General features: G+C 66.4%; 54 protein-coding genes and 1 riboswitch (1 of these 55 only partly in view). Of the genes, 35 read left to right on the top strand and 19 right to left on the bottom strand.

Annotated features, from left to right (window positions below; translation table 11 throughout):
* Positions 1 to 781, bottom strand: the 5' end (the start) of a protein-coding gene (locus QW861_RS33020; protein WP_316187455.1) for an Orn/Lys/Arg decarboxylase N-terminal domain-containing protein. Its footprint begins 1,577 nt before the window's first position; only the first 781 of its 2,358 coding nucleotides appear in the window; it begins with the start codon at positions 779 to 781; the stop codon falls past the left edge of the window.
* Positions 782 to 924: 143 nt separating this feature from the next.
* On the opposite strand from QW861_RS33020, the gene cobT reads away from it, so the two are divergent.
* The 3 genes from cobT to QW861_RS33005 are packed head-to-tail and all read left to right on the top strand — an operon-like array spanning position 925 to position 3,289.
* The gene (gene cobT, locus QW861_RS33015; protein ID WP_315828445.1) at positions 925 to 1,980 is read left to right on the top strand and encodes a nicotinate-nucleotide--dimethylbenzimidazole phosphoribosyltransferase; all 1,056 of its coding nucleotides are present in this window, start codon (positions 925 to 927) and stop codon (positions 1,978 to 1,980) included.
* On the top strand, positions 1,980 to 2,573 hold the full coding sequence (locus QW861_RS33010; RefSeq protein ID WP_316194003.1) for a histidine phosphatase family protein: 594 nt from the start codon (positions 1,980 to 1,982) through the stop codon (positions 2,571 to 2,573). Before cobT ends, QW861_RS33010 begins: the two co-directional genes overlap by 1 nt.
* Positions 2,570 to 3,289 (top strand): adenosylcobinamide-GDP ribazoletransferase, encoded by a 720-nt coding sequence (locus tag QW861_RS33005; protein WP_315754536.1) that lies wholly within the window; start codon positions 2,570 to 2,572, stop codon positions 3,287 to 3,289. Before QW861_RS33010 ends, QW861_RS33005 begins: the two co-directional genes overlap by 4 nt.
* Here the strand turns inward: QW861_RS33005 and cobD are convergent.
* Positions 3,286 to 4,341, bottom strand: coding sequence for a threonine-phosphate decarboxylase CobD (gene cobD / locus QW861_RS33000; protein ID WP_315754534.1), 1,056 nt, complete (start codon positions 4,339 to 4,341; stop codon positions 3,286 to 3,288). The genes QW861_RS33005 and cobD overlap by 4 nt on opposite strands.
* 37 nt (positions 4,342 to 4,378) lie before the next feature.
* Between cobD and cbiB the strand changes: the two genes are divergently transcribed.
* Positions 4,379 to 5,350 carry an adenosylcobinamide-phosphate synthase CbiB gene (gene cbiB / locus QW861_RS32995; RefSeq protein ID WP_316194002.1) on the top strand — a complete coding sequence of 324 codons (972 nt, stop codon included), beginning with the start codon at positions 4,379 to 4,381 and terminating at the stop codon, positions 5,348 to 5,350.
* On the opposite strand, the gene QW861_RS32990 is transcribed toward cbiB, so the two are convergent.
* The 3 genes from QW861_RS32990 to cobU are packed head-to-tail and all read right to left on the bottom strand — an operon-like array spanning position 5,337 to position 7,996.
* Positions 5,337 to 6,830, bottom strand: coding sequence for a cobyric acid synthase (locus QW861_RS32990; protein ID WP_315754531.1), 1,494 nt, complete (start codon positions 6,828 to 6,830; stop codon positions 5,337 to 5,339). The two genes, cbiB and QW861_RS32990, sit on opposite strands and share 14 nt — an antisense overlap.
* Positions 6,831 to 6,834: 4 nt before the next feature.
* Positions 6,835 to 7,443 (bottom strand): cob(I)yrinic acid a,c-diamide adenosyltransferase, encoded by a 609-nt coding sequence (gene cobO, locus QW861_RS32985; RefSeq protein ID WP_315828432.1) that lies wholly within the window; start codon positions 7,441 to 7,443, stop codon positions 6,835 to 6,837.
* A 16-nt stretch (positions 7,444 to 7,459) separates the two neighbouring features.
* A complete protein-coding gene (gene cobU / locus QW861_RS32980) occupies positions 7,460 to 7,996 on the bottom strand; it encodes a bifunctional adenosylcobinamide kinase/adenosylcobinamide-phosphate guanylyltransferase (protein ID WP_316194001.1) in 537 nt (178 codons plus the stop codon).
* A 34-nt stretch (positions 7,997 to 8,030) separates the two neighbouring features.
* Positions 8,031 to 8,224: riboswitch (cobalamin riboswitch) on the top strand.
* Between the two features lie 118 nt (positions 8,225 to 8,342).
* On the opposite strand from cobU, the gene QW861_RS32975 reads away from it, so the two are divergent.
* From QW861_RS32975 to cobJ, 8 genes are read left to right on the top strand one after another with little or no spacing between them, the layout of a single operon-like run.
* Positions 8,343 to 8,975, top strand: a complete 633-nt coding sequence (locus QW861_RS32975) for a HupE/UreJ family protein (RefSeq protein WP_315828430.1) — start codon at positions 8,343 to 8,345, stop codon at positions 8,973 to 8,975.
* A gap of 3 nt (positions 8,976 to 8,978) precedes the next feature.
* A complete protein-coding gene (locus QW861_RS32970) occupies positions 8,979 to 9,374 on the top strand; it encodes a DUF1636 domain-containing protein (RefSeq protein WP_315718433.1) in 396 nt (131 codons plus the stop codon).
* Between the two features lie 20 nt (positions 9,375 to 9,394).
* A complete protein-coding gene (gene cobW, locus QW861_RS32965) occupies positions 9,395 to 10,432 on the top strand; it encodes a cobalamin biosynthesis protein CobW (RefSeq protein WP_315718434.1) in 1,038 nt (345 codons plus the stop codon).
* Positions 10,433 to 10,438: 6 nt separating this feature from the next.
* A complete protein-coding gene (cobN, locus tag QW861_RS32960) occupies positions 10,439 to 13,858 on the top strand; it encodes a cobaltochelatase subunit CobN (RefSeq protein ID WP_316194000.1) in 3,420 nt (1,139 codons plus the stop codon).
* Positions 13,855 to 15,126, top strand: coding sequence for a precorrin-3B synthase (gene cobG, locus QW861_RS32955; RefSeq protein WP_316193999.1), 1,272 nt, complete (start codon positions 13,855 to 13,857; stop codon positions 15,124 to 15,126). Before cobN ends, cobG begins: the two co-directional genes overlap by 4 nt.
* The gene (locus QW861_RS32950) at positions 15,119 to 15,751 is read left to right on the top strand and encodes a precorrin-8X methylmutase (protein ID WP_315718437.1); all 633 of its coding nucleotides are present in this window, start codon (positions 15,119 to 15,121) and stop codon (positions 15,749 to 15,751) included. The genes cobG and QW861_RS32950 overlap by 8 nt, the downstream gene beginning before the upstream one ends.
* Positions 15,748 to 16,506, top strand: a complete 759-nt coding sequence (locus QW861_RS32945; protein ID WP_315718438.1) for a precorrin-2 C(20)-methyltransferase — start codon at positions 15,748 to 15,750, stop codon at positions 16,504 to 16,506. Before QW861_RS32950 ends, QW861_RS32945 begins: the two co-directional genes overlap by 4 nt.
* Positions 16,503 to 17,270, top strand: a complete 768-nt coding sequence (gene cobJ, locus QW861_RS32940; protein ID WP_316193998.1) for a precorrin-3B C(17)-methyltransferase — start codon at positions 16,503 to 16,505, stop codon at positions 17,268 to 17,270. Before QW861_RS32945 ends, cobJ begins: the two co-directional genes overlap by 4 nt.
* On the opposite strand, the gene QW861_RS32935 is transcribed toward cobJ, so the two are convergent.
* Positions 17,234 to 18,007 (bottom strand): cobalt-precorrin-6A reductase, encoded by a 774-nt coding sequence (locus QW861_RS32935; RefSeq protein ID WP_316193997.1) that lies wholly within the window; start codon positions 18,005 to 18,007, stop codon positions 17,234 to 17,236. The genes cobJ and QW861_RS32935 overlap by 37 nt on opposite strands.
* A gap of 14 nt (positions 18,008 to 18,021) precedes the next feature.
* On the opposite strand from QW861_RS32935, the gene cbiE reads away from it, so the two are divergent.
* Genes cbiE through cobM form a run of 3 tightly spaced genes read left to right on the top strand, consistent with a single transcriptional unit; the run spans position 18,022 to position 20,416 of the window.
* Positions 18,022 to 19,257 (top strand): precorrin-6y C5,15-methyltransferase (decarboxylating) subunit CbiE, encoded by a 1,236-nt coding sequence (gene cbiE, locus QW861_RS32930; RefSeq protein WP_316193996.1) that lies wholly within the window; start codon positions 18,022 to 18,024, stop codon positions 19,255 to 19,257.
* Entirely contained in the window at positions 19,254 to 19,658 is a 405-nt protein-coding gene (locus tag QW861_RS32925) for a cobalamin biosynthesis protein (protein WP_316166972.1), read from the top strand. Before cbiE ends, QW861_RS32925 begins: the two co-directional genes overlap by 4 nt.
* Positions 19,655 to 20,416 carry a precorrin-4 C(11)-methyltransferase gene (gene cobM / locus QW861_RS32920; protein WP_315718443.1) on the top strand — a complete coding sequence of 254 codons (762 nt, stop codon included), beginning with the start codon at positions 19,655 to 19,657 and terminating at the stop codon, positions 20,414 to 20,416. The genes QW861_RS32925 and cobM overlap by 4 nt, the downstream gene beginning before the upstream one ends.
* Here cobM and QW861_RS32915 read toward each other — a convergent pair.
* Entirely contained in the window at positions 20,386 to 21,516 is a 1,131-nt protein-coding gene (locus tag QW861_RS32915; protein ID WP_316193995.1) for a cobalt-precorrin-5B (C(1))-methyltransferase, read from the bottom strand. The genes cobM and QW861_RS32915 overlap by 31 nt on opposite strands.
* Positions 21,517 to 21,563: 47 nt before the next feature.
* Between QW861_RS32915 and QW861_RS32910 the strand changes: the two genes are divergently transcribed.
* Together QW861_RS32910 and bluB are read left to right on the top strand one after the other, a co-directional pair.
* Positions 21,564 to 22,904 carry a cobyrinate a,c-diamide synthase gene (locus tag QW861_RS32910; RefSeq protein WP_316193994.1) on the top strand — a complete coding sequence of 447 codons (1,341 nt, stop codon included), beginning with the start codon at positions 21,564 to 21,566 and terminating at the stop codon, positions 22,902 to 22,904.
* On the top strand, positions 22,901 to 23,557 hold the full coding sequence (gene bluB / locus QW861_RS32905) for a 5,6-dimethylbenzimidazole synthase (protein ID WP_315718446.1): 657 nt from the start codon (positions 22,901 to 22,903) through the stop codon (positions 23,555 to 23,557). Before QW861_RS32910 ends, bluB begins: the two co-directional genes overlap by 4 nt.
* On the opposite strand, the gene QW861_RS32900 is transcribed toward bluB, so the two are convergent.
* Positions 23,558 to 24,283 (bottom strand): formyltransferase family protein, encoded by a 726-nt coding sequence (locus QW861_RS32900; RefSeq protein ID WP_315754507.1) that lies wholly within the window; start codon positions 24,281 to 24,283, stop codon positions 23,558 to 23,560.
* An 18-nt stretch (positions 24,284 to 24,301) separates the two neighbouring features.
* Positions 24,302 to 25,633 carry a hypothetical protein gene (locus tag QW861_RS32895; protein ID WP_315754505.1) on the bottom strand — a complete coding sequence of 444 codons (1,332 nt, stop codon included), beginning with the start codon at positions 25,631 to 25,633 and terminating at the stop codon, positions 24,302 to 24,304.
* A 941-nt stretch (positions 25,634 to 26,574) separates the two neighbouring features.
* Between QW861_RS32895 and QW861_RS32890 the strand changes: the two genes are divergently transcribed.
* The 13 genes from QW861_RS32890 (at position 26,575) to cyoB (ending at position 40,648) form a co-directional block, all read left to right on the top strand.
* Positions 26,575 to 27,279, top strand: coding sequence for an RNA polymerase sigma factor (locus tag QW861_RS32890; RefSeq protein WP_315754502.1), 705 nt, complete (start codon positions 26,575 to 26,577; stop codon positions 27,277 to 27,279).
* 138 nt (positions 27,280 to 27,417) lie between these two features.
* Entirely contained in the window at positions 27,418 to 28,242 is an 825-nt protein-coding gene (locus QW861_RS32885) for a flagellin (RefSeq protein WP_315718450.1), read from the top strand.
* A gap of 61 nt (positions 28,243 to 28,303) precedes the next feature.
* On the top strand, positions 28,304 to 30,019 hold the full coding sequence (gene fliD, locus QW861_RS32880) for a flagellar filament capping protein FliD (RefSeq protein WP_315754500.1): 1,716 nt from the start codon (positions 28,304 to 28,306) through the stop codon (positions 30,017 to 30,019).
* The gene (locus QW861_RS32875; RefSeq protein WP_315754498.1) at positions 30,019 to 30,444 is read left to right on the top strand and encodes a flagellar export chaperone FliS; all 426 of its coding nucleotides are present in this window, start codon (positions 30,019 to 30,021) and stop codon (positions 30,442 to 30,444) included. Before fliD ends, QW861_RS32875 begins: the two co-directional genes overlap by 1 nt.
* 231 nt (positions 30,445 to 30,675) lie before the next feature.
* Entirely contained in the window at positions 30,676 to 30,948 is a 273-nt protein-coding gene (locus tag QW861_RS32870; RefSeq protein WP_315754497.1) for a hypothetical protein, read from the top strand.
* A gap of 364 nt (positions 30,949 to 31,312) precedes the next feature.
* Complete coding sequence (locus QW861_RS32865) at positions 31,313 to 31,978, top strand: flagellar hook assembly protein FlgD (protein ID WP_315718454.1); 666 nt, start codon at positions 31,313 to 31,315, stop codon at positions 31,976 to 31,978.
* 22 nt (positions 31,979 to 32,000) lie between these two features.
* Entirely contained in the window at positions 32,001 to 33,239 is a 1,239-nt protein-coding gene (gene flgE, locus QW861_RS32860) for a flagellar hook protein FlgE (RefSeq protein ID WP_315754495.1), read from the top strand.
* 2 nt (positions 33,240 to 33,241) lie between these two features.
* Positions 33,242 to 33,511, top strand: a complete 270-nt coding sequence (locus QW861_RS32855) for a hypothetical protein (protein WP_315754493.1) — start codon at positions 33,242 to 33,244, stop codon at positions 33,509 to 33,511.
* Positions 33,512 to 33,526: 15 nt separating this feature from the next.
* On the top strand, positions 33,527 to 33,979 hold the full coding sequence (locus QW861_RS32850; RefSeq protein WP_315718457.1) for a flagellar protein FlgN: 453 nt from the start codon (positions 33,527 to 33,529) through the stop codon (positions 33,977 to 33,979).
* A 27-nt stretch (positions 33,980 to 34,006) separates the two neighbouring features.
* A complete protein-coding gene (gene flgK, locus QW861_RS32845) occupies positions 34,007 to 35,764 on the top strand; it encodes a flagellar hook-associated protein FlgK (protein ID WP_316193993.1) in 1,758 nt (585 codons plus the stop codon).
* Between the two features lie 15 nt (positions 35,765 to 35,779).
* A complete protein-coding gene (locus tag QW861_RS32840; RefSeq protein WP_315828416.1) occupies positions 35,780 to 36,688 on the top strand; it encodes a flagellin in 909 nt (302 codons plus the stop codon).
* 171 nt (positions 36,689 to 36,859) lie between these two features.
* Positions 36,860 to 38,629 (top strand): SDR family oxidoreductase, encoded by a 1,770-nt coding sequence (locus QW861_RS32835; protein WP_316193992.1) that lies wholly within the window; start codon positions 36,860 to 36,862, stop codon positions 38,627 to 38,629.
* A gap of 15 nt (positions 38,630 to 38,644) precedes the next feature.
* Positions 38,645 to 40,648, top strand: a complete 2,004-nt coding sequence (gene cyoB, locus QW861_RS32830; RefSeq protein ID WP_316166955.1) for a cytochrome o ubiquinol oxidase subunit I — start codon at positions 38,645 to 38,647, stop codon at positions 40,646 to 40,648.
* A 58-nt stretch (positions 40,649 to 40,706) separates the two neighbouring features.
* Here the strand turns inward: cyoB and QW861_RS32825 are convergent, their stop codons facing one another.
* The 9 genes from QW861_RS32825 to QW861_RS32785 all read right to left on the bottom strand — a co-directional run bounded on the left by QW861_RS32825 (position 40,707) and on the right by QW861_RS32785 (position 48,658).
* Positions 40,707 to 41,213, bottom strand: a complete 507-nt coding sequence (locus tag QW861_RS32825; protein WP_316193991.1) for a hypothetical protein — start codon at positions 41,211 to 41,213, stop codon at positions 40,707 to 40,709.
* A 140-nt stretch (positions 41,214 to 41,353) separates the two neighbouring features.
* Positions 41,354 to 41,755: a BA14K family protein gene (locus tag QW861_RS32820; protein WP_316193990.1), complete on the bottom strand. Its 402-nt coding sequence runs from the start codon at positions 41,753 to 41,755 to the stop codon at positions 41,354 to 41,356.
* Between the two features lie 123 nt (positions 41,756 to 41,878).
* Positions 41,879 to 42,661, bottom strand: coding sequence for an alpha/beta hydrolase (locus QW861_RS32815; RefSeq protein ID WP_316193989.1), 783 nt, complete (start codon positions 42,659 to 42,661; stop codon positions 41,879 to 41,881).
* 3 nt (positions 42,662 to 42,664) lie between these two features.
* Positions 42,665 to 43,960: an O-acetylhomoserine aminocarboxypropyltransferase gene (locus tag QW861_RS32810; RefSeq protein WP_316193988.1), complete on the bottom strand. Its 1,296-nt coding sequence runs from the start codon at positions 43,958 to 43,960 to the stop codon at positions 42,665 to 42,667.
* A gap of 92 nt (positions 43,961 to 44,052) precedes the next feature.
* Entirely contained in the window at positions 44,053 to 44,670 is a 618-nt protein-coding gene (locus QW861_RS32805) for a nitroreductase family protein (RefSeq protein WP_316193987.1), read from the bottom strand.
* Positions 44,671 to 44,751: 81 nt separating this feature from the next.
* Positions 44,752 to 45,681: an aliphatic sulfonate ABC transporter substrate-binding protein gene (locus QW861_RS32800; protein WP_316194010.1), complete on the bottom strand. Its 930-nt coding sequence runs from the start codon at positions 45,679 to 45,681 to the stop codon at positions 44,752 to 44,754.
* 1,137 nt (positions 45,682 to 46,818) lie between these two features.
* A complete protein-coding gene (locus QW861_RS32795; protein WP_316193986.1) occupies positions 46,819 to 47,079 on the bottom strand; it encodes a hypothetical protein in 261 nt (86 codons plus the stop codon).
* A gap of 78 nt (positions 47,080 to 47,157) precedes the next feature.
* A complete protein-coding gene (locus QW861_RS32790) occupies positions 47,158 to 47,685 on the bottom strand; it encodes a hypothetical protein (protein ID WP_316193985.1) in 528 nt (175 codons plus the stop codon).
* A gap of 322 nt (positions 47,686 to 48,007) precedes the next feature.
* Positions 48,008 to 48,658: a TetR family transcriptional regulator gene (locus tag QW861_RS32785; protein ID WP_316193984.1), complete on the bottom strand. Its 651-nt coding sequence runs from the start codon at positions 48,656 to 48,658 to the stop codon at positions 48,008 to 48,010.
* Between the two features lie 93 nt (positions 48,659 to 48,751).
* On the opposite strand from QW861_RS32785, the gene QW861_RS32780 reads away from it, so the two are divergent.
* Complete coding sequence (locus QW861_RS32780) at positions 48,752 to 49,414, top strand: O-methyltransferase (RefSeq protein ID WP_316193983.1); 663 nt, start codon at positions 48,752 to 48,754, stop codon at positions 49,412 to 49,414.
* Positions 49,415 to 49,528: 114 nt separating this feature from the next.
* Positions 49,529 to 50,179: an aspartate/glutamate racemase family protein gene (locus QW861_RS32775; RefSeq protein WP_316193982.1), complete on the top strand. Its 651-nt coding sequence runs from the start codon at positions 49,529 to 49,531 to the stop codon at positions 50,177 to 50,179.
* A 24-nt stretch (positions 50,180 to 50,203) separates the two neighbouring features.
* Here QW861_RS32775 and QW861_RS32770 read toward each other — a convergent pair whose 3' ends face one another.
* Positions 50,204 to 51,562, bottom strand: coding sequence for an LLM class flavin-dependent oxidoreductase (locus QW861_RS32770; protein ID WP_316193981.1), 1,359 nt, complete (start codon positions 51,560 to 51,562; stop codon positions 50,204 to 50,206).
* A 186-nt stretch (positions 51,563 to 51,748) separates the two neighbouring features.
* Between QW861_RS32770 and QW861_RS32765 the strand changes: the two genes are divergently transcribed.
* The 3 genes from QW861_RS32765 (at position 51,749) to QW861_RS32755 (ending at position 54,320) form a co-directional block, all read left to right on the top strand.
* Positions 51,749 to 53,416, top strand: coding sequence for a tannase/feruloyl esterase family alpha/beta hydrolase (locus QW861_RS32765; RefSeq protein ID WP_316193980.1), 1,668 nt, complete (start codon positions 51,749 to 51,751; stop codon positions 53,414 to 53,416).
* A gap of 143 nt (positions 53,417 to 53,559) precedes the next feature.
* Positions 53,560 to 53,769, top strand: a complete 210-nt coding sequence (locus QW861_RS32760) for a PRC-barrel domain containing protein (protein ID WP_315718640.1) — start codon at positions 53,560 to 53,562, stop codon at positions 53,767 to 53,769.
* A gap of 323 nt (positions 53,770 to 54,092) precedes the next feature.
* Entirely contained in the window at positions 54,093 to 54,320 is a 228-nt protein-coding gene (locus QW861_RS32755) for a hypothetical protein (protein WP_315718641.1), read from the top strand.
* Positions 54,321 to 55,533 lie beyond the last annotated feature (1,213 nt).

Genomic DNA, 55,533 nt, shown 5'->3' with positions numbered 1-55,533 from the left:
GGGCGGCCTTGTGGTTGTTGCGGTCGAACAGCACGAGGTCGCCGTCGGTGACCAGGGCCCCGAGCACGACCTTGTTGGAGGTCGAGGTACCGTTGAGGACGAAATAGGTCTTCTCGGCGCCAAAGATCTGCGCCGCTTCCTTCTGCGCGCGCAGCGCCGGCCCCTCATGGGTCAGGAGATCGCCGAGATCGAGCACGGAATTGTCGAGGTCGTCCCGGAACACGGCCTCGCCGAGATGCTCGACGAAGACCCGGCCGATCGGGCTGCGGCTATAGAACACGCCGCCATTGTGCCCGGGGCAGGTCCAGAGCTGGTTGCCTTCCTCGGCGTAGTCGACCAGCGCGCCGAAGAATGGCGTCTTCAGTGTCTCGGCATATTGCTTCAGCCGGCTGACCAGGTTCTTGGCGATGAAGGCGGGCGTCTCCTCCGACAGGAAGACATAGCCGTCGATGAAGTCGAGCACCTCGACCGGCAGATCCTCGAACCGCTTGCGGCGGATCAGGAGGATGATCGGGAAGTCCAGTCCGCGACGGCGCATCAGGTTGATCAGCGACGCCGTCTTGCCTTCCAGGCCCTTCTTGCCCCAATCGACGACCATGCAGCCGATCGCGGCATCCGTCTGCACGGCGATCTCGGCGTCCTCCAGCTTGCGGGCGCGCACCACCTCGAAGCCCGAGCGCTGGATCTCCTCGATGATCTGGTTGAAGCGGACGCCCGCAAGGTCGTCGGTCTCGAAGACGGGCGCGGCGAACAAGAAGGTGAAACGGCGGAAGTATTCCATGAGAGTCTTTCGGGCTGCGTGGGCAGCCACCTGTCGTCACGTTCGATGACGGTTCGATGACAATAGGGCGCCTCACGGAGCTTGTCTCGGCCGCCTCGCAGTGGCAATCGTCCTGAACCCGAGTGATGCTGAAAGGATCCGTGGTGCTTCCCGAATGGATCAGCCTTGATTGTGTGGCCCCGTCCGAGCTCCATCGGCAGGCGGCGCTGGAACGCCAGGCCCAGTTGACCAAGCCGATTGGCGCCCTTGGGCGATTGGAGCAGGTGGCGGTCGAGCTGGCGGCGCTGCAGGCGTTGGAGCGGCCGGGGGCCGATAGGGTCCCGGTGGTGCTGTTCGCGGGGGACCATGGCATCGCGGCACGGGGCGTGTCGGCGTATCCGCCGGAAGTGACGGTGCAGATGCTGCACAACTTCGCGGCCGGTGGCGCGGCGATCTCGGTGCTGGCGCGCAGCCTGGGCTGTCCGCTCGAGGTGGTCGATGTCGGTACGCTGGCGGATGAGCCGGTGCCCGGTGTCGTCGTCGACAAGCCGCGGCGCGGCACGCGCGACTTCAGCACCGGGGCGGCGCTGACGCCGGAGGAGGTCGCGTTCGCGGCCGACGCCGGACGGCGCGCGGTGGCGCGGCAGGCCGATCACGCGCCGCAGCTCGTGATCTTCGGCGAGATGGGGATCGGCAACACGACGTCGGCGGCAGCCATCGCCGCCGCGCTGCTGTCATGCGCGCCCGCGGACATCGTCGGCAGTGGCACCGGGCTCGACGCCGCCGGGCGGGCGAGGAAGGCTGCGGTGATTGCCGATGCGTTGGGGCGACACGGGCTCACGGCGGGAGCGGCCGTCGCGGACGTCCTGGCTGCCGTCGGCGGCTTCGAGATCATTGCGATGGCCGGCGCGATCGTCGCCGCCGCGCAGCGGCGCTGGCCGGTGCTGGTCGACGGCTTCATCGTCTCGGTCGCGGCGCTGGTCGCCGTCCGCCTCAATCCCTCCTGCCGTCCGTGGCTGCTGTTCTCGCATCGCTCGGCCGAGCGCGGCCACGCCATCGTGCTCGACGCGCTCGGTGCCCGTCCGCTGATCGACCTCGATCTGCGGCTTGGCGAGGCCTCGGGCGCCGCCACTGCGCTGCCGATCATCCGGCTCGCCTGCGCACTCCACAACGGCATGGCCACCTTCGCGGAGGCCGCCGTCTCGGGAGCCAAGTCCTGATGCGGATCGATCTGCTGCGGCACGGGACGACAGGACGGGACGGCCATCTCGACGGCCGCACCGACCCGCCGCTCAGCGAGCCCGGCTGGGATCAATTCCGGCGGCAGACGCGGAGTCGGATCTGGCGCAGCGTCGTCAGCTCGCCGTTGGCGCGCGCACGTGCGGCAGCGGAGGATTATGCCCGGCTGACCGGCTGCGCGCTGGACATCGACGCGGATTGGAGCGAGCTCGATTTCGGCCTCTGGGACGGGCGGACGCATCGCGACATCGCCGCGGAGCCCGGAGGCGAAGCCTTGCTCGACACCTTCCATGCCGATGCTGAGGTCCGGGCGCCGGGCGGTGAGAGCTGGTCCGATTTGCAGGCGCGAGTGGCGCGCGCAACACATCGTATCCTTGCCCGGCCCGAGCCTGCGCCGGTTCTGGTGGTTGCGCATGGCGGCGCCATGCGCGCAGCGCTCTCGCATCTGCTCGGCTGGCCGCTGCGCCAGCTGTGGAGCCTGCGCATCCGGCCCGGCACGCGGATCACGCTCGAAGCCGGGCAGGGCGGTGATGGTGTATCTTGGGGCGAAATTGTCGAGATCATCCAGCCATGAGTCTGCGTGAATTCTGGATCGCATTGCAGTTCCTGACACGGCTGCCGACACCGCGGGTCGCTGAGTCGCGACCGGACGATCTTGCACGGGCGTCGGTCTGGTTTCCGGCAGCCGGACTGGTGATCGGCGCCTGTCTGGCGCTGGTCGGCCGCCTTTTTCATGATGCCGATCCCTGGATCGTCGCGCTGACCGTGCTGGTCGCCTGGATCGGGATCACCGGCGCGCTGCATCTCGATGGGCTCGGCGATGTCGCCGATGCGTTCGGCGCCTCGCATGGCAGGCCGGAACGCTTCATCGCCGTGCTGGGCGATCCCCATGCCGGCAGCTTTGCCGTCGTCGCGATCAGCTTGCAGATCGCCGCCAAGCTGGTGCTGATCGCCGAGCTGGCGACGGGCCCGACGGCCTGGGCGCTGGTGCTGATCCCGGCCTGGGCACGCTGGGGGACTTTGATCTGCAATAAGACCCTGCTGTCGTTGAAGCCAGGGCTGGGGGCGAGCATCTCGAACAGCGTCGGCTGGAACGTCATCGTCGCCTGGGGCGGCGCGCTCGCGATCGGCGCGCTGGCCGGTGCGGTGCCGACGCTGATCGCGATCGCTCTGGTTCCGGGAATCGCGTTCTATTGGCAATGGCGGCTCGGCGGCATCACCGGCGATTGCCACGGCGCCAGCATCGAGGTCACGGAAACGCTGCTGCTGGCCGCCTGCGTTCTCGGCTAGGACGCGCTGCCGAGCGCCTGCGCTAGCCGCTGCCAGCCTGTCTCATGGCCCGGCAGGCCGAAGCGCAGCCAGCTTGTTTGAGCCGGAAAACGCCGGACATGGATGCCATGGCGGGCGAGCCGCTCGGCCAATGCGGCAGCATCCGTGCTCTCGACCAGTCTGAACAGCGGCGTTCCTCCAAGAGCCCTGGACGTAGGGGGGCCGTGAATCCTGCAGCCGGACGTGGTCAGCATCGTATCGAGGCGTTGTCCGTCTGACATCAGCCGCACGCGTGCCTCCTGCAGCCATCGGTCGTCAGCGAGAGCAAGCGAGCCAACCGCGAGCGCAGGTCCAGACACGGCCCATGGCCCCAACGCCCGGCGCAGTTGATCGGCCAGGTCCTGGCACGTGACGGCAAAACCGAGTCTCAATCCGGCCAGACCGTAAGCCTTTCCGAACGATCGCAACACCAGCGTGGCTGGCGGCAAATTCGGTATCAGGCTTGCCTCAACGGGACAGAAATCAGCAAAGGCTTCGTCCACCACGAGCAAACCGTTGCGACGGGCGAGAAACACGCCCAGCAAGTGGAGTGTGGCGCGTGGCATCAATCGCCCCGTGGGATTGTTCGGGTTGACCACAATGGCGACGTCTGCTTCGGCCAGTGCTTCGACCTTGTCGACCAGACGCACCTGGTGGCCGCAGCTGCGCCAGCAGAGCTCATGTTCTTCGTAGGTGGGCGCCAGCACGGCAACCGAACTTGGAGCGCGAAGACGCGGCAGGATCTGGAGCAGCGCCTGGGTGCCTGCGGCTGCAACGATCGATGCGGGTGTCCGCACGCCGTAGCGTGCGGCAGCAGCGGACAACAGCGCCTGCTCGTCGAGCTTGCTGGGCAACATTGCCCAGCTCTCAGCCGGGATCGCCGGCACGGGATAGGGGATCGGGTTGATTCCGGTCGACAGATCGATCCACGGCTGTGGCGCATCCGGATAGCGACGGCTGATCGCAGCGAGATCGCCGCCGTGAAGGATCGCTTCCGGCTCGTCCGCGCGCATGCTAGTCGCTCTGTCGTCCATCTCTTTCCTTTACATGTCTTTCCTTCAGCGGAGATCGATGTTCGTCTCTCTCGCGCTCACGGCGCTCCTCGTCGAGGCGGCGGTCGGTTATCCCCAGGTCCTGGTGCAGCGGATCGGTCATCCCGTGATGTGGGTGGGCGCGCTGATAGCATGGGGGGACCGCCGCTGGAACAGGGCAGCAGACGGCTTTGCCGCACGACGCGCGCGCGGCATTGCGCTCGTGTGCCTGCTCGTCGCGGGGATGATGGCCACCGGTCTCGCCGCAACATGGGTCATGCAGGCGCTCGTCGGCGAACCGGTCGCAACCATCATCCTTGGTGTGGCGGCAAGCAGCCTGCTGGCCCAGCGCAGTCTCGACACGCATGTCGCCGCGGTTGCAGAGGGACTGGGGCAGGAGGGGCTCGAGGGCGGCCGCCGAGCCGTCTCGATGATCGTCGGCCGCGATCCCGAGCGGCTGGATGAGGCCGGCGTCGCGCGGGCCGCGGTCGAGAGCCTGGCAGAAAACTTCTCCGATGGCGTCGTCGCACCCGTGTTCTGGCTCGTCGTCGGCGGGCTGCCGGGCATCCTGATCTACAAGGCTCTCAACACCGCCGACAGCATGATCGGTCATCTCTCGGACCGTCACCGCGCGTTCGGCTGGGCGGCGGCGCGGCTCGACGATCTCGTCAATCTGCCGGCCTCGCGCCTGTCCGCGCTGTGGATCGCAGCCGCCGCGGCCTGCATCCCGAGCGCCTCGGCTTCGGCCGCGGTGCGAGCCGTCGCACGCGATGCGTCGAAGCACCGTTCGCCCAACGCCGGCTGGCCGGAAGCGGCGATGGCCGGTGCGCTCGGACTGCGCTTGGCGGGGCCGCGCGTCTATCACGGTCATCTCGTCACCGATGCCTGGATGGGCGACGGGCGCGCCGATCTCGACGCGTCCGACATCCGGCAGGCCTTGCGGCTGTATCGGCTGGCCTGTCTGGTTCAAGCCCTGGTCGTCGCAGGGCTCGTCCTGGTCAGGATCCTGTAGCCGCCACGGGCGGCGCGGGCTTGCTCGCCAATGCCAGGATACGGTCAACGTCGACGTAGCGCTCTAGATGCGCCGCGAGTGCATCCAACGTCGTGTCCACATCGATCTCATAGGAGAGGCCGCTGGTCGTCGCGCCGAGGCCGCGCAGCCAATGGCTGCGCAGGCCGTCGTCGGCGAACAGGCCATGCACGTAGCAGCCGGCTACCAGGCCATCAGGCGCGATGGCGCCATCGCGCCGGCCATCGGAGAAGGTGAGGAAGGAGCGCTGTGTCGCCCGTCCCTCCGTGCGGCCGATGTGCATCTCGTAGCCGCGGAACGAGAGCTTATCGTGCGTCAGCGTGCCCTGGACCTCGCGTAACGCCTTGTCATCGGTCAGTGTCGTTTCGACGTCGAGCAGGCCAAGTCCCGCGACGGAACCAGCTGCACCCTCGTGCCCATCCGGATCGCTGATCACGCGCCCCAGCATCTGATAGCCGCCGCAGATGCCGAGCACGCGGCCGTCGCGGCGAAGATGCGCGCGGAGATCAATGTCCCAGCCGACTTCACGCAAGGCGGCGAGATCGGCGATCGTCGCCTTCGAGCCCGGCAGGATCACCATCGATGCGTCGCCGGGGATCGGCGTGCCAGGCCGCAAGAACTGCAGATCGATTCCATCTTCCAGCCGCAACGGATCGAACTCGTCGAAATTGGAGATGCGCGGATAGGCGAGGATGACGACCTTCGGTCGCTGTCCTCCCGATGATCCGCGTTCAGCCAGGCCAAGCGCGTCCTCCGCCGGCAGGCGGCGCGCATCCGGAAAATGTGGAATGAGCCCGAGCGATGTCCACCCCGTCCGCTGCGCGATCTCGTTCATGCCCGACGCAAACAATGCGGGGTCGCCGCGAAACTTGTTGACGAGGAAACCCGCCACGCGCGCGGCATCGTCCGGCGGGATCACCGTCTTGGTGCCGACCAGGCTCGCAATCACGCCGCCCCGATCGATATCGCCGATCAGCACCACCGGAATCTGCGTCGCCTGCGCAAAGCCCATGTTGGCGATGTCGCCGCCGCGCAGGTTGATCTCGGAGGCGGAGCCTGCGCCTTCGACCAGCACGATGTCGGCATCCGCCGCGAGCTGATGGAAGCTGTCGAGCACGGCCGCCATCAGTTGCGGCTTCATCGCCTGATAGGCCGACGCCTTGGCGGTGCCGATGACGCGGCCCTGCACCACGACCTGCGACCCGATCTCGCTTTGTGGCTTCAGCAGCACCGGGTTCATGTGCACCGTCATCGGCCGCCGCGCCGCGCGCGCCTGCAGCGCCTGGGCACGGCCGATCTCGCCGCCATCAGCGGTGACGGCGGCGTTGTTCGACATGTTCTGCGGCTTGAACGGCGCCACCTTGAGGCCGCGCAATGTCAGCGCGCGCGCGAGCCCCGCGACGATCAGCGATTTGCCGACGTCGGAGCCGGTGCCCTGGAACATGATGGCCCGCGCGCTCATGAACTCAGTACTCGATGCCTTCCTGCGCCCTCACGCCGGCCGCGAAATGATGCTTCACGAGGTTCATCTCGGTGACGAGATCGGCGGCCTCGATTAGCTCCGGCTTGGCGTTGCGGCCGGTGACGACGACGTGCAGATCGGGACGGCGCCCTGCGAGCGTGGCGACGACGTCTGCGATATCAAGGTGATCGTAACGCAGCGCGATGTTGAGCTCATCGAGGACGAGCAGCCGGATCGACGGATCCGCCATCAGCTCCTTAGCCTTCGCCCAGGCGCGCTCGGCCGCGGCGACGTCGCGCGCACGATCCTGCGTCTCCCACGTAAAGCCTTCCCCGAGCGTGTGCCACGACACCTGATCGCCGAACTTCTCGATCGCCTTGCGCTCGCCGGTTTCCCACGCGCCTTTGCCGAACTGCACGACGCCGATGCGAAAGCCGCGGCCGAGTGCGCGCAGCATCAGGCCCCACGCCGCCGTCGATTTTCCCTTGCCCTTGCCGGTGTGAACGATCAGCAGGCCCTTCTCCACGGTTTTGGAGGCGACCTCGGCATCCTGCGCCGCCTTGCGGTTCTCCATCTTCGCCTTGTGGCGTGAATCGTCGGCGCTTCCGGTCATCGGCATTGTCTCCTCGTCACTTCAACGTCAGCGGCAGTCCCGCCGCCATCAGGATCACGCGATCCGCTAAGGCCGCGATGTCCTGGTTCAGTCGCCCCTGGGCATCGCGAAAGGCGCGCGCGAGCGCGTTGTCCGGCACGATGCCCAGTCCGACCTCATTGGACACGGCCACGATCGGGCCATGCGCGTTCCTGAGCGCGTCGATCAACTCGGCTGATCTTGCCGCCACGTTCATGTCGGCGAGCATCACGTTGCTGAGCCAGAGCGTCAGGCAATCGATCAGCATCGGTACGCCCGATTCTCCGCTTGCCCGGACGAGACCCGCGAGATCATGCGCCGTCTCCAGCGTCTGCCATCCCTTGGCGCGGCGCGCCTTGTGCTGGGCGATCCGGTCGGTCATTTCGGCGTCGAAGGCCTGCGCGGTCGCAACATAGGTCCAAGGCGGCGGAAGGGCGGTGACGAGGGCCTCGGCATGGCGGCTCTTGCCCGAGCGCGCACCGCCGAGCACCAGCGTCAGGCGCGGCAGGGCGGGATGCGGCGGGGCGGGGACCATGGGGACGATTCCGATTGACGGGCTTTGGTGCGACCCGTATCTAACAGATGACGGTTCTCCGAAAGGAGAGATTTAGGGAACACGGTGCGGGTTCTTGACCCAAGGCCGTGGCTGCCCCCGCAACTGTAATCGGCGAGTGTGAGGCCAAGACACCACTGGGAAACCGGGAAGGTGGCTTCGTGCGGTGACCCGAGAGCCAGGAGACCTGCCGTCGACATTGCTGTTGGCCGACCCGTCGCGCGGGGAGTCGCGATGCTGGTTCTGATCCCGCCGGGATGGGCGGGGTGCCGTCGGATGCAGCGCATCGTCCGGTCCTCTGGGGAGCCGGCAAGCGACGGAGACGGCCATGAAGTTGACCCGTACCACGACCTTTGCAGCCGCGAGCCTGGTGCTGCTCGCCACCGATCCCGCCTTCGCGCATCACATGATGGGGGGCAAGCTGCCGCAGACGTTTGCGCAGGGGATGCTGTCCGGCCTCGGCCATCCTGTCATCGGAATCGACCATCTGGCGGCGATCGTGGGCGCGGGCATCGTTGCAGCGCTTCTGGGCCGCGGCTTCGCGCCGGTGCTCGCCTTCACCACCGCGATGATCGCGGGCGTCGGCCTTCATGTGGCCAAGGCCAACATCCCGGCTGCCGAGCTGCTGGTCGGCCTGACCACCGTCGTGGTTGGGCTGGTGGTGGTGATGCGTGGCCGTTTCGGTGTGCTGCCCGTCGCCGGCCTGTTCGCCGTGACCGGTCTCGTCCATGGATATGCGCTGGGCGAATCGATCGTCGGGGCCGAGAACACCCCGCTCGGGGCCTATCTCGTCGGTCTGCTCGTGATCCAGACCATCATCGCCGCCGGCGCGTTCCTCGGCACAAGGCTGCTGTCGGCGAAGGCCAAGACGGCTGCGCCGCTGGCGCTGCGGCTCGCGGGCGCTGCCATCGTGCTGGTGGGTGGGGTCGCCGCGGCGACGGCGGCCGGCGTGATCGGCTGATTGATGACCGCATCGGAGACTGGTGAGACGACGCTGTTCGTCTGCGTCACTTGCCGTTCGCAGGGGACGGAACCTACGCCGCCTGATCAGCCGCGGGCCGGAGCCCGTTTGCTCGCCGCGATCGAGACGTTGCCGACCGCGCAGCGCGCCGGTGTCACCGTTGTCGGTGTCGAGTGTCTGTCGAACTGCAATCGTGCGTGCACGGTTGCGGTGACGGCGCCGGGCAAATGGACCTATGTGCTCGGCGCGCTCGATCCGGATCTGCATGCGCGGGATGTGCTGACATTTGCGCAACTGCATCAGCGCCATGACGCCGGTCTGCCGGCCTGGCGCGAGCGTCCCGAATACATTCGCAAGAACACCGTCGCGCGCGTGCCTGCGCTGTCTGCGCCACGCTGAAAACGAGAGCTCGCATCGCCATGACGAAGTCGTTCGCCAAGACGCCTTGCACCATCGTCACCGGTTTCCTCGGCGCCGGCAAGACCACGCTGGTGCGCAACCTGATCGAGACCGCGAACGGTCGCCGGCTTGCCATCATCGTCAACGAGTTCGGCGATGTCGGCATCGACGGCGACATCCTGAAAGGCTGCGGCGTGCCGGACTGTCCGGAGGATCGCATCGTCGAGCTGTCGAACGGCTGTCTGTGCTGCACCGTTGCCGATGATTTCGTGCCGGCGCTCAGGAGCCTGCTGGATCAGAAGGAGCCGCCCGAGCATATCGTGATCGAGACCTCGGGGCTGGCGCTGCCGAAGCCGCTGGTGCAGGCCTTCAACTGGCCCGAGATCGCGACGCGCGTCACCGTCGACGGCGTCGTTGCGGTCGTCGATGGTCCGGCGGTGGTCGCGGGACGCTTCGCCGATGATCCCGAAGCGCTCGCCGCGCAGCGCGCCACCGATGCGTCGCTCGATCACGACAATCCGCTGGAGGAGGTCTACGAGGACCAGCTGTTGTGCGCCGATCTCGTCGTGATGAACAAGAGCGACCTGATGAGCGAGGAGCAGCGCAAGGATGTCGCCGCCGAGATCGCGGCGAAGGTGCAGCGTGCCGTCAAGGTGATCGCGACGGAGCACGGCAGGCTGTCGGCTTCGGTGCTGCTCGGACTCGGTGCCGCCGCGGAGGACGATCTCGCGGCCCGGCCGTCGCATCACGACAACGAGGCCGAGCACGATCACGACGATTTCGAGAGTTTCGTGCTCGACGTTCCGGCGCAGGCTTCGCCCGATGCGCTCGTCGACCGCATCGCGGCCGCCGTCGACGCACATGATGTGTTGCGGGTGAAAGGGTTCGTGGAAGTCGCCGGCAAGCCGCTGCGCCTCCTGGTGCAGGCCGTTGGCAGCCGCATCCAGCATCAGTTCGAGCGCCCGTGGCGCTCGGGCGAATCGCGGCAGGGGCGGCTGGTGATCATCGGCGAGCGCGGCCTCGATGCCGCTGCCATCCAGAGCCTGATCACAGGATAGTCACCGATGCACCTGCTGGCGACAACGGGCGCGGATCTCGACGACCTCGAACAGGCCGTGGATCTTGCACAGTCGCCGGCCGAGATCGTCGTGCTGTCGTTCTCGGACACCGACCTGTCGGCGCTGGCCGAAGCCTGGACCGTGTCGTCGGATGACCTGCCGAGCCTGCGCCTCGCCAGCTTGAAACGGCTGAAGCATCCGATGTCGGTCGATCTCTATGTCGACCGCGTCGTGCTGGGCGCGCGCGCCGTCGTCGTGCGCTGTCTCGGCGGGCTCGACTATTGGCGCTACGGGCTGGAGCGCATCGCATCGGTCTGCCGCAGCCGCCACATCCTGTTCGCGGCACTGCCGGGTGACGATCGCGCCGACGACAGGCTTGCTGAGCTCTCGACCTTGCCGCAGGACGCGACCTCGCGTCTCTACGGTTATCTGCACGAGGGCGGGGTCGGCAATGCGCGCGAGGCGCTGCGCTATCTCGCGACGCTGCTCGGGCGCGACGCGCAGTTTGCCGAACCGATCGCGATCGGTTCGATCGTCGGCTTCATGCCCGATCGCGGAGCCGTCGGCATCGATGATCTCTGCAGCCATGATGATGCGCGGCCGAGCGCGCTGATCGTGTTCTACCGTGCGAGCCTGCTCGCTGCCGATACGGCCGGGATTGCTGAGCTGATGCGGGCGATCGAAGCCAAAGGGCTGGCGGCAGTCGCGGTCGCGGTGACCAGCCTGAAGGATCCCAATATTGGGGATGCACTGGCGCGACTCGTCCAGCGCCGGCGTCCTGCGATCATTTTGAACGCCACCGCGTTCTCGGCGCTGCGCGACGGCGGCACCACGGTGCTCGACGTGGCCGATGCACCAGTTCTGCAAATCATCCAGGCGCAGAGCACGGAAGAGGCCTGGGCCTCGTCGGTGCGCGGACTGTCGCCGACGGACCTTGCGATGAATGTCGTGCTACCGGAGCTCGACGGCCGGCTGTTGGCGCGCCCGATTGCGTTCAAGGGCGAGGCGCCGGCGGATGAGCGTCTGCAGTTCAGCGCGATGCGCTATGTGCCTCAACAGGACCGCATTGCTTACGTCGCGCAACTGGCGGCGCGATGGGCGCAATTGCGGGGGCTGCCGGCCAGCGAGCGGCGCGTGGCGCTGGTACTCTCCGATTATCCGTCGCGCGGCGGGCGTTGCGGCTACGCCGTCGGTCTCGACACCAGCGCAAGCGCAGCCGCCATTGCGCGGTTGTTGGCGGAGGCGGGGTACGATATCGGCCGTGTAGCGCCGACTGCGGACGATATCGAAACGCTGCTGCGGGACGAGGCAGATCAGCTCGTGGTGCCGCTCGCGGCCTATCGGTGTGCTCTGGCGCCGTTGCCGGACGATCTGCAGCGTGCGCTACATGACATCTGGGGAGAGGCGGAAGCGGACCCCGCGTTCCGGGATGGCGCCTTCCATTTTCCGGTGCTGCGTGCGGGAGAACTCCTAATCTTGTTGCAACCGGATCGTGGCAGTCGCGCCGATCGCAAGTCCGGTTATCACGACACCAGCGTGCCGCCGCGGCACGCCTATGTCGCGCTCTATGCATATCTGCGAGAGGCCGAGCGGATCGATGCGCTGATCCATCTCGGTGCGCATGGCACGCTGGAATGGCTGCCGGGCAAGGCGCTGGCGCTGTCAAATGCCTGCTGGCCGGAGGCCGTGCTGGGCCCGCTGCCGGTGATCTACCCCTTCATCGTCAACAATCCCGGCGAAGCGATGCAGGCCAAGCGGCGGTTGTCGGCACTGACGCTCGGGCATCTGACGCCGCCGCTGTCGCAGGCCGGTCTGCACGGATCCCTGCTGGAGCTGGAGGGGCTGGTCGAGGAATATGCCGAGGCGGATGGCCTCGACAAACGCCGCCTGAAACTGCTCGAGGAGGAAATCGTCGCGCGGGCCTGGCAGGGCGGCCTGGCCGCCGATTGCGGGCTCGACCGTGCCATGACCGGACGCGAGGCGATCGCGCAGCTCGATGCGCAGCTCTGCGACATCAAGGAGCTCGCGGTGCGCGACCGCCTGCATGTGTTTGGGGAGGCGCCCGACACGGCGGCGACCGCCCTGCTGGCCGATGCGATCACGGCGGCGATGGGGCAGGCGGTGACGGTCGATCGCGCCGACATCGCCGCACGGATCGCCGCGAGCGCTGCGGCCGAGCGCAGCGCGTTGCTCGCCGCGCTCGATGGCCGGCGCGTTGCTGCCGGTCCCGCCGGAGCGCCGAGCCGCGGCCGTCTCGACGTGCTGCCCACGGGCCGCAATCTGACCGCGACCGATCCGCGCGCGATCCCGACCCGGACCGCGGCCCTGGTCGGCGTACGCGCGGCTGATGAGGTGATCCGGCGCTATTTGCAGGATCATGGCGACTACCCGCGCGCGCTCATGCTCGATCTCTGGGCGTCCGCATCGCTGCGCACGGGCGGCGACGATCTGGCCCAGGCCTTGGCTTATCTCGGCGCGCGGCCGCGCTGGGACCTCAACTCCAATCGGGTCACCGGCGTCGACGTGCTGCCGTTGGCGATGCTCGACCGCCCGCGCATCGATGCGACGCTGCGGATCTCGGGGCTGTTCCGCGACCTGTTCGAAGCGCAGATCGCGCTGTTTGATCTCGCCGTGCAGAAGGTGGCGTCACTCGACGAGGACGATGCCGACAATCCGCTGGCCGCGGCACGGCGGCGCGGCGAGAGCCTGGCGCGCGTGTTCGGCGGCGCACCCGGCAGCTACGGCGCCGTTGCCGCCGACCTCGCGCTCGGGATGGACTGGACGAGCCGGTCGCAGCTCGGCGAAGCGTATCTTGAGAGCACCGCTTACAGTTTCGGCGGAGCGCATGACGGCGTGTCGGCCTCCGACACGTTCCGCGCCCGCGTCCGCAGCGCCGATGCCCTCGTGCATCCGCAGGACGATCGTGAGCGCGACCTCCTCGATGGCGAGGAGGTGGCCGATTTCGTCGGAGGCTTCGCAGCCGCTGCAGCGTCGCTCGGCGCGTCGCCCGTACTGCTGCATCTCGACACCAGCCGTCCGGAGGCGCCGGCGGCGCGGAGCTTCAGCGAGGAGATCGCCCGCGTGGTGCGGGGCCGTCTCACCAATCCGCGCTGGATTGCGGGAATGCTCGCGCATGGCTATCGCGGCGTCGCCGAGATCGCACAGGGCGTCGACGCGCTCTATGCCTTTGCCGCCACCTCTGACGCCGTCGCCGAGCACCTGTTCGATCTGGCGCATGGGGCGCTGCTGCGCGACGAGGCCGTGTTGGACAACATGGTCGCGCGCAATCCCGCGGCGGTCGCCGCGATCGTCTCGCGATTTGAGGATGCGCTACGCCGGCAGCTATGGGTGCCGCGCCGGAATGCAGTCGCCGATGAGCTTGCGCATGCCCGCACGCGCCTGACGCAAACGGAGAACGTGTCGTGACCGCCGCAGTCGAGATCAAGGGCTGGTGCCCGGGCGCGCGGCGTCCGATGCCGAGCGGCGATGGGCTCATCGTTCGCGTCCGGCCGCATGGCGGCGCGTTGCCGGTGTCGGCGCTGCGTGAGCTTGCCGAGGCCGCTCAGCGCTACGGCAATGGCCAGATCGACCTCACGCGCCGTGCCAATCTGCAGATTCGCGGCGTATCGTCCGAGACGCTCGCGCCGCTGTGGGAACTGATGGCATCGCTCGGCCTGCTCGATGACAGCGCCGAGCTCGAGGCCATCCGCAACATCGTCGTCAACCCGCTGGCGGGACTCGACCCGGCCGAATGGGTCGACATGCGCCCCGTCGCCGCCGAGCTGGAGACGCTGCTGGCCTCGGATCAGGCGCTCCATGCGCTGCCGCCCAAGTTCGGCTTTGCGCTGGACGGCGGCGGCAGGCTGCCGCTGACCGGGCTCGCCGCGGATGTTCGTCTCGTCGCCTGTGGTGGTACTGAGGCAAGGCGGATCGCCGTCGGCATTGCCGGTTCGAACGACGATGTGTGGCTGGGAACGGCAGCCGTGACCGACGCGGCGTCGACGGCCGTTCACCTCGCGCGGCTGGTGCTGCAACACAGCCCGACGCGGCGTTCCGCGACGTTGCAGCCGCAAGCGAGCGCTGCCATCCGCGCTGAACTGGGCCTCGATGTTTCAAACGCCATCGCGACGGCGTCAGCAACCATTTCGCAGCGACGTTGCGGCGTCATCGCTCTGACGGATCAAACCTGCGCCGTCGGTCTCGGCGTGCCGTTCGGCCGCATTGATAGCGGCACGCTGGCGCGGCTCGCGGCCATGCTTGCGGCGCATGATATCGCCGAGGTCCGCTTGTCGCCATGGCGCGCGCTTTATGTCGCCGCGGGTGCCGTGACCGCGGAGCAACTGGCGGCGGATGCCGCCCGGCTCGGCCTGGTCGTCGACGATGCCGATCCACTGATGCGCATCGACGCCTGCTCGGGCGTCGGCTGCTGTCCATCGACCGGATTGGCGACGCGACAGCATGCCGGCCTGCTCGCGGATGCGATGGCTCGGACCGGATTCAACGGCACGCTGCACGTCTCCGGCTGCGCCAAGGGCTGCGCACGCTCGGCAGCCGCGGACGTCGTGCTGGTCGGCGAGGGCGAAGGTTATCACGTCGTCCGCAACGGCACGGTGAAGAGCGAGCCCTGCGGCATGCTCGATCCCACCGAGATCGTCGACGGGCTGTTCGAAACGAAAGAAAAGGCCGATGTCTGAGCTGCGCGACTACATCAAGGACGGCGCGGAGATCTATCGCCGCTCGTTCGCGACCATCCGCGCCGAGGCCGATCTGTCGCGCTTCCGCGGACTGGAAGAGAAGATCGCCGTGCGCATCATCCATGCCTGCGGCATGGTCGAGATCACCTCCGACATCGCGATGTCCGAACACTTCGCCGCCGCGGCGCGGGAGGCGCTCGATCGTGGCGCGCCGATCCTGTGCGATGCCAAGATGGTGGCGCAGGGGATCACGCGGGCGCGGTTGCCGGCGAGGAACGAGATCATCTGCACGCTCGATGCGCACGAGGTGCCGGCGCTCGCCGCGCAGCTCGGCACGACCCGATCCGCAGCAGCGCTGGAGCTGTGGCGGCCGCACCTCGGCGGCGCCCTGGTGGCGATCGGCAATGCGCCGACGTCATTGTTTCATCTGCTCGACATGCTCGATCAGGGCGCGCCGCGACCGGCGGCGGTGATCGGAACGGCTGTGGGGTTCGTGGGAGCCCGCGAGTCCAAGGAGGCGCTCGCGGCCGATGGTCGGGTACCGTATCTGATCGTCAAGGGCCGCAAGGGCGGCAGCGCCATGGCGGTTGCGGCGGTGAATGCGATCGCGAGCGACGTCGAATGAGCCTGCTCGACACCATCGCGGGCTCGGCCGATCCGGGTACGCTGTACGGCATCGGCGTCGGTCCGGGCGACGTTCGCTATCTGACCTTGCGCGCCGCTGGTCTGGTTCGGTCCGTCGATGTGGTGGCGTTCTTTGCCAAGCGCGGCATGGAAGGCAACGCGCGACGGATCGTGGCGCCGTTGATGGAATCCGGCCGCCACGAGCTGCGGCTCGAATATCCGGTCACGGAGGAATTGCCCGTCGCCGACTTGTCCTATCAGTCCCAGATCGCCGATTTCTACCGGCGCGCGTCGGAGAGCATCACCGCGCATCTTGCGGCGGGGCGATCGGTCGGTCTGCTGTCCGAAGGCGACCCGTTCTTCTACGGCTCGTTCATGCATATGTGGCGGCGGCTCGAGCGCGATCATCCGGTCGAGGTCGTCCCGGGCGTCACCGGCATGTCCGGCTGCTGGACCAAGGCTAATGTTCCCATCACCTGGGGCGACGATGTCCTGTCCGTGCTGCCGGGCACGCTGGGCGAGGACGTCCTGCATGACCGGCTGACGCGTTGCGAGGCCGCCGTCATCATGAAGGTCGGGCGCAACCTTGCTAAAGTGAAGCGCGCGATCATCAGCGCCGGATTGCTCGATCGCGCGCTCTATGTCGAGCGCGGCACGATGGAGGCGCAACGTGTCGCGCCGCTGGCCGAGGTAGAACTGGACCGCGGCCCCTATTTCTCGATGATCCTGATCCCCGGACAAGGGCGCCGGCTATGACGGGTACACTGACGATCGTGGGCGTCGGCCCGGGGCGGGCCGAACTGATCACGCCGGCCGCCGCGGCCGCCATCGCAGGCGCGACCGATCTGATCGGCTATGGACCGTATCTCGACAGGGTGACCACGACGAGTCCGGGGCAAATCCGGCACGCCAGCGACAATCGCGTCGAGCTCGACCGCGCCCGCCACGCACTCGGGCTCGCAAGCGACGGCAAGCAGGTCGCGGTGGTGTCGGGCGGTGATCCCGGCGTGTTCGCGATGGCCGCAGCGGTGTTCGAAGCGGTCGAGGCGGGACCGGCGGCGTGGCGTGACCTCGACATTCGCGTCGAGCCTGGTGTCACCGCGATGCTGGCGGCGGCGGCCGAGGTCGGGGCGCCGCTCGGTGGCGACTTCTGCGCGATCTCGCTGTCCGACAATCTCAAGAGCTGGACGACCATCCGCCGCCGCCTCGAGGCGGCGGCCGCCGCCGACTTCGTCATCGCGCTGTATAATCCGCTGTCCAAGGCGCGACCTCATCAATTGGGCGAGGCGTTCGCGCTGCTGCGGCGGATCAAGCCGGCTTCGACCGTCGTCGTCATGGTGCGGGCCGCGGGCAGTGGTGATGTCCGACGGATCGTCACCACCTTGGGCGAGGTCGATCCCGGCAAGGCGGACATGCGAACGCTCGTGCTGATCGGATCGACCGCCACGCGCCTGATCGCGCGCGAGGGAAAGGCGCCCTACGTCTATACGCTGCGCCGCGAGGTCGAGGGCGGCGCATGAGCCAGTCGTGCCTCCAGCCATTGCAACGCGGCTCGCGCGCCGTCCAGCGCGACGCCCTGCGGCTTGTCGGGTCGGGCGATCATCACCACGGGAATCGCGAGCCGCCGCGCGGCTGCGATCTTCGGATAGGTCGCGGCGCCTCCGGAGTTCTTCGACACCACGAAGGCGATGCGCTCCTGGATCAGAAAGGCTTCCTCTGTCGCCTCGTCGAACGGCCCGCGATCGTGGACGAAGCGAATGTCGGGCGGCAACGCGACGTCGCCAGGCGGATCGATGGTTCGCGCGACGTAGTGATGCTGCGGGGCTGCTGCGAAGGCTGCGAGCTCCAGGCGACCAAGGCTGAGGAACACACGCGCCGTATCTGCTCCGAGCGCGGTAGCCGCGTCGTCGGCACTGCTGACCTCGATCCAGCGGTCGCCGGCCTGACGTTGCCATGCCGCGCGCCGGATCGACGCCAGCGGCACCGACAGCGCATGGCAGGCTGCAACCGCATGTCGCGAGATCTGGTCGGCGTAGGGATGCGTGGCATCGACGACGGCGTCAATTGCATGATCGCGCAGCCAGGCTTCCAGTCCGGCGATGCCGCCGAAGCCGCCGATGCGCGTCGGCAGCGGCTGCGGTCTGGGCGAAGCGGTGCGGCCGGCGAGCGAAAGCGTCGCTGCGAACCGGTCGTCGCCGGCGAGCAGCTTCGCCAGCTCCGAAGCCTCGGTCGTCCCGCCGAGAATGAGGATGCGCATGCGGGGCAGGGTCCATGGTGAACTCGGCCGCAACTTGCAACGCGCAGCGCTGGCTGTCCATCGTCGGGATTGGCGAGGATGGTGTTGACGGTCTCTCAACGTCTGCACGACGTCTCATCGCGCAGGCGGCGCTCGTGGTCGGCGGCGCGCGCCATCTCGAGCTTGCGGCGCCGTTGATTGCGGGGGAACGGCTGGCGTGGCCCAGCCCGCTGAAGCTCGCGTTCGACCAGATCGCGGCGCGACGGGGAGAGCCCGTCGTCGTTCTCGCAAGCGGCGATCCTTTCAACTACGGAGTCGGCAAGCAGCTGATGCAGCGTTTCGCGTCCGCCGAGATGCTTTGCGTCCCGCAGCCCTCGGCCTTCAGCCTCGCAGCGGCACGGCTCGGCTGGCCGCTGCAGGATGTGGCGCAGGTGACGCTGCACGGCCGCCCGCTCGAAGGGATCATCCGCCATCTCGCGCCGGCGGCGCGCATTCTGGCCCTGGCCTGGGACGGTTCCACTGCCGCACGGCTCGCCGCGCTGCTGACCTCACGCCGCATGGGACGCTCGCGCCTGACGGTGCTGGAAGCGATCGGCGGCGCGCACGAACGGGTGCGCAGCGCGTCGGCCGACGCGTTCGATCTCTCTGATATTCATCCGCTGACGACGATCGCGATCGATGTCGACGCGGAGGTTGACGCGCCCGTGATCCCGCTGACCGCCGGTCTTGCCGATGACCTGTTCGAGCATGACGGCCAGTTGACCAAGCGCGAGGTCCGCGCCGTGACGTTGTCGGCCCTGGCGCCGCGTCCGGGCGAGCTGTTGTGGGACGTCGGGCTGGGCTCGGGTTCGGTGGCAATCGAGTGGCTGCTGCGTCATGGCTCGTTGCGCGCAATCGGCATCGAGGCGCGCCAGGACCGGGCCGACCGGGCGATGCGCAACGCGCTGGCGCTCGGCACTCCCGAGCTGACACTGGTGACGGGGCGCGCGCCAGCGGTGCTGGCGGATCTCGAAACGCCGGATGCGGTCTTCATCGGCGGCGGCATTTCGGAAGCGGGGGTGTTCGAAGCCGTCTGGTCGCGGCTGAAACCCGGCGGCCGCCTCGTCGCCAACGTGGTGTCGCTCGAAGGCGAGACGCGGCTGAGCGCGTTGTTCGGCCAGCATGGCGGTGAACTGATCCGCATCGCCGTTTCGCGCATCGAGCCGGTTGGCCGCATGCATGGCTGGCGGCAGGCCATGCCGATCACGCAGTGGCGGGTGACGAAGCCATGATCGCGCTCGGGATTGGTTGCCGGCGTGCCGCCGACGTCGCAGATATCGAGGCGGTCATCGCGCATGCGCTCTCGCTTGCGCGCCTCGCGCCCGCAGACGTGGCGGTGCTCGCCACTGCGGCTGACAAGGCCAGTGAGCCTGGCGTGATCTGCGCCGCGCAACGGCTTGGCCGTCCGCTCGTCGCCATCGCCTCTGCTGACATGGCGGCTGTTGCCGATCGCGCGATCACGCGGAGCGATCGCGTCAGGTGCTTGAAGGGTGTACCTTCGGTTGCCGAGACGGCGGCGCTCGCTGCCGCCGGCGTGAATGCCCGACTGATCCTCGCGCGCGTCGCAAACGCCGTAGCGACCTGCGCGGTGGCGGAGGGCGACGGCGCCATTGTTGCGGAGCCTGCCTCATGACGGTGCATTTCGTTGGCGCGGGTCCAGGCGCGCCGGACCTGATCACCTTGCGCGGCCGCGACCTGATCGCGCGCTGCCCGGTGTGTCTCTATGCGGGCTCGCTGGTCCCTCGGGCGCTGCTCGATCATTGTCCACCCGGCGCGCGTATCGTCGACACGGCACCGATGTCGCTCGACGAGATCGTCGCCGAAATCGAGCGCGCCACGCTCGCGGGCGAAGATGTGGCGCGACTGCATTCCGGCGATCTCTCGATCTGGAGCGCGCTCGGCGAGCAATTGCGGCGCCTCGATGCGTTGCGGATCCCGTACACGATCACACCGGGCGTGCCGTCGTTCGCGGCGGCTGCCGCCGCGCTTGGCCGCGAACTGACCTTGCCGGGCCTCGCCCAATCGGTGGTGCTCACGCGGACGTCCGGCCGCGCGTCGGCCATGCCGGAGACGGAGCAGCTCTCGCTGTTCGCGCAGTCGCGCGCCACGCTCGCCATCCATCTCTCGATCCACGTTCTCGATAGAGTCGTTGACGAGCTGCGGCCGCATTACGGCGACGACTGCCCGGTGGCGATCGTCTATCGCGCGAGCTGGCCGGATCAGTTGGTCCTGACCGGCACGCTGGCGACGATCGTCGGACAAGCCGCGGCTTCCGCCGTGGAGCGGACCGCGCTGATCCTCGTGGGCCGCGCGCTCGCAGCCGAGGATTTTCGCGACAGCGCGCTGTACGATACCGGCTATCAGCGGCGCTTCCGGGGGAGGGGCGAATGAGCCGGTCCCTGACTTTGTCCCACCAGCCGGCCGTCACGGTCGAACACGGCGACGTCGAGGACCATGTCGTTGTCGCCCAGCGCACGCCGCGCCGTCTTCCAGGCGGCGAGCGCGACGGCCTCGCCGGCGGGAAATCCGACCCGCTCGGCCTCCTGCAGCACCTGCAGCGCGGTGTTGGCCGTGCGTGCGCTCGTGACCAGCGTGGCCGGCGCCCCCGCGTCATGCAGCGTGTTCGCGAGCCAGCCGAGATCGACCTCGCCGGCGCGCGAATGCAGGTCGAGCAGGCCCTGGCCGAGCTTGGTCATCTTGGCGAAGCCGCCGGCCACGGTGACGCGGGCGATCGGATGCCGGCGCAGATATTTCAACATGCCGCCGGCGAAATCGCCCATGTCGATCAGCGCCGTCTCCGGCAGGCCATGGAGCTGCTGCACGGCCTTCTCGGACGTGCTTCCCGTCGCGCCGGCGATGTGCGGCAGGCCAGCCGCGCGCGCGACGTCGATACCGCGATAGATGGAGTGGATCCAGGCAGCACAACTGAACGGCACCACGATTCCCGTGGTGCCGAGGATCGACAGGCCGCCGACAATGCCGAGCCGCGGGTTCAGCGTCTTCCTGGCGAGCTCCTCGCCGCCGGGAATGGAGATCTCGACGGCCACATCGCGCGCCGCGCCGAGCGCTGCAGCGGCCTCATTGATCGCCGCCGCGATCATCTCGCGCGGCACCGGATTGATCGCAGGTTCTCCCGGCGGCAGCGGCAATCCCGGTCGCGTCACTGTGCCGACGCCGGGGCCGGCGCGGAACGTCACGCCGGACTTGTCTGCACCGCGCTGCAGAGTCGCTTTGACCAGCGCACCGTGCGTGACATCGGGATCGTCGCCGGCGTCCTTGACGACGCCCGCGGTTGCCTTGGTGCCGTCGGTCTCATGCATCGCGATCGCAAAGCCGACGCGACGTCCGCCGGGCAAGGCGATCTCGACCATGGCAGGACAGTTGCCCGTGATCAGCAGCTCGTAGGCGGCGCGCGCCGCGGCCGTGGCGCAGCTGCCGGTCGTCCAGCCACGCTTCAGCGGTTGGTTCGGCGGATCCGCAGTTTCCTTCATGTCCGTTCGCATAGCACATTTTGCCATGCCTCGGCGGCGTTGCGGCCATGACCATGGTGGCGCCCAACGGAATCATCGTCGCCGCGCCGCGTTCCGGCGCCGGCAAGACGACGGTCACGCTCGGGCTCTTGCGTGCGCTCAGCCGGCGCGGCGCGCGCGTGCAACCCTTCAAATGCGGCCCGGACTATATCGATCTTGCCTATCACACGGCCGCTGCAGGACGGACGAGCTACAATCTCGACGGCTGGGCGATGTCGGCGCGGCAACTGCTCGGGCTTGCCTGCAGCGTTGCCGCCGACGCCGATATCGCCATCATCGAGGGCGTCATGGGCCTGTTCGATGGTGCGTCACATCCCGGGCGCGCGGGCAGCGGCTCGGCCGCGGATCTCGCAGCCCTGACCGGCTGGCCAGTCGTGCTCGTTCTCGATGTCAGTGGGCAGACCGAGACGGCCGCCGCCGTCGCGCTCGGCTGCGCGCGTTTTCGCGACGATGTTCGCGTGGCCGGGGTGATCCTCAATCGGGTCGCGAGCGAGCGCCACCGAGCGCTCATCGAGCCGGCGTTCGCGGCTATCGGAATCAAGGTCCTCGGCGCTCTGGCGCGGGACGCGCAATTGACCTTGCCGGAACGTCATCTCGGCCTGGTCCAGGCCCAGGAGATCACGGCCATCGAGGCCCATCTCGAGCGTCTCGCGGCCAGCTTGTCTGGATCGGTCGATCTCGACGCGCTGCTCGCTCTCGCGAACCCGATCCGCGCGCCCGATCTGGCGGCGCAGACATCCAGCCTCGGCCTCAAACCGCCCGGACAGCGCATCGCGTTCGCAGCAGATGCCGCCTTCTCGTTCAGCTATCCGCACCTCCTCCGGCACTGGCGCGCTCAGGCCGCGGAGACCATTCCGTTCTCGCCGTTGAACGACGAGGCTCCCGATCCCGCAGCCGACGCGGTCTGGCTGCCAGGCGGCTATCCCGAATTGCACGCGGGACGGTTGGCCTCGGCGCGGTCGTTCCTCGATGCGTTGCGCGCGATGGCGTTACGCGGCGTGCCGATCCACGGTGAGTGCGGCGGCTACATGACGCTGGGGACAGGACTCGAGGATGCTCACGGTGTCCGGCATGCGATGGCCGGGCTGCTGTCGCTGGAAACGTCGTTCGCGCGCCGCCGTCTGCATCTCGGCTATCGTCAAGCGACGCTCTTGGCCGACTGCAGTCTCGGCGGAAGAGGGGCCGTCGTTCACGGTCACGAATTCCACTATGCAACCATCCTGAGCGAGGCAGACGATCCGCTGATCGCGTGCCGCGATGCGTCGGGCGGCGTCGTCGCCGAGCGCGGCGCCCGGCGCGGGTCGGTGACCGGATCGTTCCTGCACGTCCTGAGCGGGGAGGGCGCATGAGCGAGCCAGGCCGAAGCCCTCCGCAGTTCGACGCGACATTCCGGCAGCGCTTTGCCGAGCTGGTGCGCTGGCGTCGCGACGTCCGCCGTTTCCGCGCCGATCCGGTCTCCCCAGAGCTGATCGAACAGTTGCTCGCGCTCGCGTCCCATGCGCCATCCGTCGGCTTCTGCCAGCCCTGGCGGTTCGTGCTCGTCGAGAGCCCTGAACGCCGCGCGACGGTCATCGAGAACTTCCAGCACGCGAACCAAGCCGCGCTCGCCGGCTATGACGGTGAGCGCCGCGCGCTCTATGCAAGCCTCAAGCTGGAAGGCTTGACGCAGGCGCCGGTTCATCTCGCAGTCTGTGCCGACGAGGGCGCTGCCACCGGTCATCGTCTCGGCCGCGCCACGATGCCGGAAACGCTCCGCTACTCGGTGGTGGCCGCGATCCAGACGTTCTGGCTGGCAGCGCGCGCGGAAGGTCTCGGCGTCGGCTGGGTGTCGATCCTGGACCCGGCGGCTGTCTGTCGTGAACTCGAGTTGCCGTCCGACTGGAGCCTGATTGCGTATCTCTGCGTCGGCTGGCCGCAGGAGGAGCATGACGATCCCGAGTTGGAACGTCACGGCTGGGAAACGCGGCTCGACCAGACCGTGATCAAGCCGCTCAAGCGCTAGTCACGATGCGAGCGCCAGCGCCGGTGCGTCAACCGTCATCGGCTCGCCGACAGCGTCCGCGGCGCGCATGAGCTGAAACCGTGTGCCGTGCAGGTTGAGGGTCAGTGGAATGCCGCGGAAATCGTCGTGAAAGGCGCGGATGCGGCGCGCCATTTCGGCCGGATCGATGTCGACGGGCATGTCGCACATGGCGGCGTACATCTGCCGGGTGCTCTTCGCGCCGCTCCAACCGGTGCCGAGTGCCGGCAGCCGGCCGGCATGGCAGGCGAGGTCGCGCGACATCCGCCAGAACAGATAGGCGAGCCGCACGAACGTCATCTGCTCCAAGCCGCGGACATCCACGCCTCGCGGGATGTCGAACGTCTCGACACCGACGATCGCGCCGCAGTCGACCCGGGCCTCCATCGCATGGGCCGTCGCGCCGAAGCGCGTCGCACCGTCGTACATCGCGAAATGGGCCGGTGCCCAGCCGGGATAATCCGGCGGGCCCGGATGAAAATTGTAGGCGCCGTGGCCGACCGCCTGAAGGATGGCGGCGGGCACGATGACGCCGGTCGTGAAGGCAAGCAGGCGGGATCTGCCGAGCACGTCGCGCTCGATGGCTTCGATGTCCTGCAGGCTGACCGCGAAACGGAATGCGAGGGCAGGGTTGTGCGCCCGCAGGAGCTCCGACAATGCGAGCTGCTGGTCGCGGCTGCCGGTGAGAAGGATGATGGTGTCGAACATGATTTGTCCTGGCTGGCGTCAGTGGCGATGGGCGTTGAAGCTGGCGGGCCGGCGCGTCGCTTCCGAGGCGGCGGTGGCGGCGAACAGATCGGCCGGCAGTTCCTGACCGGGGATGATCTCGAGCACCATGTTGTCGGCCAGCAAAGCGGCCTCCCTCGCGATGCGAACCTCCGGCGGCCACGAGCACAGCGAAAGCTCGAGGCGGCCAAAGCCGCCGCAATCGGCGACGAAGGCGCTCGTCAGCCTCTCGATGCTGTCAGCCGTTGCGCGTGCGCTACTGCGTTCGACGTCGCGCAGGATGACCGTGATGCCCCGGTCGGACTTCACTCTCGAGCGCACCACGAGCAGCGACTCCAGCGCGCCGACGCGCCCAGCCCGCCGCGGCGACCGCGCCACCTCGGCGAAGTCCGGGTCGGGACCAAGATCAGCCTTGGTCGGCTTCAGATTGTGCACGATCGTCGCGTTGCGGACCCCGGCTTCCCCTGCAACGGCATGAAAGCTGCGGGGAAGCCAGACCGTGTCGAGCGCGATCTGAGACGTTACCGCACTCCAGGCCTGGTCGATCAGATAGCCGCCCCAGACATCGGGGTATGACGAGGCGATCTCGCGCCAGGTCGTCAGCATTGTCTCGGCCGCCTTGGAGCGACCGAAATAGAGGGTGCGCGGCGACATCTCCCAGCCGTTCCACTTATGGACGGCGAAGTCGCAGCCCGTCAGATGAGGAAGGTCCGGGGCGGCTTGAAACATCACGTCGGCCTCGACGTACAACAGCGGCTCGCGGTGACGCTGCCACATCCGCGCGATGAAGTCGGCCTTGTCGGCAGCGCTCAGACGCTCGCCGGGGCGTCGATCGATCGCCTCGATGTCGAATGGGAGCCCGAACCGCTGCAGCGAGCGTCTGAGATGATAGACGTGCAGGTCGCCGACCGTCGTTGGATGGCAGGACACGACACGCATCGCAGTTGCGGGTGCCGCCTCCGGAGCAGGCCAGTCGCGGCCGCCCCACCACAATTCATGCGGACCGTCGGCTGAGGTGCCGACGGTACCGAACGCGGTCAACTTGGATTTCAGGAAATCGAACGCAGGATTTTCGCCGAAGGGGATGACCACGGCGTCATACGTTGTCAGCGAGCCATGCAGCAGTTCGGCACCCGCGCCCGTTGGCGGGTCGAGCAGGACGACCGTACGGCCACGGCCAAGCGACGGACGGTCGCCGCAGTGAATCGGCGGCCCGAACGTCCGCGACAGCCATTGGAGACGACGACCTTGCTGCTGACCGAGCTTGACGCCAAGAGCGCGCAGGGCTTGCACCGGGTCGTCGTCAATGGTCTTCGGGTCTTGTCGCGTCATGCCGGGTCCTCCTGCACAATCAAACGGACCACGTCAGCCAATCAGGCGCGTCGATCGCGCATGTGCTTGCGCTGATGAATTGCGATGATGCGCGTAGGACGAGGCTCTCGACACGGAAAACGCGAACTTCGTTTCGCAATGTTGCCGGGCGCGCCGCTCGAAACCCCAACGGTTGAATCGACATCGTGATTGCAGAAGCGGAAGTACGTGCATTCGCGTCCGGTCTGATCAAGTTAACCAGCACTGACGTGAGCGATTGGGCGCGCAAAAGCGATCGCTGTGCGGATCCCGCGCTTCACGCTGATACGTTGAACGCAACTCCGCTCCGGAGAGTCTGTATCGATCGAAACATTCAGCAACATTCGGTGACGCTATGGACATCGATGGACATCCAGGCATGTGTCGATGGCGCGCGACGCATCACGTCGTTCGCTCCATTTTGTCGCGTCATCAGCAACTACAACGTACGAACGCGACAGATCAGGCGCGTCATGTCGCAAAAATCGTCACGCGATTCAAAAATCGCGTCTGCGGCAACTGACAGAGTCGAAAAATGAGATAATTTCGTCGAGGTGATTCGGAAAAAATTGCCGGGCGAGATGATCGTTTCGCAAGAATTCCGGACCTTGCGCGAGCGCGGATTTGGCGTGCGCGGTACGCATCCACGGATGCTGTTAGTAAGCGTTGCAGCTCGCGTTTTCTGCTGAATTCGTCTTCCGGAATGAAATCCCCGCCATGCCGAACATCGGCCTTTCCTCCTCAACGACCGTCGAGCGCTCGATCCGCGTGCGGCAGAATTTGCCTGTCCCTAGGCAAAACATTCCATCTAACTACCTGAAAAGTCACAAAAAATCTTCGCCTGCTTCTCTCGATCGCAGCGTTCAACGATCGGAAGCCGTCTGCGAACTGCGTAGTCGGCATTGCGGGTTGGAGATTCGGAAATGAGCTACGCGCTGGACGTCTGGGCCCCGGCCGATGGCGTATCTTCGAAGGAGCCGGAGGCGCCGGACGTTGCGACGCTGCTGTCGAGCGAGTCGGCCAGCACCGTTCCCGACTCCGCGCCGCCAGGCGAGGCTGCGATCTTTGACGAGGACAAGGATCTGCTCGACCGGCTGGCCACTGGAGAGGAGCTCGCATTTCGTCTCCTCGTCGAGCGCCACATCGACCGCGCCTATGCGATTGCGTTGCGCATCGTCGGCAATGCTGCCGATGCAGAGGACGTCGTGCAGGATACGATGTTGAAGGTCTGGACGCACCGGGGGCGGTGGCAGCACGGCCGCGCCAAATTCTCGACCTGGCTCTATCGCGTCGTCAGCAACCGCTGCATCGACATCCGGCGCAAGCCGCGGACCGAGAATGTCGATGTGGTGCCCGAGGTTGCGGACGGCAAGCCGGATGCAGTGAGCGTCATCGAGCGTGCGGAGCTCAGCGACCTCCTGGAGGGAGCGATGCAGCGGCTTCCGGAACAGCAACGGATCGCTGTGATCCTGTCGTATCACGAGAACATGAGCAACGGCGAGATCGCCGAGGTGATGGACACGACAGTGGCCGCCGTGGAGTCGCTGTTGAAACGGGGACGCCAGCATCTGCGCGACATGCTGCGGCGTCACGAGCGCGACATTCGCGGCGCCTTCACGGATTGCTAACCATAAAAATCCCGTCGCGGGAGAATTCCCGCCTGATTCCCGCAGGCGCTTCCGTTTGATCGGTCAGACGGGGCCGATCCGCACCGTCAGTCCTTCCACGATGCGGCGTGCTTTGCCGATCACTCAGGAGTCCTCACCGTGCCCGCAATTTCCACCAACATCGCCGCCAACTCCGCCGTCCGCTACCTGAACATCAACTCCAACCAGGAGACGAGCTCGCTCTCCAAGCTGTCGAGCGGTTCGCGCATCACGTCAGCCTCGGACGACGCGGCCGGTCTCGCCATTTCGACGCGCATCTCGTCGGACATCACCACGCTGCAGCAGGCCGCGACCAACACGGCGCAGGCGACGTCGATCCTGCAGACCGCGGATGGTGGCGCATCCAACATCAGCGACATCCTGGCGCGCATGAAGTCGCTGGCCTCCGAGTCCGCATCGGGCACCACGGTCGGAACCAGCCGCACCTACATCCAGTCGGAATTCTCGCAGCTCACCAGTGAAATCTCGTCGATCGCGACCGGAACGCGCTATAGCGGCCAGAGCCTGCTCGACGGCACCAGCACCTTCTCGTCGGGCGTCTCGGTCCTGGTCGGCTCGTCCGCGTCCGACACCATCAACATCACGCTGTCGGATCTCACCGCGAGCACGCTCGGCGTCTCGTCGCTCGACGTCAGCACCCAGACCGGCGCGACCGCAGCCTTGACCGCTCTCGACACCGCGATCGACACCGTGTCGAAGGCCCGCGCCGACATCGGCGCGCAGGAGTCGCGCTTCAACTTCTCGGCCGACTCGATCTCCACGCAGACGCAGAACCTGCAATCGGCCAATTCCGCGATCAAGGACGTCGACATCGCGTCCGAGCAGGCGAAGCTGTCGTCGGCGCAGGTGAAGACCCAGGCCGCGGTGTCGGCGGAAGCCGCCGCCAACCAGATCCCGCAGTACCTCCTGAAGCTGCTGGGCTGAGCCGTGATCTGCCGGGCCGGCGCCTCGCCGGTCCGGCTTTTTCCTTGGAGGACGACGACGGATGACGGTGAGCAGCGCAACCTCGAGCACGAGCAGCACGACGTCGTCGTCTTCATCATCGTCGACGAGCTCGAGCAGCTCGCTCACGACGTCGGGCACGAGCACGACGAGCACGATCGACTGGACCGCGCTGATCGAGTCCGCCGTCAATGCCAAGCTCACCCAGGCGACCCAGATCTCGACCAAGATCACGGCCAATGAGGCCAAGATCACGGCGTATCAGACGCTGCAGACCGCGCTGAAGACGCTGTCATCTGGATTGTCGTCACTGGCGACGTCGATGGTGAACTCGCTTGCGACCAACGCCTTCGCCACGCGGGCCGCCACCATCAGCGCGACCGGCGACGTCAGCGCCTCATCGGCTCTGTCGATGTCGGTGAGCAACGGAGCCGCGACCGGCAGCCACACGCTGACGATCAGCCAGGTCGCCACGGCTCACAAGGTGACGGGCGCGACGCAGTCGAGCCAGACCGCGGCACTCGGCTATTCCGGTACGTTCTCGCTCGGCCTGTCCGGGGGCAGCACGGCCGACATCACCATCACCAGCGGCATGTCGCTGCAGGATGTCGTCGACGCGATCAACGCCCAGAGCTCCACGACCAATGTCGAGGCGTCGATCGTCCAGGTATCGAGCGGGTCCTATCAGCTGGTGCTGACGGGAACCCAGGATGCCGCGGACATCACCTATGCAAGCTCGTCCGGGGACGACATCCTCAACAAGCTCGGGGTGACCGACAGCTCGGGAGCCTTCGCGACGGTGCTGCAGACGGCCCAGGCCGCGGAGTTCACGCTCGATGGGATCAGCCTGACGCGCGATACCAACGACATCACCGACGTTCTCAGTGGCGTCACCTTCGACCTGCTGCAGGCGACCCCGTCCGGAACGACGCTGACCGTCACGATCGGGACGGACACGAGCCAGATCTCGTCGGCATTGCAGACATTCGTTACCGACTACAATGCATTCCGCGATGCCGTGATCGCGCAGCAGACCACCAATTCAGACGGGACGGCGTCCTCGAGCTCCGTCCTGTTCGGTGACGGCACCATGCGCGACATCATGAATTCGCTTCAGGCCGTGCTCGGAACCTCGGTCGGCGGGTCGACGATGGCCGACCTTGGCCTGTCGTTCAACGAGAAGAACGAGCTCGAACTCGATACCAGCACGCTGTCGACGATCCTCAGCACCAATCTGAGCGGCGTGACGACGTTGTTGTCGGCGCAGACCAAGACCTCGTCGAGCCAGCTCAGCGTGGTCAATACCGGGTCGTCGCCGCAGTCGTTCACCCTTGATCTGACGGTGGATTCGTCGGGAAATCTTTCGGCGGCGTCCGTCGGTGGCGACAGCTCCCTGTTCACGGTGAGCGGCAACACGATCGTGGGCAATTCCGGGACGATCTATGCCGGGATGGCCTTCACCTATGCCGGCTCGACGTCGCAATCGATCACCGTGACCTCCACACAGGGGCTCGCGACCCAGATCTACCAGATCGCCAAGACCGCATCATCCAGCACGGGATCGCTGCAGACGCTGATCGATAATCTGACCTCGCAGGACGACACGATGCAGGCCAAGGTCGATGACATCAAGAGCTCGGCCTCCACGTTCCAGACGCAGCTTACGGCGCAGTACGCCAAATATCAGGCTGCGATCGAGAGCGCCAACAACACGCTCACTTATCTGAAAGCCCTTCTCAACGCGAGTTCGAGTAACTGATGACCCAGAATTCGATGGCGCAATTCGCAAGTCAGGCCTATCGCGGCGCTGCGGTGGCCGTTCCGCCGCTGCGGGCCGTCATCATGCTGCTCAACGGAGCGATGATGAGCTTGCAGAAGTCGCTGCAGGCGCAGGAGGCTCGCCGCTTCGAGGAGGGGCACACCCATGTGACCCGGGCGACGGCCATTCTGCGCGGATTGAGCCTTCACCTCGATCCGACGCGCGGCGGGCCGGTCGCCGACCAGCTGTTCGGAACCTACAACGCCCTGATCGTGGCCGCGCTGCGGGCCTACGGTCGACCTCACATGCGCGAGAATTTCCAGCGGATCACTGAAAGTCTGCTGGAACTGCGGGAGGCGTGGGAGGCTGTCGAGGCGGCAACCCGGGGAAAGCGAGCGGCCGGTGATTCGGCCAACCCTCGGTAGCTTTGGCGAATCAGGCCCCTGCCGCACCGCGGAAATCTTGGGAAACGGATCAGAAACGGGCTGCATTGTCTCCCGTTTCGGTATCCAGTGCGGCCTCGCGTGCATACGGCTCCCGAAAAGTACGGAGTTTTCCGTGTCCGGTTGCGGTCGATCGCCACAATTGCCGATATCAATTTCGTTCGCGGGCTGAATGCTTTATGACCAAGCTGGAAGCGCTGGATTGGGCGGACGATGGACGTCAGGGAATTCGAGGATCTGATCGGCAGGCTGGGTGAGGACATCTCGCGCTGGCCAGCGGAGCAGCGTCAGTCAGCTGCTGACCTGCTGGCATCCTCTCCCGAAGCCGATCGATTGCTGTCCGAGGCACGTCTTGTTCGTGAGGCGCTGTCGTCGCCGCCGGCGCGTGCACCCGCGGGCTTGACGTCGCGCATCCTTGCTGCGGCCCATCGCCTGACCCAAGAGGAAGCGGCAACCGCCCCGGCCGACGCCCACCAGCCTGGCTGAGCCCTAGCCAGGGCCGAGCTTGGGCGGCTACGCTTTGGCCGGTTGGACTTCGGCGCTGGAAGCGCAACACCATCGCATCAGTCATCTCGCTCAATCTGTCGAGCTCTCTTGCGCGCGAATCCGGGCGCCCGAGTGCGGCGACGGCGAACCGTCGCGCCGATGCAGATCGGAGCCTCGCACCAGGCGATTTTTGCCCACTCAGCGCAACCGCGCGGCGGCAAATTCTGCCGTCGGATCAACTAATTCGACCGACTAATTGTGCGCCTGGAATCGGCGTTCCGGCCGTTTGATCAGCAAACGCCTTCACGACCGCGTGGTCGTGCTGTGTCCCGCCGTCGTTCGCGGCGCGAGCCGGAGTTCTGCCATGACCGTTTCTGCCGCGAGTTCGTCGACTGCGACCACCTCATCGACCTCATCATCCAGCGACACATCTCGTACGACACTCAGCTCGACCGACTTTCTTCAGCTCCTGGTGAGCGAACTCCAGAACCAGGATCCGCTCAATGCGACCAGCGTGACCGACTTCATCAACCAGATGACGTCCTACGCCAACTACACCTCGCAGCAGTCGCTCAACAGCAGCATGACCTCGCTGGCCGGCTCGTTCTCGAGCCTGGTGACGCTGAATTCGGTGAACTACATCGGTCACACCGTCGAGGCCAAGAGTGACACCGCCGTTCTCTCGAACGGCTCGGCGACGTTCGGCTACTCGCTGTCGTCGGCGGCATCGAACGTTTCGATCTCGATCAAGGATTCCTCCGGAAGCACGGTCTGGACCGGCACCGGGACCGGCAACAAGGGCGCCAATTCGATCACCTGGGACGGCACCGATTCCAGCGGCAATCAGCTCAGCGACGGCGGCCAGTACACGATCTCCGTGACGGCGACGGACTCCGCGGGCACCTCGGTCCTCAACTACACGACGGTCACCGGGACCGTAACCGGCATCGACACCTCGACCAGCACGCCCTCGCTCACCGTCGGCGGCGTTCCTGTCAGCGCCAGCAACATCATCGGCGTCACCTCCTGACGGCATTACCCGGAGTACAATCATGAGTCTTTCTGGAGCCCTGTCATCGGCGATCTCGGCGCTCAATGCGCAGAGTTCGTCGCTCGCCATGATCAGCGACAACATCTCCAACGCCGATACGACCGGATACAAGACCACCTCCGGCCTGTTCGAGCAGCTGGTGACGGCATCGAGCAGTTCGAAAGCCTATTCCTCGGGGGGCGTCTCGGTCTCCGGCCGTGCCAACATCACGCAGCAGGGGCTGCTGGCCGCCACCACCAACGCGACCGACGTCGCAATCCAGGGCTCGGGTTTCTTCGTCGCGACCAACTCGACTTCGGCCGGAGGCGAGACTTTCTACACCCGCAACGGCGCGTTCACCACCGACAATGCCGGCTATCTCGAGAACGACGGCTACTATCTCGAAGGCTGGCGCACCGATGCAACCGGCAACGTGGTCGGCAACGGCCTCGAGCCGGTCAATACGAAGGTGGCGCTGACGAATGGTGGGGCGACGACCAAGACGTCGCTTGCGGCCAACCTGCCGGCCGATGCCGCGAGCGGAGACACCTTCAGCAGCTCGATGACCGTGTACGATTCGCTGGGGCAATCGCACGCGCTCAACGTCACCTGGACCAAGGGGGCGACGGCGAACGAATGGACCGCCGATTTCGCGCCGGCGACGGCGTCGGACGGCACCGTGACGAGCGGCACCTATACGATCGATTTCAACTCTGACGGCTCGCTGAACACGGTGTCCTCGACCAATCTCGGTATCACCTGGAACAACGGCGCCGCGGCGAGCTCGATCGCGCTCAGCTTCGGCACCACCGGCGGCGGTACCGACGGCCTGACCCAGTTGTCGTCCGGCAGCACGACGCCGAGCGTCTCCAACTTCAGCGCCAATTCCGATGGCATCTCGTTTGGCACGCTGAGCAGCATTTCGGTCGGCAAGAATGGTCTCGTCGAGGCGACCTATTCGAACGGACAGACGGTTCCGATCTACAAGCTCGCGGTGGCGACCTTCGCCGATCCCAATGGTCTCGTGGCGCATAGCAGCGGCATGTACACGTCGACGGCGACGTCGGGCAATGCGACCCTGCAGGCGTCCGGCGAGAATGGTGCAGGAACCATCTACGGCAGTGAGCTGGAATCGAGCACGACCGACACCACGGGCCAGTTCAGCAACATGATCTCGGCTCAGCAGGCCTATTCGGCGGCATCGCAGGTGATCTCGGCCGTCAACAAGATGTACGACACGCTGATTTCGTCGATGAGGTGATCATGGCCGACCTGAAGAGGGAGCGGCTCGGCGAGGGCGAGGCTCTGCTGAAGAGGCTGCAGCGGCTGAGACTGCGCGCTGCGACCGCCGGCAAGGACGACCGCGCGCAACTGCTGGCCTTGATCGACGATATCGAAACGGTCCGACGAAAGCTGCTGCGTGAATGCGCGCTGCTCGACGAAGAGCTCAAGGTCGCCACCGTGAGGGTGACGGCGCTGAATACCTACGCCCGTGTCGCGCAGATCAGCCGCCGACCGCAGCGTGAACAGTAGGATGGGAGCGACAGGATGAAACACGCAATTCAGGCCGATCAGCGGCCGGCCAGCGAAGATGAAGTGCGGACCTTGATCGCGCTGATCGACGAACTCATCGCGGTGGTGTCGGAGGAGAATGCGGAGCTTGCCAAAGGGCTCCCGGCCTCGCGTTCCAAGCAGCTCGACGACAAGAATCGGCTCGCCGGGCTGTTTGAGCAGCGGGTCGCCGAATGCGCCAGGCGAACGGCGAGCCTCGACGTCCGCGACCGTGTGCTGCGCGAGCAGCTCATGGAGCACATCTTCAACCTTCGTGGCGCGATGGACGAGAACCTCGTTCGGCTGCGGGCTGCGATCGAAGCCAGCAATCGTCGCATCGAGGCGGTGATGCAGGCGATCCGCGAGCAGATCGCGAATGCCTCGCCCTATGGCGCCGGTGGACGTCGTACCGCGCGTGCGACGTCCTGTGGAACCAACGTGAGGGCGTGATGGCCAGCCAACAGCGGGAGTAGGGCAATGTCGCTCGACATAGCACGGCTGGTCGCCTTCAGCGGCATCTCGGCCACGGAGCTGCAGATCAGCGTGGCGTCGTCGAACATCTCGAACGCCGACACGAAGGGGTATACGCAGAAGACGGCCAACCAGGTCACGAACGTGACCGGCGGAATCGGGACCGGCGTTTCCATTACCGGCATTTCGAGCAATGTCGACAAGCTGCTGCTGAAATCCTTGATCGGAGCCAATTCGGAGCTCGGCGCGGCCGACACCACGAACAACTATCTGACGCAACTGCAGCAGCTGTTCGGCAGCGCGTCCACATCCGGCACCTCGACGACGGGAACGTCGCTGGCAAACTCGCTGGCATCGCTGGAGTCCGCCTTGTCGTCGCTGGCGAGCTCGCCCAGCAGTGTTTCGCTGCAATCGGCAGTCGTCAGCGCGCTGGATGACTTCGCCAGCCAGCTGCGCAGCACGTCGAGCGGTGTGCAGACGTTGCGGGCCAACGCCGACAAGGACATCGCGTCGTCGGTTCAGAGCGCCAACGACGACCTGCAACAGATCGCCGATCTCAATGTCGAGATCCGCAAGATGGCGGCGTCCGGCCAATCGACCGCCGATCTCGAGGACGAGCGCAATGCCGCGTTGCAGGACCTTTCGTCCTATATGAACGTCAGCTACTACGCGGCGTCGGACGGCGACCTTCAGGTCTATACCTCGTCGGGGCGAGCTCTCGTCGACAGCTCGGCGCACACGCTTAGCTATACGGCCTCGGCGAATGTCTCGGCGGCGTCGAGCTATGCGTCCGGCGGCTTCAGCGGCATCATGGTCGACGGCGTCGACGTCACGTCGCAGATCACGTCGGGCAAGATCGGTTCGCTGGTCACGTTGCGGGACGAGACCCTGCCGGCCGCGCAGACCCAGCTCGATCAGCTGGCCTCGCAGCTGAAATCGTCGCTGAATGCGATCACCAATGGCGCATCGGCCGTTCCACCTCCGACCGCTCTGACCGGGTCGGCGAGCGTCAGCAGTACGACGGCCCTGTCGGCGTCCGGAACGGTCCGCATCGCCGTGGCTGACCAGAGCGGCAATCTCGTTTCGTACGAGGATCTCGACCTGTCGTCCTATGCGACGGTGGGCGATCTGGTCACGGCGCTCAACGGCATCTCCGGGGTCTCTGCCTCGATCGATTCCAGCGGACACCTGTCGATCAGCGCCACGTCGTCGTCGAACGGCATCGCGATCAACGACATGACCAGCGCGGTCGGCGGCAGCGGCTTCTCCGACTATTTCGGCATGAATGACCTCGTCACCGGCACGAGCGCCGCCAATTTTGCCGTCAACAGCAGCATCCTGAGCGGCGCGGCCGGTTTGCCCACCGGCACGCTCGACGGCTCCGCGACGTTGACGACCGGCAGCCAGGTGCTGACGGCCGGCTCGGCGACGGTCATCGACGCGCTCGTTGACAAGCTGACCGGCTCGACCAGCTTCGCCTCGGCTGGCGGCCTGAGCGCAACGACCGGCTCGTTCGCCGACTACGCCGCGGCGATCGTCGCCAATGTCGCCAGCAAGGCGTCGCAGGCCTCCACTGCCTACACCGCGAAGTCGACGGCCCAGTCGAGCTATGCCAGTTCGCTGTCCTCGCAATCGGGCGTCAACCTCGACGAGGAGACGGCGCGGCTGAGCTCGCTGCAGAACAAATACGCTGCCGCCTCGCAGCTGATCTCCGTGGTCAACAGCATGTTCTCGTCGCTGCTCACTGCCGTGCAATCGACCTAGTCCGGAGTGGACATCATGACGATGCGGATTGCGACATTCTCGAACTCCGACCAGATGATCACGGGCGCGCTGCGGACGCAGGCGACCATGGCCAACCTCCAGGTGCAGGAGGCCTCGGGGCTGAAGGCCGAGTATCTCGCCGGTTACGGCGCCGACACCCAGCACGTCGTCAATCTGCAGGTCTCTGTCGCGCGGGCGCAGTCCTACATCGACGCTGCGACTCTGGCGGACAGCAAAGTGCAGGTCATGTACTCTGCCGTGGGGCAGGTGTCGGACATCGTCAGTCAGCTGCGCACGGCCCTGAGCGCTGCGAGCTCCGGCAGCAGCACGGGAACCACGTCCGCGATCAGCAGTGCGCAGCAGTTGCTGCAGCAGATGTCGGGCATTCTGAACACCCAGTACGACGGGCAATATCTGTTCGGCGGTGCGCGGACCGCGACGGCGGCGGTCGATACGTCGAGCTTCGCCTCCGGCACGGGATCGTTGACCACGACGGATACCAGCTATTTTCAGGGCGACAGCGAGCTTGCCTCGGTCCGGGTTTCCGATGGGCAGTCGGTCACCTATGGCGTTACTGCCGACAATCCGGCGTTCGAGGAGGTCATGCGGGTCCTGAAGTTCGTGGCCAACAGCTCGACCCTGTCCGGAACCGACATCACCTCCGCGCTGTCGCTTGCCGATCAGGCGGTGGACGATGTCGCCACGGTACAGGCCAAGCTCTCCGATGCGGCGTCCCGGATCGAGAGCGCGAAGTCGCAGCAGACCGATTACAAGAGCTATGCCGAGAGCCTGGCGACGGACCTGACCAGCGTCGATGTGGCGGCGGTCACCGCCCAGCTCTCGACTTATCAAGCCCAGCTCACGGCGAGTTATACCGCCATCTCCAAGATCCAGAGCCTGAACCTGGCCAGTTACCTGCGTTGAGCCCCGACTTATCGCGCGGCGATGCAGGGCGCAGGGACCCGAGCAGAGCCGGATCTGCCAGGCGGGCCTAGACCTTGCCGGCGGCCGGCCTTGGGATCCGCATTCCCGGCCGATTGAAACCATGCGCCGCGCCGGAGGTTTGTTGACGGGCATCTCGTCGGCGGAACTCTCATGGACCAGATAACTCAGCCTCGAAGCTACGGCCATGGCTTGCGGCCCGTGGCGGACAATGTGTGGATCGTCGACGGCGGCCGGATTCGGGCCGCCGGACTGCCGCTCTCCGTGCGCATGACGGTGATCCGCCTGTCGAGCGGTGATCTGCTGCTGCACTCGACCACGCGCTTCACTCATGCGCTGCGGGAGGAGCTGGAGCAGCTGGGACCCATCAAATATCTGCTCGCGCCCAACGTCGCGCACTGGATGTTCCTGCCGGACTGGCAGGCGGCCCTGCCGAATGCGCAGGTCTTCGCTGCGCCGGGCTTGGCAGAGCGCCAGCAGGTTCGCCGAAGCGGCCTGCGTATCGATCGTGAGCTGACCGATGTCACGCCGGACGAATGGTCCGCAGATATCCAGTTGGTGCTCGTTGCCGCACCGATGTTCACCGAAGTGGAGCTGTTTCACAGGCCGAGCCGCACACTCGTCCTGACAGACCTCGTGCAGAACCTGGCACCGGAAGGTCTGGGCATCGTGGCGCGGACCGCGGCGAATCTGCTCGGGATCACCGCGCCTGATGGCAAGGCACCGACCCATCTGCGGATGCTGCTGCGGCTCGGCGGCCGTGCCGTCCGGCTCGCGGCGGCGCGGTTGATTGCGCTGGCGCCCGAACGCGTCGTCTTTTCCCATGGCCGATGGTTCGACACCGGCGGCGCGCACCAGCTGCGCCGCGCGCTCGGCTGGCTGCTGGATGCCTCCCCCGAGGCGCGCCGGCTGATGCGTGATCTGAAGGGAACGCGCGTCGTGGTGACGGGCGCCTCGAGCGGCATCGGCCGGGCGACGGCACTCGCCTTGGCGCGGGAAGGGGCCAGCATCGTGCTGGCCGCGCGGCGCGTGGACGTTCTGAAAGACGTCGCGGCCGAATGCGAAACCCTTGGCGGGCGCGCCATCGCCGTCGGCACCGATGTGACCGATGCAGCCGCGGTCATGCACTTGGCCGATCAGGCCGTGCAGACGTTCGGTGGCATCGATGTCTGGATCAACAACGCCGGAACCGGGGTGTTCGGCGCCTATCAGGACGCCGACATCGCGCTCCACCGTAAGACCATCGAGGTCAATCTGCTGGGGACGATGAACGGTGCCTATGCGGTTCTGCCGGTCTTCCTGCGGCAGCAGCGCGGAACCTTGATCAACAACATCTCGCTCGGCGGATGGGCTCCGACTCCGTTCGCCGCCGCCTACACCGCCAGCAAGTTCGGCCTCCGCGGCTTCTCGGCGAGCTTGCGTCAGGAACTCGCCGGTCACAAGGATATCCACGTCTGCAGCGTATTCCCCGCGATGGTCGACACGCCCGGCTTCGTGCATGGCGCCAACATGTCCGGCCGCAATCTCGGTCCAGGACCGCTGCTGTATCGGCCCGAGGACGTCGCCGAGACGTTCTTGCAGTTGATCCGCGCTCCTCACGACGAAGTCGCCGTCGGCTGGCCGGCGCGGCTCGGGCAGATCTCCTATGCCCTGGCGCGCTGGCCGACCGAGCGACTCCTGAGCACGGCGTTCCGTTTCCTGTTGTCGCGCGCGAAGGGCGCACCACGCAGCACAGGTGCCGTGTTGGCGCCGATCGCCGCTGGCACCGCGGTGAGCGGCGGCTGGCTCGTGCGCAAGAAGCTGCCGCCGGCCGGGCAGCTCAGCAGAATTGGATTGGCACTTGGGCTCGGAGGCATCGCGTTGGTTGCTCTTGCGCGCGCCCGCCGGCCTTCGCGGCCATCGCGCCGACATATTACTCGCTGATCCCCGGGGGCGTCCATGCTCGGCAAGCTCGATTGGTCGGCGATCCCCTTTGGCCAGCCCATCCCGCTCGTGGCCGCAGGCCTCGTGCTGGTGGCGATCCTCGGTGTCCTCGGATGGGTCTTGGCGAAGGGGTACTTCCCTTATCTCTGGCGTGAATGGATCACCAGCGTCGATCACAAGCGGATCGGCGTGATGTACATGCTGCTCGCCTTCATGATGCTGCTGCGTGGCGGCACCGATGCGATCATGATGCGAACGCAGCAGGCGGTGGCGTTTCATTCCAACGGCTATCTTCCGCCGGAGCACTACAACCAGATCTTCTCCGCCCACGGCACGATCATGATCTTCTTCGTGGCGATGCCGTTCGTGATCGGGCTGATGAATCTGGTCGTGCCGCTGCAGCTCGGGGTACGGGATGTCGCCTTTCCCACGCTGAACTCCGTCGGCTTCTGGCTCACGGCCACCGGCGCGCTGCTGGTCAACGTGTCCCTCGTGGTCGGCGAGTTCGCGCGCACCGGCTGGCTGCCGTTCCCGCCCTTGTCGGAGTTGACCTACTCGCCGGGAGTCGGCGTGGACTATTACATCTGGGCGCTGGAGATCTCCGGCGTCGGGACCCTGGTCAGCGGCATCAACCTGGTCACCACCGTCCTCAAGCTGCGCACCCGGGGCATGAGCTATCTGCGCATGCCGATGTTCTGCTGGACCACGCTGGCAACGAACCTGCTGATCGTCGCGGCGTTTCCGATCCTCACGGCGACGCTGACGATGCTGATGCTCGACCGCTATTTCGGCTTCCACTTTTTCACCAACGAGGCCGGCGGCAACATGATGATGTTCATGAACCTGATCTGGGCCTGGGGACATCCCGAGGTCTACATCCTGGTTCTGCCGGCGTTCGGGATCTACTCCGAGGTGGTCGCGACGTTCTCGAGCAAGTCGCTGTTCGGCTATCGCTCGATGGTGTTGGCGACCATGGCGATCTGCGTCATCTCCTTCATGGTCTGGCTGCATCATTTCTTCACGATGGGGGCGGGCCCCAACGTGAACGCGATCTTCGGCATTGCGAGCATGATCATCGCGGTGCCTACGGGCGTGAAGATCTATAATTGGCTGTTCACGATGTATGGCGGGCGGGTGCGCTTCACGACGCCCATGCTGTGGTCGGTCGGCTTCATGATCACCTTCATGATCGGCGGGCTCACCGGCGTGCTTGTCGCGGTGCCGCCGGCGGATTTCCTGCTGCACAACAGCTTGTTCCTAGTCGCCCATTTCCACAACGTCATCATCGGCGGCGTGCTGTTCGGGGTGTTCGCGGGTGTCACTTACTGGTTTCCAAAGGCGTTCGGCTTTCGGCTGTATGAGAGCTGGGGCAAGGCGGCGTTCTGGTTCACCCTCATTGGCTTCTACGTGACCTTCATGCCGCTCTATGTCGTCGGCCTGCTCGGCATGACCCGACGGATGCAGCACTACGATGTCGCGGAATGGCGTCCCTGGCTTGCAGCTGCGACGTTCGGCACGGCGCTGCTCGCGATCGGCGTCATTCTTCAGATTCTCCAACTGGTCTTCAGCATCCGCGATCGCGAGCTCCTGCGCGACACGACCGGCGACCCCTGGGACGGCCGCTCGCTCGAATGGGCCACGTCCTCACCGCCGCCGGTGTTCAATTTTGCGGTGCTGCCGAATGTGACGGGGCAGGATGCGTATTGGCGGATCAAGGAAAATGCAAAAGACCAGCAGCTCCATACGCGGGAAAAGGACTACCAAGACATCGAGCTGCCAAAAAACTCCCCCACGGGATTCGTCTGCGCCTTCTTCGCCACGGTCATGGGCTTCGCGCTGATCTGGCACATCTGGTGGATGGTGGCGCTCGGCGCAATGGGCGCGTTGGCGACATTCGTCGTGTTTGCCTGGCGCGATCACGACGAGTACGTCATCCCTGCGGCGGAGGTCGCCCGGATCGATCGGGGCATCATCGAAGCGCGGCAGGGATTCTCGTCGTCAGCGGCTGCCGGGGCCTGAGACCCATCGAAGGGAAGCTGCCGGTGCGTCGGGCCAGCCGCGCACCGGCGAATTCACATCACCAGCGATGATGGGCGCGGATCACGCCATGGCCGTGGCGGTGATGGCCCCAACCCGGACCGCGGTAATAGCCGTAGCTGTGGCGCCACGGCCGCGGGCCATAGGAATAGCCGTAGCTGCGATAGATCGGGCGCGGCACGTAGCTGTAGCCGTAGCCGCCGTAATAGGGGCGGTAGGCCGGGTAGTAGCCGCCATAGCCGTAGGGATAGGCGGCGTAGCGATACCCGCCGTAATAGGGATAGGGCGCGTAGCCGCCATAGTAGGAGGGGGCGGCGATCGCCGATCCGATCACGGCCCCGGCCAACAGTCCCGCGCCGATCGCGGCACCGCCGCCCCAGCCGCCATGCCAGCCGCCGTAGCGGACCTGGACGGCATTCGAGCTTTCGGCGCCCGGTTTGGCGGCTGCCGACAGCGACGTCAGCGGCGCAGCCGAGACCGAGTGCAGCGTGGATACAGAAAGTGCGCCGGCGATGGCGAGCGTCGCGGCGGCTTTGAAGGTGACCATCCCGATGTCTCCCGTTGATTCAGGGTCATGCTCAACCGGATGAGACGATCTTCGTTGCATTTGTCGCGGCGGACGTTTTGTCGCGCGCCACGGGTCCAGGCGGCGGCCGATGCCGGAGACCGGCATCGGCCTTGGCGTCGCTACGGGCAGGAATGGCGCTGGCCGTCGTTGCCGAGATAGGTGCCGGAGCCCGGGTCGTAGGACCGGAAGCGCTGGGCGCAATAGGCCTGGGCGTTGGCGGCCTCGGCGCGGCTGTTGGCGATCGCGCCACCGATGATCGCGCCGGCCGCGAGACCGCCGAGGGCAGCGGCACCCGCACCGTAGCCGTGGCGATGCCCGCCATAGCGATGGCCGTAATAGCCGTGGCGATGACCGTAGCCGCCGCGCCCGTGGCGATATTGCACCTGCTGCAGCTCGGTCGCGTTCGTGGCGGCGGCCGGCGCCGGGTGGTTCGGCAGCAACGGCGCGGCGGCGAGCGGCGATGCGGCCGCGAGCGTCATCGATCCGATGGTGGCGACCGTCAAAAGTATGCGCAGATCCATCTGCGTGCTCCTTTCTGTTCGTTGTGCCGGAGGGCAACGGCTCGCCGTCGCCCTCCGTTCCGCGCTGCAAAGGAGCATGTCGGCGGCACGAGGTCGCAGCAAAGAGCGAACCGTGACCGCAAGCTACTCGATCAGCGCGTCGAGCAGCGCATCCGGACATTCCGTCATCATCGTATGCCCCGCGCCGGGCAGCACGATGATGCGCGATTGCGCGATTGCAGCCGCCAGCGCCTTGCCGGCCTTCAGCGGCGTCATCATGTCCTTCTCGCCGAGGATCAGCCGCGTCGGCACCTTGATCCTGGCCGCCGCTGCCAGCGCATCCTGATAGTCGTTGCAGGCGGAGAGATCGTTGAACAGCACGTCCGGCGCGCAGCGCTCCAGGGTCGCCTGCGCGCCGCCATGCATCCACAGCCCGGGCGCGCGGCTGCCGCCGAGCTCGGCGGCAAAACCGAGGCCCCAGATCGAGACCATGTCGATGGCGGCGTGATCGTTGGCTTCGGCGGCCTTCAGGAGGTCAGGTCCGACCGTCATCGCTGCCGCGGTGCCGATCAGGCTGAGCGCCGACACGCGATCGGGATGGCGCGCCGCGGCATCCAGCGCAATCAGCGATCCCATCGAATGGCCGATCAGGTGAGCGGGCTTCGCGTTCACCGCCTGCAACAGCGCGACGATCCAATCCGCCATGGCGGTGATGGTCGGCAGCGCCGGCCCCGTCGAGCGGCCATGGCCCGGCAGATCGGGCGCCAGCACGGCAAAGCCGTGATGGGCGAACCAGCGGCTGTGCAGCGCCCAGACCGAATGGTCGAAGCCGGCGCCATGGATGAAGACGACGGCGGGCAGGGACGAATCGAAGTCGCGGCCGCCCGTGGCGGCGAAGACCTCATGATCTCCGATCGACAGCTGCATGGCTCACACCTTCTGCGAGGCGCGCAGCGCCTGTCCGAGATCGTCGATGATGTCGCTGGCCGCCTCGATGCCGACCGAGAGCCGGATCAGCTCCTCGCCGATTCCGGCCGCAGCGAGCTGGGCTGCGTCCATCTGCTGATGCGTGGTCGAGGCGGGGTGGATCACCAGCGTCTTGGCGTCGCCGACATTGGCGAGATGGCTGATCAGCTTCAGGCTCTCGATGAACTTGCGTCCCGCGGGACGTCCGCCCTTGATGCCGAACGAGATGATCGAGCCCGCGCCGCGCGGCAACAGCTCCTTGGCGAGCGCATGGTCCGGATGCGTCTCGAGCGAAGGATGCAGCACCCAGTCGACGGCCTTGTTGGCCGTCAGCGCCTCCAGCACCGCGCGGGTGTTGGCGACGTGCCGCTCCATGCGCAGATGCAGCGTCTCGACGCCCTGCAGCAGATGGAACGCGTTGGTCGGCGACAGGCAGGCGCCGAAATCGCGCAGGCCTTCGGTCCGCGCGCGCATGATGAAGGCGGCCGCGCCGAACTGCTCGTCGAAGACGATGCCATGATAACCGGCATACGGCTCGGTGAGCTGCGGGAACTTGGCCGAGGCGCGCCAGTCGAACCGGCCGCCATCGATGATCGCGCCGCCGATCGCGATGCCATGGCCGCCGAGCCACTTGGTCGCGGAGTGCATCACGATGTCGGCGCCCTGGGAAATCGGCTGGCTCAGATAGGGCGTGGCGAAGGTGTTGTCGATCAGGAGCGGCACGCCGGCCGCGTGCGCGATCGCCGAGACCTTGGGGATGTCCAGCACCTCCAGACCGGGATTGCCCAATGTCTCGCCGATCAGGAGCCGCGTGTTCGGCTTGATCGCAGCGCGGAAACCGTCGTGATCCCTGGGCTTGACGAAGCTCGTGGTGATGCCGAAGCGCGGCAGCGTGTGCGCGAGCAGATTGATGGTGCCGCCATAGAGCGAGGAGGAGGCCACGATGTGATCGCCCGCATTCAGAAGCGTGGCGATGGCCAGATGCAGCGCCGCCTGGCCGCTCGCGGTGCAGACCGCGCCGACGCCGCCTTCGAGCGCGGCGAGCCGCTCTTCGAGCACGGCCGTGGTCGGGTTGGAGATGCGGGTATAGATGTGGCCGGCGCGTTCGAGATTGAACAGCGCCGCGGCGTGCTCGGTGTCGTCGAACACATAGGACGTGGTCTGATAGATCGGCACCGCGCGGGCGCCGGTCGCGGGATCCGGGTGCTGGCCCGCGTGCAGGCTCAGGGTCTCGAAGGCGGGCGGTTTCGGCGGCGGCATGCGGATCAACTCTCCTCAAGCAGATCGCATCTTCTGCCACAGATTTCGCGGTCCGTCAGGAGCGGCGCGGCGCGCCGCCCCTGCGACATCGATCAGCCGCCGAAGCGCTGCGGGAACAGGCCGGCCGAGGCGATCTCGGCGACGGACAGGCGTGCGCTCGGCTTCTCGCGCTCCTTGAGCATGGCCGGCAGCTTTTCGCCATCGCCCTTGCGGCCGACCGCGATCGCGATCTCCACGGCGAAACCGGCGGGCACCCCGAGGGCCGTCTGCGCGGCGGCGACGTCGAAGCCGCTCATGCCATGGGTGATCCAGCCGGACAACGCGGCCTGGTTGGCGAAATTGGCCCAGGCCGCGCCGGCATCGAAGGAATGCGTGCGCGTCGGTGCCGGCTCGGTCTTGCCCGCCGGGATGAAGGTCTTCTTCGACAGCACGTAGACGATCGCCGCGGCATGCTGCGCCCAGCCGCGGTTGAACTCGACCAGCGGCGCCAGGAAGGTGTCGAACTCGGCCGAGCCGCGCAGCGCGTAGAGGAAGCGCCAGGGCTGCGAATTGTAGGAGGAGGGCGCCCAGCGTGCCGCCTCGATGAAGGTCAGGAGCTCCGTCTCGGGAAGCGGCTCGTCGCTGAAGCCGCGCGGCGACCAGCGATCGACGAAGATGCGATGCGCCGGATGCTCGGTGATGCGGCCGGTCGGGGGAAGATGGGCAGTCACGGGTGGTCTCCTTCGTTCAGGCTCGTCGTCGGGCCTCGTGCCGCGCTTCGCTGCCGGGCACAATCTCGGCTCCTGTGTGGCTCACGGCGCTTTGGGAGTCCAGATCGCCAACGCCGATGTGTCCACCTTCGCCGGCAGCACGCGCTCCGCCAGGAAAGCATCCGCGATCTTCTGCTGTTCCGACAGGCCGGCCGCGGTGACCGCGCCGACCTGGTAGGAGCGGTGGCTGTTGGCCTCCTCGACGGTGGCGGCATCGATGCCCCACAGGGCAGCGAGCTGGCTCGCCGCGGCGGCCGGATTGGCCTTCACCCATTTGCCGGTTTCGACGAGCTTGCCGTAGATGACGTTGAGGGCGTCGCCATGCCCGGCGGCGTAGTCGGCGGATGCGAGATAGTAGCGCTTGTAGCTGGCAAGCCCGTCGCTGCCGTCCGCGAGCACGCGCGCCCCTGACTGGCGGATGGTGCTGGTCAGGAACGGATCCCACGCGACCCAGGCATCGACATTGTTGCTGACGAAAGCGGTCCTGCCGTCGGCGGGCGGCAGATAGGCGGGGGTGATGTCCTTGAAGGTGAGACCCGCTTTGGCGAGCGCGGCGAGCAGCAGATAGTGGCTGCCGGCGCCCTTGGTCACCGCGATCTTCCTGCCTTTCAGCTCACCGAGCGTCTTGGTCGGCGAAGCCGTTGCCACGAGGATCGCCTGCGCCGACGGCGAGGCGGCCTCCTCGGCGACATAAGCGAGCCTCGCGCCCGCGGCCTGCGCGAACACCGGGACGGTATCGGCGACATCGGCGCCGACATCGATGCTGCCGATGTTGATCGCTTCCAGCAGCGGCAGGCCGCTGGAGAATTCGTGCCACGACACCTTGATGCCGAGCGGCGCCAGCGCCTTCTCCAACTCGCCATTGGTCTTGAGGAGGGCGATCAGGGTCGAGGATCTCTGATAGCCGATGCGCAGCGTCTCGGCTGCGTCGGCTTGCGACGTGGCGAGCGCGCCGAGCAGGGCCGCGGCCATCATCAGGACGCCGCGACGGGCGAGATGCAAGGGCCGCGCGCGACGCAGGCCGCTGAAGGACGGTGTCATTCGGCAATCTCCCAAACAGGCGGTTGCATGCAATTGTCCAGGATCATTCGCAGGATCGTCAGCCCTGCGCAATTTTGCAGATCTGTTCATATGGAGAGGAAAGTTTCTCATGTGCCCATGCCGCGAGAAGTTTTGTTTTCTTGGCGCGCGAGATCTGACGAGACAGCCGTTCGCATCCTCGCCACGCGCAGAGCGTCCGAGAGATGTCTGCCGTTCGTCCCTCCATCGAGAGAGGGCACAGGGAAGGCCGGGCGTCGACTGACACCCATGGCCCGCGTGCAAAAAAGGAAGCACGCGGCGGTTACCACAGGATCAGCCGGACATCCGGCCTTCCCTGCGCAACGGGCTTACGGCTTATACGCGTTCTCCCCGGCGCGCCGAGCTTTCTGGCCACCGTCGCCTGCGCGAAGCCGAGCCTCGTCGCAGACTTGATACTAGCATCGGAGTATCAGGACCACGCGATTTCGCCGTCCGGCTCCCATCGTTCGTCCGCGCGCTTGACGCACGCTGCGACGAGAACCGGCCATCGCATCCCGCACCAACGTTTCGTGACGTTCGCGAAGCGCCCCTCTCGATCGGGCGGGATGGGGTGATACAACCATGAATTCTGAAAAAAAGAAACAAGAATATTTTTCGTCGCGGGACTGGACAGGGCAAATCAGCCTGAGAATGCGGGCGAATTCCGCTTCGTCGCGCACGCGCGAGGAGAAGCCATTGGCTCGTCACGCAAGCCCTGGGGCTTCGGCATATCACAATCAGCTTGTGCCCCTCTGCCGCGACGGCATGGCAGGGCCTCGGCCCGGCCATGACGTCTTAACGACTCTCCACAGAGGTCTGGGCGGGCATGTCCTATCGAACTGCCGGCCGAAATGAAGCGCGGGAGCTCACGAGCGGATTTGGCCGGAGGCCTCCGACTTGCGCGGTGCGCCGAGCCGGCAGCCATGGGGGGCAGGAGCCACGGAGTGGGCACGTTCGGGAGGACAGCCCGTGACTAAGGCAGACCTCTGCGACCGAGCCGGCGGCGTCTGGATTCAGCCTTTCTCGGACGCCCAGGAGTGAGGCGGATGATTAAGTGTCGTCATCCCGGTTTACTCTGATCCCGTTGATGACCATGACGCCGGTTGGCGGATCGAAGCTAGTGTTTGGTGCCCACTCTTCCTTGGCGAACGCCATTTCTCGCTCTAGGTAGCTAAAGATGCGGGCGGGTAAGTTGATGGACGTGCCTGCGATCATCTTGGCCGCTTCATCTGCACTATCGTAACGCCCTATGACGGCTTTCCCGAGATCAATCGTTAAAACGTTCATTGCGTCATAGAGGTCGCGCGCCATTGGAGTTCTCCAGCCTAGTGTTGGGGGACCTTTCGACCGAAGCAACGTTAGCCTGTGACGGTCACGTTGACGACGATTTCATTTAGAACCCCAGGGACCAGATTGGCCCTTTGGCTTCTTCCCGACGGAAGCAACTCGGCGTCTCAGATCGGACCGATTTGAGCCGATTTGCTGTTTCCAACTAGACCACCAGGCCAACGGCATCCGCTGATCGTTACGCATATACGGCACGAACATTCGATCTAGCGTCTCGAAGCTCTCGTCGACCATGTCGAATACGTTGACGAACTCCTCCTCCGAGAGGTTTTGCCGGAAGCCGAGGCTGCCATCACCCCGGTGCATTGCTAGACGCAGCGTGTCGAGGTACTCGTCGACTTCCGGCCCGAAATAGAAGCGGGCTCGCCTCATCGTCTGGATGAATCTTTTGTGCAATTCGACCGGAAAGTTTCCACTTCCGGAAAACTCAGCGACCATCGATACGATGTCTTCGTAAATTTCGAGGCGGTTTTCGAGAGCATCGACGGCGATCTTCTGTTTCGCGGTAAGCCACTGCATCGCGGAGATCAGAACGGCGGCAATCGCAACAATTGTCGTGATGACGGCCATGGGTTCCTCCAACCAGGTAAACCTGCCGCTAAATCGCCAAGCGTTCAAGGCGGTGATTTGGAGTCCGATAATCGCCCTTAACAGACACTCCCGGACTCTGATGATAGGTCCGTTGTTGGCTGCGGGCCCCCGACCGGCGGCGCTGCATCAAGTTAGCGGCGATCTGGGATACGACGGCATCAAGTCAACGTAGTGTCGCGGCAGCCCGTGGCCGTGCAGAGGTTCCCAGTTTGCGTGGGAGAGGCGTGGTGCGCGGGACAAGCCCGCGCATGGCGGGAGTGCCCCGAGAGGCCGCTTGACCGGAGACGCGCCGGCTCTAGGACTACCCGGCCTTACGTTTGTGAGGCTTGTTCGCGGTGGAGAGGTACGCACAGAACATGTCGGCCATCGCATCGGCATAGGCCGATATCTCGGCCCGGCTGCGCGGTGTCTCCGAGAAGTGCTTGCCGACCTGGCCGAGCGTCGTCTTGATCAGATCGGCGGTCCGCGCGCGCTCGGCCTCTCCGGCACCAGGCAGCACCTCGCGCATGAAGGCGAGCATGGCGCGGCGGCCACTGGCCCTGGCCTGGCGTGCCTCGGGCGCGTCGCGATAGAGCGGGGCGGCGTCGTCGAGCGCGCCACGCACCGCGGCTTCGTCGCACTCCGATTGCAGGAACGCATGAACGAGCGCGCGCAATCGCGTCAGAGGCGGACGGCGCGTGTCCTCCAGAATGCCGTGCAGCAGTTTCGTCGTCTGCTGCCACTCGTCGCTCTGCACCCTGAACAAGATCGCCGCCTTGTTCGGGAAGTACTGATAGAGCGAGCCGACGCTGACGCCGGCCTTCTCGGCGACACGGGCCGTGGTGAAACGTTGCGCGCCTTCCTTGGTCAAAACCTGAACAGCCGCCTGCAGAATGGCCGCGACGAGGTCGGCCGAGCGTGTCTGTTGCGGCAGTTTTCGCGGGGAAATCGGGGCTTTTCGAGCCGGGGCCATGGAGCGTTCCGAAATGCGATTAGCGAATGCGAATGATTATTCGTATTCTGACTTCGACGCAAACGACACGCATCGAGACCACGGAGAATATCAATGCTGACCCTGACCACCCAGCCGGTGGCGCCGCTGCTGGACCGCCTGCTTGCCGAGGCCACGTTGCTGCGGCCGGAGACGAGCCCGATCTTCGCCGGCATGGCCGAACGGGGCGCGCAACTGATGCGCAGCCGGTCCGGCCATGTCGAGCTCTACACGCAGCTCAAGGACTTTCCGTTGCCCGTGTCGCGCGACACCGGCATGCTGCTCTACATGCTGGCGCGCGGCGTCGGTGCGCGATCGATCGTCGAATTCGGCACCTCGTTCGGCATCTCGACGCTGTTCCTCGCCGCGGCGCTGCGCGACAATGGCGGCGGCCGGCTGATCACCACGGAGTTCGAGCCGTCCAAGGTCGCCCGTGCCCGTGCCAACCTCGCGGAGGGCGGCCTGGCCGATCTGGTCGAGATCCGCCAGGGCGACGCCCTGCAGACGCTGAGCGCCGATCTGCCGGAGACCATCGATCTCGTGCTGCTCGACGGCGCCAAGCCGCTGTATGGCGATATCCTGGCGCTGCTCGAGAGCCGGCTCAGCGCCGGCGCGTTCATCGTCGCTGACAATGCCGACCACAGCCCCGACTACCTGGCCTACGTCCGTTCGCCTGATAACGGCTATCTGTCGGTGCCGTTCGGCGACGAAGTCGAATTGTCGATGCGGATCGGGTGAGCGGCCGGCGACGAACGGCGGACGCCCGCCACCCCATAGGCGAATGGGCCTGGAGTTGACGTTTGGCCGACGATTGTTCACGAGGAGAGCTTCGTCATCTGAGCAACCGTCCTCATGCCCCGCATCCTCCTGATCAATCCCAACAGTTCGGCCACGACCACCGCGATGATGGTGTCGATTGCGGCCGCCTGCTGCGCCGGCCGGGCTGAGGTGGTCGGCGCGACCGCGACGCGGGCGCCGGCCATGATCGTTGATGCCGAGGCGCTTGCGGCCTCGGCCGCGGAAGTGGTCGAGATCGCGCGCGAACACCTCGGCGCGTGCGACGGCATCATTGTCGCTGCCTACGGCGATCCCGGTGCGGATGAGATCCGGGCGTCGTGCTCACTGCCGGTCGTCGGGATCGGGGAGGCGTCGATGCGTGAGGCCGCGCAAAGCGGGCGGCGCTTCGGCGTCGCCACGGTGACGCCGGCGCTGGTCGTGAGCATCGCAGATGTCGCCGGGAAACTCGGACTGTCGGCGCAGTTCACCGGGACGCGGCTGACCCAGGGCGATCCGGCCGCGCTCGCCGCCGATCCGGCGCGGCTTGCGTCGGCTTTGGCTGCGGCCGCGCGCGCCTGCATCGCGGACGACAATGCGCAAGCCGTGATCATCGGCGGCGGACCGCTGGCGCAGGCCGCCGATCGGCTGCAGCGGCAATTCGCCGTGCCGATCATCAAGCCGATCGCGGCAGCGGTGACGCAACTGATGCAGCGCTTATCGGCCTGAGCCGCCTCGGCTCGGCCGGACCCATCATGGCCGGTAGCTCGCGGCCGGATGCGGTGCCGTGAGCCGGGCGCGGCCGAACAGCTTTTCGCGCAGCGTTCCCGGCTGGTAGGCCTGCTTGTAGCGGCCGCGCCGGGTCAGCTCCGGCACCAGCATGTCCGCGACATCGGCAAAACTCTCCGGCGACAGCGCAAAGGCGAGGTTGAGGCCGTCGACGCCGGTCTGCTCGATCCAGCTCTCGATGAGATCGGCGACCTTCGCCGGTGAGCCGACGAACACCGGGCCGATACCGCCGATGCCGACATGCTCGGCAACCTCGCGCACGGTCCACACCCGGTCCGGATCGGCCCGCGTGACGTTGTCCATCGCACTGCGGCCGGCATCGTTGAGCACGTGGCGGACCTGCTGGTCGAGGTCGTAGGTCGAGAAGTCGACGCCGGTCCAGCCCGACATCAAGGTCAGCGACGCCTCGTGGTCGATGTAGCGGCGATAGTCGGCGAACTTCGCCTCGGCCGCCGCATCGGTTTCGCCGAGCACGACGGTGGCGATGCTGAAGATGACGATGTCGCTGCCCGCGCGACCCGCGTCGGCGGCGGCCTGGCGGATCGCGGCGACGCGCGGCGCGATGATCTTGGCGGACGGGCCGGACATGAACACGCATTCGGCATGCCGGCCGGCGAACACGCGGCCGCGCGGCGAGGTGCCGGCTTGATACAGCACCGGCGTTCGCTGCGGCGACGGCTCGCAGAGATGGATGGCGTCGAGCTGGTAGTTCTCGCCGCGATGGCTGACACGGTGAACCTTCGTGGGATCGGTGAACACGCCGCTTGTCCGGTCGCGCTTGACGGCGTCGTCCTCCCAGCTGCCTTCCCACAGTCTGTAGACGACCTCCATGTACTCGTCGGCGACGTCGTAGCGATCGTCATGCGCGGTCTGGCGCTCCCTGCCCATGCCGCGTGCGGCGCTGTCGAGATAGCCGGTGACGATGTTCCAGCCGATGCGGCCCTCGGTGAGATGATCGAGCGTCGACATCCGCCGCGCGAACGGGTAGGGCGGCTCATAGGACAAGGTGCAGGTGACGCCGAAGCCGAGATGGGAGGTCGCGGCGGCCATCGCCGAGATCAGCATCATCGGATCGTTCACCGGCACCTGGATGGCGTGGCGGAGCGCCGCGTCGGGGTTGCCGCCATAGACATCGTAGACGCCGAGCACGTCGGCGAGAAACAGTCCGTCGAAGCGGCCGCGCTCCAAGGTCTTGGCGAGGTCGAGCCAATAGGGCAGGCGATTGTAGTCGGAGGAACGGTCACGCGGATGCCGCCACAGGCCGGGCGACTGGTGCCCGACGCAGTTCATCGCAAACGCATTCAACCTGATGTCCGCAGCCATGATGTCCCTCGACGCTTCCTTGACACCCATCAGATGGCACGCTTCGGCTGACGTTTTCAATCGCACCCATGCGCACGGCCGCTTGCGGCGGGCGCAGGCTTGGCTATGGTCGGAAGCGATCGAGCGTGCCGCGAAGCAACGACGATGCGTGACGGGCCTTGGCCCGCAGGTGTGAGGACGACCGTGATGACGATCCGTGTGACGGCGCTGACCGCGGTCTTGCTGACGACGTCGGCCATGGCGTCCGCGCATGCGGAGGATTTCAAGGCGAGCTGCGCCACGTTGGCTCAGGGCTTCTCCGGCAGCGGCCGCATCGTCACGGCGGAATTCGTCGCTGCGGGCGGCGTGCAACTGGCGCCGCCCGCGCCTGCGGGCGCGACCGCACCTGCGCCGGATCACTGCCTGGTCCGGGGCAAGATCAACGAGCGTACCGGCATCGACGGCAAGCCCTATGCTGTCGGCTACGAGCTGCGATTGCCTGCGACGTGGAATGGCAAGGTCGTCTTTCAGGGCGGCGGCGGCGTCGACGGCGTGCTGCGCCCGGCGCTCGGCCTGCTCACCGGCACCACGCCGCCCAACGGACTCTCGAACGGCTATGCCGTGGCCTCGACCGACGCAGGCCATCTCGAGGAGCCGGGGCCGCTCGGGCCCTATCTGTTCGGCCTCGATCCGCAGGCGCGGCGCGACAAGGGCTACAGCTCGATTCCGCCGGTGGCTGCTGCCGCCAAGGCCGCGGCCGAGAAGCTGTACGGCAAGGCGCCGCGCCGGTCCTACTTCGCCGGCTGCTCCAACGGCGGCCGCCAGGCGATGGCGGTGACGCAGCGATTCCCGGAGCTGTTCGACGGCGTCATCGCCGGCGCGCCGGCCTATCGCGTGCCGCTGGCCGGCATCGATGTGATCGCGCAGGAGCAGGCGCTGCTGGCGATCGCGCCGCCCGGCCCGGACGGCAAGGCCGATGTCGGCAGCGCGCTGAGCGACGAGGACCTGAAGCTGGTGGCCGATGCCGTGACCGCGTCGTGCGATGGCGCCGACGGCGCCAAGGATGGCATGGTGCAGGACGTCATGGCCTGCCGCTTCGATCCGGCCGCGCTCGCCTGCAAGGAGGGCCAGAACTCGCAGTGCCTGCCTGTCCCCAAGCTGAAAGCCGTCAAGCTGATGTTCGACGGCAGCCGTAATTCCATGGGCGGATTGATCTATGCGCGCTGGCCGTATGATCCCGGCCTCGCCGCGCCCGGCTGGCGCGCCTGGAAGCTCGGTACGCCCAAGGCGAGTCCGCCCAATGCGCGCAACCTCACGCTCATTCCCGGCGGCGTCGCCTATGATTTCATGAGCCCGCCGGAGACGCCGGAGGATCTCGTCGCCTGGGTGCGCAACTTCGATCTCGACCGCGATCCGCGGAAGGTGATGAAGGGCGCCGGCGGCTTCGACGCCGGCATGGAATATGAGGCCGCGACCTCGACCGATCTCGACGCCTTCAAGGCGAAGGGCGGCAAGATGCTGTTCTATCACGGCACGGCCGATCCGATCTTCTCGGCGCTCGACACCGTCGACTATGTCGATCAGCTCAAGACCAAATACGGCGCCGATGCCGACGGTTTCGCACGGCTGTTCCTGGTTCCCGGCATGAACCATTGCGGCGGCGGACCCGCCACCGATCAGTTCGACCTGCTGACCGCGCTGGACCGATGGGTGGAGGGCACGGCCGCGGCGCCCGAGGCGATCCGGGCCACCGCGCGGCGCGCGCCCGATGTGCCATGGCCCGGGCGCACACGCGATCTCTGCGCGTTCCCGAAGGTGCTGACCTACAAGGGCAGCGGCAGCCTCGAGGATGCGGCGAATTTCGAGTGCCGCTGATGGGCAAGCCCGGCGCTCGCTGCCTTGCGGCGCGCACGATTGCTTGAGGACGGGTTGACGTTCGGCGTCCGCGTGCCGACTTGAACGACCGTCGAGCGGCCTGTGCTGCCCGGCGGTTCCCCCCTCAGGTCTCGAAGTTCCTCATGGTTGCCGTCAAGACGCGAGCCTTCTGCATCCTGCGCGAATTCGAACGGGCGCAGACCGAGCTGGTCGGCAAGGCTGTGGCGCTGAGCGACGGCAAGGCCGGAACAGTGGAGTACGTCCATCTTGACGAACTCCACGGTCTGCGCATCACCATCGGTGGCCATGACGGCCGCTGGCCGGTGTCGACCATCAAGTTCGCGCAGGCCTGAGTGGCATTGCCTCGTCCACTCAGGTCGCGCAACGACGTGCTGGACTGGCTCCGGACGCTGCGGCGAAAGCGCATGCTCGTTCTGCCCAACCGCGCGCATCAGCCGATGGGACCGGGGCGGGCAGAGACCGCCCCGGTCCACGCATCCCAGCCGTGCGAAGTCGGCGGCGCTGCGGCTAGCCTCGTTGCTCCCGGCGCGGCCGGCGGCTGCTGCTCTGCCGCCCGGACGACGTTGGTCATGGCCGATTCACTTATGTTGATGCGCGCGGCAGCTCCTGATCTAGAGTCGTCGATGCGCATCAATGAAACTGGATGCAATCCCGCATGGACGTAGAAGGTCAAAAGAAGCGGCGCCGGCGTGTCAAGCAGACGATGTCGTTGGGTGAGCGGTTGCTGGAGATGGCGCGCGAAGCGCGAGACAGGGCGAAACGTCTGCCCCCGGGCATCGAGCAGGCCAGGCAGCTGCGGCGCGCCCGCGAGGCCGAAGCGATCGTCGAGCTCGATCGCTTCCTGACGGCTCCCGCACGCAGCACGCCGCCGCGATCGCGTTGACGCCGTCTCGCGCCGGCCTCGGACGACGCGGCGCCGCGGAGGTCACCACGCGGCAGGTCACCAGGCAACAATGTCGACCAAGCAACAATGCCGCGGCTGCTCTTGCTGCATGCGGGCTCGAATTGATGCTGGCATCGCTGCAACGACGCGCTCGACAGGATCGACGTCCCAAGCGACCGTAACGTCCGTGCGTTGGGCAAGTCAGTCCAGAGACGCGAGCACGATGAACCAATTCCAAGCCCGCGCTGATTGAAGCATGTTTGGTTGGTGGCGAGGGCGCCCTCGTCGGGCTGGTGGTATTTCCGGAGCTTGCGGCAACAGGGCTGACCGATCCGGCCGGGACAGCCGAGCCATTCCCGGCCGCGTCACCGCCAGGCTTGCGGATATCGCCGATCGTCCCTCGCATCACTTCCGTGCTCGCGGTGGCGAGACCAATGCCAGTTCGCATTCGCGAATGTGTGCGACGCCGCGAACTTCGATCCCGGGCTCAGCGGCCCGTTCGGTCCGGAACCATTGGCGTTCCGCGCCGCGCCGCGATCGTCGCAGGCGGGGGAGGGGATCGCGACCCTCGAAATCGGCACCAGCAATCTCGACAGCGTCTGTCGACCAACCTTGTCCGGCGGAAGGATCTCGTCCTGATGCCCATGCCGCACTCGCATCGTGCGCTGGTGCAACCGAAGGCGAGCAATTCCTGACGCTGCGCGCGCCCGCCGCTCCAAAATGGAACAGAAACGGCGTGTGAGGAGGCCGAGCGTGGGCGGCGACAGCGCTATCCACATTTCTGCACAGCCGTCGCAAAAAGTTCTTGCGCAGGATGCGGCATCGCACTATCTCACCACCACGCCAGCCGGACATCACTGATGACTGAGGCCCCCGACTTTCGGGACCAACGTTGTTTTCTTTGATGTTTCTTCTTCCGACTGGCTCCTGAGTTTTTCTTCAGAAAGGCTCTTGACGGTCTCTCAAAATCAGCTATGTGAAGCGCCCCGGCAATCGGGACTTCCACGGTGAAGGAGACCAAAGAAGTTGATGCACTAATTAGTTCGAAGCGAACTAACAAGTGCGGGCTGTTTGACAAGTGAAGATGAAGAAAGAGAAACGTGGACGGCGGAGTCCTTGCGGGTCTCGGGATTGAAGGCTTCGGCTTTTGGTTCTGGGATCGGACGAGAAGACTTCGGCGGACAATGTTTCAAAGGTAACACCATGGTTTTCG

Source organism: Bradyrhizobium sp. SZCCHNRI1029, from assembly GCF_032487555.1.
Classification (GTDB): Bacteria; Pseudomonadota; Alphaproteobacteria; order Rhizobiales; family Xanthobacteraceae; genus Bradyrhizobium.
Note: the sequence above shows the minus strand (reverse complement) of the source record. Positions and strands in the feature narration are given on the sequence as shown.

What these genes read in the sequence shown, in the direction of transcription:
- cbiB (WP_316194002.1), top strand. Translation starts at nt 4,379, where the DNA reads ATGTTCGTCTCTCTCGCGCTCACGGCGCTCCTCGTCGAGGCGGCGGTC.
- QW861_RS32840 (WP_315828416.1), top strand. Translation starts at nt 35,780, where the DNA reads ATGACGATGCGGATTGCGACATTCTCGAACTCCGACCAGATGATCACG.
- QW861_RS32755 (WP_315718641.1), top strand. Translation starts at nt 54,093, where the DNA reads ATGGACGTAGAAGGTCAAAAGAAGCGGCGCCGGCGTGTCAAGCAGACG.
- QW861_RS32870 (WP_315754497.1), top strand. Translation starts at nt 30,676, where the DNA reads ATGGACGTCAGGGAATTCGAGGATCTGATCGGCAGGCTGGGTGAGGAC.
- cobO (WP_315828432.1), bottom strand. Translation starts at nt 7,443, where the DNA reads ATGACCGGAAGCGCCGACGATTCACGCCACAAGGCGAAGATGGAGAAC.
- QW861_RS32760 (WP_315718640.1), top strand. Translation starts at nt 53,560, where the DNA reads ATGGTTGCCGTCAAGACGCGAGCCTTCTGCATCCTGCGCGAATTCGAA.
- QW861_RS32815 (WP_316193989.1), bottom strand. Translation starts at nt 42,661, where the DNA reads ATGCAGCTGTCGATCGGAGATCATGAGGTCTTCGCCGCCACGGGCGGC.
- QW861_RS32895 (WP_315754505.1), bottom strand. Translation starts at nt 25,633, where the DNA reads ATGACGCGACAAGACCCGAAGACCATTGACGACGACCCGGTGCAAGCC.
- QW861_RS32915 (WP_316193995.1), bottom strand. Translation starts at nt 21,516, where the DNA reads ATGAAGGAAACTGCGGATCCGCCGAACCAACCGCTGAAGCGTGGCTGG.
- cobM (WP_315718443.1), top strand. Translation starts at nt 19,655, where the DNA reads ATGACGGTGCATTTCGTTGGCGCGGGTCCAGGCGCGCCGGACCTGATC.
- QW861_RS32910 (WP_316193994.1), top strand. Translation starts at nt 21,564, where the DNA reads ATGACCATGGTGGCGCCCAACGGAATCATCGTCGCCGCGCCGCGTTCC.
- fliD (WP_315754500.1), top strand. Translation starts at nt 28,304, where the DNA reads ATGACGGTGAGCAGCGCAACCTCGAGCACGAGCAGCACGACGTCGTCG.
- QW861_RS32795 (WP_316193986.1), bottom strand. Translation starts at nt 47,079, where the DNA reads ATGGCGCGCGACCTCTATGACGCAATGAACGTTTTAACGATTGATCTC.
- QW861_RS32765 (WP_316193980.1), top strand. Translation starts at nt 51,749, where the DNA reads ATGACGATCCGTGTGACGGCGCTGACCGCGGTCTTGCTGACGACGTCG.
- QW861_RS32900 (WP_315754507.1), bottom strand. Translation starts at nt 24,283, where the DNA reads ATGTTCGACACCATCATCCTTCTCACCGGCAGCCGCGACCAGCAGCTC.
- QW861_RS32850 (WP_315718457.1), top strand. Translation starts at nt 33,527, where the DNA reads ATGAAACACGCAATTCAGGCCGATCAGCGGCCGGCCAGCGAAGATGAA.
- QW861_RS33005 (WP_315754536.1), top strand. Translation starts at nt 2,570, where the DNA reads ATGAGTCTGCGTGAATTCTGGATCGCATTGCAGTTCCTGACACGGCTG.
- cobW (WP_315718434.1), top strand. Translation starts at nt 9,395, where the DNA reads ATGACGAAGTCGTTCGCCAAGACGCCTTGCACCATCGTCACCGGTTTC.
- QW861_RS32780 (WP_316193983.1), top strand. Translation starts at nt 48,752, where the DNA reads ATGCTGACCCTGACCACCCAGCCGGTGGCGCCGCTGCTGGACCGCCTG.
- QW861_RS32800 (WP_316194010.1), bottom strand. Translation starts at nt 45,681, where the DNA reads ATGGCCGCGGCCCTGCTCGGCGCGCTCGCCACGTCGCAAGCCGACGCA.
- QW861_RS32945 (WP_315718438.1), top strand. Translation starts at nt 15,748, where the DNA reads ATGAGCCTGCTCGACACCATCGCGGGCTCGGCCGATCCGGGTACGCTG.
- bluB (WP_315718446.1), top strand. Translation starts at nt 22,901, where the DNA reads ATGAGCGAGCCAGGCCGAAGCCCTCCGCAGTTCGACGCGACATTCCGG.
- QW861_RS32790 (WP_316193985.1), bottom strand. Translation starts at nt 47,685, where the DNA reads ATGGCCGTCATCACGACAATTGTTGCGATTGCCGCCGTTCTGATCTCC.
- QW861_RS32890 (WP_315754502.1), top strand. Translation starts at nt 26,575, where the DNA reads ATGAGCTACGCGCTGGACGTCTGGGCCCCGGCCGATGGCGTATCTTCG.
- QW861_RS32820 (WP_316193990.1), bottom strand. Translation starts at nt 41,755, where the DNA reads ATGGATCTGCGCATACTTTTGACGGTCGCCACCATCGGATCGATGACG.
- QW861_RS32975 (WP_315828430.1), top strand. Translation starts at nt 8,343, where the DNA reads ATGAAGTTGACCCGTACCACGACCTTTGCAGCCGCGAGCCTGGTGCTG.
- cobN (WP_316194000.1), top strand. Translation starts at nt 10,439, where the DNA reads ATGCACCTGCTGGCGACAACGGGCGCGGATCTCGACGACCTCGAACAG.
- QW861_RS32950 (WP_315718437.1), top strand. Translation starts at nt 15,119, where the DNA reads ATGTCTGAGCTGCGCGACTACATCAAGGACGGCGCGGAGATCTATCGC.
- QW861_RS32970 (WP_315718433.1), top strand. Translation starts at nt 8,979, where the DNA reads ATGACCGCATCGGAGACTGGTGAGACGACGCTGTTCGTCTGCGTCACT.
- cobJ (WP_316193998.1), top strand. Translation starts at nt 16,503, where the DNA reads ATGACGGGTACACTGACGATCGTGGGCGTCGGCCCGGGGCGGGCCGAA.
- QW861_RS32875 (WP_315754498.1), top strand. Translation starts at nt 30,019, where the DNA reads ATGACCCAGAATTCGATGGCGCAATTCGCAAGTCAGGCCTATCGCGGC.
- cbiE (WP_316193996.1), top strand. Translation starts at nt 18,022, where the DNA reads ATGGTGAACTCGGCCGCAACTTGCAACGCGCAGCGCTGGCTGTCCATC.
- QW861_RS32785 (WP_316193984.1), bottom strand. Translation starts at nt 48,658, where the DNA reads ATGGCCCCGGCTCGAAAAGCCCCGATTTCCCCGCGAAAACTGCCGCAA.
- cobD (WP_315754534.1), bottom strand. Translation starts at nt 4,341, where the DNA reads ATGGACGACAGAGCGACTAGCATGCGCGCGGACGAGCCGGAAGCGATC.
- QW861_RS33010 (WP_316194003.1), top strand. Translation starts at nt 1,980, where the DNA reads ATGCGGATCGATCTGCTGCGGCACGGGACGACAGGACGGGACGGCCAT.
- QW861_RS32925 (WP_316166972.1), top strand. Translation starts at nt 19,254, where the DNA reads ATGATCGCGCTCGGGATTGGTTGCCGGCGTGCCGCCGACGTCGCAGAT.
- QW861_RS32865 (WP_315718454.1), top strand. Translation starts at nt 31,313, where the DNA reads ATGACCGTTTCTGCCGCGAGTTCGTCGACTGCGACCACCTCATCGACC.
- flgE (WP_315754495.1), top strand. Translation starts at nt 32,001, where the DNA reads ATGAGTCTTTCTGGAGCCCTGTCATCGGCGATCTCGGCGCTCAATGCG.
- QW861_RS32810 (WP_316193988.1), bottom strand. Translation starts at nt 43,960, where the DNA reads ATGCCGCCGCCGAAACCGCCCGCCTTCGAGACCCTGAGCCTGCACGCG.
- QW861_RS32770 (WP_316193981.1), bottom strand. Translation starts at nt 51,562, where the DNA reads ATGGCTGCGGACATCAGGTTGAATGCGTTTGCGATGAACTGCGTCGGG.
- QW861_RS32855 (WP_315754493.1), top strand. Translation starts at nt 33,242, where the DNA reads ATGGCCGACCTGAAGAGGGAGCGGCTCGGCGAGGGCGAGGCTCTGCTG.
- QW861_RS32990 (WP_315754531.1), bottom strand. Translation starts at nt 6,830, where the DNA reads ATGAGCGCGCGGGCCATCATGTTCCAGGGCACCGGCTCCGACGTCGGC.
- cyoB (WP_316166955.1), top strand. Translation starts at nt 38,645, where the DNA reads ATGCTCGGCAAGCTCGATTGGTCGGCGATCCCCTTTGGCCAGCCCATC.
- QW861_RS32935 (WP_316193997.1), bottom strand. Translation starts at nt 18,007, where the DNA reads ATGCGCATCCTCATTCTCGGCGGGACGACCGAGGCTTCGGAGCTGGCG.
- QW861_RS32835 (WP_316193992.1), top strand. Translation starts at nt 36,860, where the DNA reads ATGGACCAGATAACTCAGCCTCGAAGCTACGGCCATGGCTTGCGGCCC.
- flgK (WP_316193993.1), top strand. Translation starts at nt 34,007, where the DNA reads ATGTCGCTCGACATAGCACGGCTGGTCGCCTTCAGCGGCATCTCGGCC.
- cobU (WP_316194001.1), bottom strand. Translation starts at nt 7,996, where the DNA reads ATGGTCCCCGCCCCGCCGCATCCCGCCCTGCCGCGCCTGACGCTGGTG.
- QW861_RS32775 (WP_316193982.1), top strand. Translation starts at nt 49,529, where the DNA reads ATGCCCCGCATCCTCCTGATCAATCCCAACAGTTCGGCCACGACCACC.
- QW861_RS32825 (WP_316193991.1), bottom strand. Translation starts at nt 41,213, where the DNA reads ATGGTCACCTTCAAAGCCGCCGCGACGCTCGCCATCGCCGGCGCACTT.